Here is a 49,198-nt window from a genome sequence, read left to right on the forward strand (position 1 = left end):
GCAAAGCCTCTGCCATCAGCGGCACTTCACGTGGATCGCGGCGTGAGATGCGCACCCAACCCCAGTTGCGGCTCGATTGTTCCTGGCCAATGCCACCCTTTTCGCACAAAGCCACCCTGTGACCGCGTTCAGCCAGCTCCAAAGCCGTGGAAGTGCCGATGATGCCGCCGCCAATCACAACCACATCGACTTTTTCCGGCAGGTTTTCATCACCGTGAACACGAACGACATAGGGACCGGGCATTTAATAGGTTTCCTCTAATTGGCAGTTGATTGTGAATTCGGCAACGCTCGCCTCATTGGGAAGATCGAGCAACATTGCGGTGATACGAGCAATGTCGGCGGGATTGGTCATCAGACTGTCTTGGCGGCTGGTCAGGCTGCGCGCCATGTCCGTTGCGACAAATCCAGGACAAACGGCGGTGGCCCGAATGCCAAGATCCCAGCCCGTGTGGCGAAGGCCATGGGCCAGCGCCACGGCCGCAAATTTGGAGACGGAATAGAGACTGGTACGCGCGGATTTCACACGTTTTCCCGACAGCGAGCCGAGGACGATGATGCGGCCCCGGCCGCTCTTGCTGAGCGCGTCCCAAGCCGCGGCAGCCAACCGCCGCGGCGCCTTTACATTCACCGCCAACAGTGCATCAAGATCGGCGTCTTCAGCTTCGATCACATTTTTTGCGATCATGATCCCGGCATTGGCAACGACCGCATCGATGCGGCCGAACCGTGTCAGCGCCTGCGCGACCCATTGTGCCTCCACTGCAGTATCGTTCGCGTCATAAGCGACGACCTGAACCAGATCGGGGTCAGCCCAGTCCGGCATTTGTGGGTTTCGCATGCCAAGCGAAAGCCGCCATCCTGCATCGCCGAGAAAGCGGGCAATCGCGTCGCCTATACCCCGATTGGCTCCTGATAGGAGAGCCACACGTTCTTCTGCCATACCTTGCTCCTGGCATTCATTTCATTCCCACCATTTTCCGGTACGCCCGGCGCAGAATATCCATGAGTTGCGCTTGCTCTTCTTCCACAATGAAAGAAAAGAAGTCGTTCGACTGCTTCGTCACGATCGGCCTGATTTTTGCCGCCAGTTCAGCACCTTTGGCCGTAACAAACAGCTCGTGTGCCCGCCGCTCTCTTGCCGACGTTTGCCGAACGAGCAGGTCGTGATCGATCATCTGATCAATAAGGCGCCCCATCGCAGAGCGATCCTTCATGATGATCTGTGCGATGACCGATGGTCGTATGCCCGGATGGCTGTCGACCAGAAGCAGCGTGGTAATCTTGCCTGTGCCCCGGGCAACATCAAGGCCATCCAACCGCGCATCGAGATCGCGCGAAACGGCAATGTTCATGGTGCGGATATAAAAGCTCAACGTATTCTCGAGCACGTCAAGATTGACATGTTCGATCGACGTTGGCTTTGGTCCGCCATCAGACATTGTGGCAAACTCCTTCCACTCCTGGCTCGAGGGGCCCAAGCAGGTTCCGGATAGATCGTTATGCAGCTTTCAATTTCCATGGTTCGGCAAATAGTGGACAAATGCAACTATTATTTTGCCTCGGGCTATGCGAATGCGATCAAAAAATAAATTTGCCCGTTTTGGAGGCAAATCCTCGGCAAAACGGGCACAATATCAGCGTTCAAAGCGCAAAGATCAGGCGGCGGGTTCCCACTCGTGTCCGGGGATAGCCGAGACCAGCTTGCGCGTGTAGGGGTGTCCGGGATTGCGAAAGATCTGCGAGGGAGGACCGAATTCCACGATCTCGCCGCGATACATCACGGCAATGTCGTCGCAAATCTGGCTCGCTACACGCAGGTCATGGGTAATAAAGACCATCGCTACGTTCAGCAGCTTCTGGATCTGTGTCAATAGTTCAAGGATCTGTGCCTGGATGGATACGTCTAGAGCCGAGACCGCCTCGTCGGCAACAAGCAAGACGGGGTCGAACATCAAAGCGCGAGCAATACCAATGCGCTGACGCTGGCCGCCGGAAAACTCGTGCGGATAGCGATCGTAGGCGCCTTCATCGAGCCCGACGAGCTTAAGCAGTCGCACCGCCTTGGCCCTGGCCTCAACGCCGCTGGTTCCATGCGCCATCGGGCCAACCACGAGGATTTGACCGATGGTGTGGCGCGGGTTGAGCGAGGCGAATGGATCCTGAAAAATCATCTGAATGTAGGGGCGCAATGACCGGAACTCGTTCGGTGAGAGCGGCGCTATGTCCTGTCCATTGAACAAGATCTTGCCGCCATCAGCATCCATCAGTTTGAGCAGGACACGTCCAAGTGACGATTTGCCCGAACCCGACTCGCCGACAATACCAAGTGTGCGGCCCTTGCGGATGGTGAAACTCACATCATTGACCGCATGCACAATGCGACCCTTTGAAAAGAACCCACCACCACTTTTGTAGATCTTGTTGAGTTTCTGCACGTCAAGCACGACCGGTGCTTGTGCATTGCTCGCCCTGTCCTCGTCGCGCATGCGGGGTACAGCTGCCGTCAAGCGCTGAGTGTAAGGATGGGTAGGATGATTGAGAACGTCAAAAGCCTTGCCCTGTTCGACGATCCTGCCTTTTTCCATGACCACCACCCGATCCGCGATCTCGGCCACGACACCAAAATCATGGGTAATGAACATCACGCTCATGTTCTTGTTGCGCTGGATCTTGCGGATCAGTTCAAGGATTTGCGCTTGTGTCGTCACATCCAGGGCAGTCGTCGGTTCATCTGCGATCAGCACGTCCGGTCCCAACGCCAAGGCTATTGCAATCATGACGCGCTGGCGCTGCCCACCTGAGAGGCGAAAGGGATATTGATGTTGCATGAGCATGGGGTCAGGAAGACCCACTTCCTCGAGCAAATCGAGCACAGCTTTCCTGCGGCTCTCCGGTGTCCCCACCTTGTGAACTTCCATCACTTCGGCAATCTGGTCACCGACCGTCATCAGCGGATTAAGGGCGGAAAGCGGGTCCTGGAATATAATCGAGACCGCGCGACCGCGCAGTTCGCGCACTTCGGTCTCTTTCGCTTTGAGGATGTCCACACCCTTGAAACGGATTGCGCCTGCGCTGGCGCGAATGGATGATGGCAAGAGCCCCATTATGGCATTGGCCGTGACGGATTTGCCGGACCCGGATTCACCAATGATGCAAAGGATTTCTCCCGCTTGCAGATCAAAGGAGATGTCCTCGACGGCATACCGTCGCTCCATGCCCTTTGGCAGATCGATGGAAAGGTTTTCAACGGCAAGAATTGCGTTTCTGTCAATTTCGGTGCTTCGTTGAATGTCGCTCATCATCACAAAGTGACCTCTCATTGCCAAGCCGATACGGCTACCCTTCCATCTAACGCTTGTAATTTCAAGCAAGAAGCAGGCCAAGTTCGATCCACTCCAACATGCATCGGTGATCGCTTTTTGCGCCGACGAATCATTTTCGTCGGCGCCTGGGGCCCGGTGAAGCGAGCGGAATGGCTGGGCCTGTGCTCTCGTTTCGCCAAGGGTGTTTTGAGGCGCTGGCCAGAAATGATCGCCTCCCTTCAAAACAGCGTCTACCTTCGATTAAATAGTTTGTCATATAAAGGCTGAAATGCGAGGTCGCACAATGCCTGATTCCAAGCCGTCCCTGATACCCCGACTATTCCTGTTCAAGGCGGTTTTGCCTATTGTTGCGATTGCGATCGCCGTGTTCTGCGGCGTGTTCATGCTGCTCACCTGGTCCAGTCGCATGACTGACCAGATCGCTGTCGAACGACAAGAGAGCCTCATCGCCCTGGTTTTGTCTCAGGCGCAGTTCTCGATCGCGCATGATCAGGAAAGCGCGACCGTATGGGATGATGCTGTCCGCCAGGTCAAAGGGTCGGATAATTCGGAGTGGCTTAACAACAATCTCGGCGGATGGATGACCAAATATTTTGGTCACGATTTGATTTATATCCTCGACCCAAACGATGAGGCGCGATTTGCTTTTGCCGCTGGCCAAATTGTCGAGCGCGCGACATATCAGTCTGTCAGGTCCAACGTGGCGCCACTGGCCGCAAAACTCAGAGGTCTGCTGCGGGGACCAGCCCAAGGCGAGCTCGGTGCGCGCGTATTAAGCGCCAGTGCGTCAGAGATCTCGACCCTTGGCGGCAGGCCTGCAATTGTCAGCGTCAAGCCCGTCATCTCTGACACCGGCGACATCAAACAGACTGTAGAAGAGACCTACTTGCATGTTTCCATCCGTTATCTCGATAAAAGCTTTATCGCCGATCTTGAGCGGAACTATCTTTTCTCCGGCCTGCGCTATTCCGCCCACAACGTATTGCAACCCGGCGAATACAGCTATCCGCTTCACTCGTCCGCTGGAGACTCGATGGGGTACTTTATCTGGAGCCCTTATCGTCCCGGCTCAACGGTCATGGCGCAAATCGCACCGTCCTTCATAGGCATCGCGGCGGTGATGCTGGGCCTTGTGGTCACCCTTGTTGCGATCCTGCGGCGGCGGTCTGCGAAATTACGCGCCAGCGAAGAGAGGTTGAATTTTCTCGCACTGCATGATTCCCTGACTGGTCTGCCGAACCGGGCACACTTCAATGACAGGCTTGATGCGTCATTGTCGAACATCAAGAACGCCTCGGTGGCAGTGCTTTATCTTGATCTCGATCGGTTCAAGCAGGTCAATGACACGCTCGGGCATCCGGTCGGTGACGAACTTATCCGGCAATTCACCCAGCGCATCAAAAACATCATCGATCAGAAGAACTTCATGGCTCGGGTCGGCGGTGATGAATTCACCATCATTGTCAGCGACTGCGTACCACTTTCGGCGATCGAGACGCTTTGCGAGAAAATGATTACCGTCGTCCGGCATCCCTTCGACATCGATGGAAATCACATTTTCGTCGGTGTGAGCATCGGGGTCGCAATTTCCCCTCAACATGGCACAAATGGAGAAGAACTTATTAGAAAAGCCGACATTGCGCTTTATCACGCCAAAACGGCGGGGCGAAGCCGATTTGCGGTGTTTGGCAAAGAGATGGACGCAATGCTTCAGCAGCGCCGCACATTGGAACGCGAGTTACGCGAGGCAATGAAGTCGGATGTCCAGATACAGGTTCACTATCAGCCGCTTTATTCCGCCAAAGAAGGGCGCCTCACGGGAGTTGAAGCTCTCCTGCGCTGGCAGCATCCGGAACGGGGTTGGATTTCACCGGATATATTCATTCCCATTGCAGAAGAAGCCGGCTTGATCGAGGCGCTGGGCGAATTTGTCCTGCGACAGGCCTGCCTGGAATCAAGGTCATGGCCAATCCAGACCCTTGCAGTAAACGTGTCAGCAGTGGAACTGAGAAATCCCGCCTATGCCATGCGCGTTGCAAAATTGTTGCTGACAATTGGAGTGGACCCTCGCCGGCTGGAGCTTGAGGTTACCGAAAGCGCCCTTATGGACAGCACCGGCCATTGTGAACACAATATCCGGGCACTTCGTGCATTGGGCGTGACCATCGCGCTGGATGATTTTGGCACGGGTTTCTCGTCACTTGGAAGACTGCAGCAGCTTGAGGTCGACCGTATCAAGATCGATCGAAGCTTTGTTCAGGGCTTCGGCCGCTCAGCCAATGACGAAGAAATTGTCAGAGCCATTGTTGACCTCGCCCACGCGAAAGGTCTTCGCACAACAGCAGAAGGCGTGGAGACAACCGAGCAAAGCGACTATCTCCGCCACATTGGGTGCGATGATCTCCAGGGATTTCTTCTGTCCCGCCCTGTGCCCGTCGTGGAAATCGAACGTTTGCTTGGTGTGTCAGATTTGCTCGTTGTGGATGTTGAAGCGCCGGCAAACCGTGCCAAGACCCCTTGAGTGATGCGAACCGCCGCCACAGACCATCTTCCCTCAGAGACCACGGGCAGAAGAAGCCCTGGTGCTTGAGGCACTCAGCCGACTGCGTTGGTCGCAAGTGCAGGCAAGAAGAGAGGCTTCGATCCGCAGCAGAGAAATATCGAACCTGTAAAGCGGCCGATCAACTGGCGATGCAGATGATCGAGGCACTCAATAGGTTTTGGGATTCAACACGCCCGCTGCCGTTGATGAGCGCAGTGCGCGGCTAATCTTCAGGTCACAATATTCAGGACCGGGCAATCGGAACCAACATTTTGGTTTCGATCTGCCCCGCGACCGAAAATACGACAAGTTCGGTGTTCTGTCCGATCTTGTCGCCCCCCATCAATCTGACAATGTCATCAACGCCGCCGACCGGCTTGCCATCGATCGCAAGAACATAGTCGCCCTCCCGCAGGCCGCCACGCTCGGCAGGCCCGCCGGGTTCCACGCGTCTGACGCGCACTGACGTCGTTTGTGCAGTGCCTGCTTGAAGAGCGATTTTGCGCGCTAGCTCAATAGTATCACCGGCGATACCGATGAACGCACGCCTGACCTGGCCAAAGCGGAGTATTTCTGAAACGACAAAGTTCGCCGTATTGGAAGCCACCGCAAATGCGATGCTTTGCGCACCTTGAATAACGGCTGTGTTAACGCCGATGACCTCACCGTTCGAAGACACCAATGGCCCCCCGGAATTGCCGGGGTTAAGGGCTGCATCAGTCTGGATAACATCCTCCATGAGGCGCCCGCTCGCAGCTCGCATTGAGCGCCCGAGCGCCGAAACAATACCAGCGGTTACCGTCCATTCAAAACCGAGCGGATTGCCGATCGCAATGGCAATATGGCCCCTTCGAAGGCGCCTGGAGTCTGCGAGCCGAGCCCAGGCTCCAATGCTCGAGTCGGCCCGAATGAGAGCAATGTCCGTATCTACGTCACGCCCTAGAACCCGTCCTTCAGTGACAAATCCATCCGGTGCGGTAATGCGCGCAATTTTTGCATCGCCGACGACATGGTTGTTCGTCACAATCAGCCCGTCGGGCGAGATGGCAAAGCCGGAACCATGTCCGGCTCTCCCGCCAACTCGTTCGATCCGGCTCACCGCTGGTCCAACGACGTCGACCGCACTTGCAATGGCCTGAGAATATGCATCCGTCAGCGCACCGTCATCTGCGGGCGCGATGTCTTTGTCTATGTAACCCATCATCCGATCCTTGAAACGGCGGCGCCGTCGCCGCTGCCGCCGGCGGACCGACTACTGTGGCATCCATACCGTTGTGATGTTTCTGTCCTTAGATGGATGGGCGTCAGGTGGCTTTCAAGGCGCTGCGCGGACACCGGCATTGATCGCCAGTTTGTCGTTGGATTGGCAAGCCAGACTACTTTCCAATCGACTGCTCCTGAAGTTCTTCGCCCACCAGGCAATTATAGGGCTTGTATTGCACCAGTCGCATTTGCTGCCCCCGACCTTCGGTTAACTTCAGACCTGAAATCTCAATAAGGAGCTTCTTGCGAATTGCCTGCGGAAACTGGGTGATGTCGGTAACGGGCAGGATAAATGCCCCTTCTCCGCCGATGACGCATTTTTCGTAGTAGACATCGATTTCCGCAAACGACACCGAACCAGGAGGGCCCTTCAACACGATCGGGAGGCCGTCGATGACGATCCCCTCAGCGACTGCAGCATTGCGGGCAACGGGCACGGGTGCCCCGGCATTGTTGGGTCCATCCCCGGATACATCGATTATGCGGCGGCTGGCCCGAAATCCGTTGGATCGAAAAAGCGCTCTTGCAAACGCCAACGCGTTTGAGATCGATGTAAAGGATATCCGTCTGACGGGTTGACGTTGCAACGCGTCGGCAAATCGGGCCGCAGATTCTGGACTGTCAATCAAGCTCCACGGAACGACCTGAACTGCTGACCCACCCCACTCGATATAGGTTACTGCAACCTTGCCAAGCGCGCCCCCACGCAAGGCATTGACAATCTCGGGGCTTCGGAATGCCGCCACGTAGCCCTGACGTTGAACTTGCTGCTCTTCGACATCCATCGAATAGGAGACATCAACGGCGATAACCAGCTCGAGGTCTACGGCCAAAGGGTATTGTTGGGCAAAAGTAATCCCGCCTAAAGCACAAAAGGAGCTAATAACCGCCCACTGCAGTCTCATTTTTGCTCCCTGCGACCTTAACCAGTAAAGCCGTTAACATGGCGACACATCAACTGTCCCAGACCCAGTCCGTTGGCAGCCAGCGAAACCCCATACCGTCTTTCACCACGTGACCAACGCCAGGAAACGGATAGTGATATCCGGCGACCAACAGCCTGTCGTTTGCCGCCCGGTCCAACAAGGCCCGGCGCGTTTTGGCCCCTTTGTCGGGGTCATGGTCCCACTTGATGTGCCATTCCGGTTTGTCAAATGTGATATGGATGCTCGGTGCGGCATCCCCGGTAATCAAAAGCTGCTCGTTTGCGGAAGCTACCAGCAGCGAAATATGGCCTTGCGTGTGCCCTGCCGTATCGAGAACAGTTACACCCGTAACCACATCGGTTCCTGTCTTGATCGGATGCACACGGTCGCCAAGTGCCGCGAACACCTTTTTTACCGCTGGCGCGGTCTCGGCCGCCCATTTTGGCAGTTTGGACGCCGCATCTGGTGAATTCCACAGGTCCAGCTCGATTTCGGAAAGCACCAGTTCGGCGTTGGGAAACTGCTTGGCCGGATCCGCCCCAAACCCGCCTATATGATCGGGGTGGCAATGCGTGAGCACAATCGTGTCAATCGAATCGGGTGTGATGCCCGCCGCTGCGAAGGTTTTGGCCACACGCCCCGCGTGAACCGCCCAGCCCGTACTTCGCCCAAGGCCGGTATCGATCAGGATACGTTTCTCCCCGGTATCGATCAGCAGCGGACTGGCCTGAAGCCGGAACACATCCGCTGCGATGTAGTGCGCGTCAAAGTATGCCTTCTTCTCGTCCGCTTGGACATTCGTTGCAATGCTGTCCGTAGGCAAGAAGAACACCCCATCGCAGAGCGCTGTAATGTGGAACGCACCAAGGGTGAACGAATAGTGGCCTGGCGATGCTTGGATCGGGCCGGCAGCTGCCGAGGCGAATTCTGGGATTTCCAGGGCTGAAACAACGGTTCCAGCGACTGCGGCCTTCAAGAAAGCCCGCCTATTTGTTGCCAACATGGTGACCTCTCTTTCGAAAAGTCCGCCCAATCCCCACTTGTTTAATCCTGACACTGAAATTTACCACGAACAGGGGCGCTGGGCGATCTAATTCGACCAACGCAAATGTCCACTTGGCGCAGCCTAAAGGAAACCTTATCATTCCCGGCTTCGTTGCAGATATTGGAATTTCCATCATTTATTGAACGAGAAATCTGTCAAACAGAGTGATCCATGTCCCGAACCTTGATCATTATCGGTCTTGTTATCGTTGCGATCGGTATTGTCTGGCCATGGCTCGCACGCGTTGGCTTCGGCAGACTTCCCGGTGACATTCTGATCCAGCGTGGGAACTTTACTATTTATATCCCGATTGCCACGGGTTTGCTTTTCAGTATCGTGCTCTCGTTGCTGCTTTGGCTGGTCAATCGTTAAAAGGCTAAGGGGGAGGATGTGCCATTGGGGTTCGCGCGACCTGAGATGTCTTGCCGCCAGGATTGTATTGATGCGCCTAGGTCCGGGAAACAGTCCGCGGTCCCTCACCAGACGTCAGCGGTAATCGTCGCCTCTATTTTTGACCGCTATTTGGGGACGTGGGTTGTTCTTGGGCAGTTGCCGCCCGGGCGGCCTTGTTAGCCCATGTTTCTGATGAAGGGTATGCCTTCACCACCCTGAGCATCGCTCCTGGCCTTGTTCAATAGTGCTTCTTTTTCTTTCCGCCGAAGATTCACGATCGTTTTGAGTGCGCTTCTGGAAATCCGAAAGCGGCCACAACCAGGACAGACAAATTCGGCAAAATCGCCATGAGCGGGCGATACTTCTTCAGCCGGTTCCTCTGAGATCGGGCAATGGTTTGACAGAATCATGGTTCCTCCCTTGCGACACTATCATTGTCGCCGTGCACAAGCAGCAGCCTAAAGACGGGTTGTAACGGTCAACCGCCAAGGGGTACGGTCTCCCTTAAAGACAATGACCGCTGATCGACATCCCGCGTTGAAAAAACCGTGTCCGCCCAACGTTGAGGGGAGTGCGGTTTTCCACGCATCATTCCCTCCGGGTTATGGTCAACGCTCGTGGATAAAGATACTCGACTTTACATCATTAAGAGTCCAGTCCGCCAGCTTAAGACTGTCGGCGCGATTAACCTTGGCAGATCTCCCGGCCGGTGTGCGTGAAAGAAACCAACGAAGTAACCGATTCATACAAAAATGGAAGTGTTTCGAAAGCGAGCGTATGTGGAGGAGTCCTTGTCGTCGCATCTTGATGGTCGGCTTGACCATTCGCGGGGCCGGCGTCATTGTGGACGGCGAGTTGCTGTTCGCTAGCCAGTCAAGAACGGTCGGTGGAAATGGATTTTCGCAACGCCATCGATGAATCGCTGACCTGGGCCAGCGGGTGGTTCGACTACCCTGCAACGCCCTGGTTTTTTTATCAGATCGCCATCATCGTTGCCCTTTTCCTCGCGGCGAAGCTCGCGGCGCAGCGCATCGAACCACTGGCGGAAAACCGGGCACGCCAGATTAAGGGGCATCCTGGAGTGTTAAGGGTCGTCGTTGCCTTGTTGCGGCGCACTGACTGGATACTTTTCACGGTCTTCCTGCTTGCCGTGCTCATTGTTATGCGCAGCATCACCTGGCCAAGTCGAACCCATTTCATCTCTATCGCGCTCTCACTATCCCTCGCCTGGCTGTTTGCGTCAGTGCTATCGCGCATCATCCGCAACCGGCTCGTCGCCCACACCCTCGGCTGGCTTACCTGGGTCTATGCGGCCCTTGTGATCCTCGGCATCAATGACGACACGGCAGCTTTTCTCGACAGTCTGGCAATACCCCTGGGCGCGGTTCGCCTGTCGGCTCTCATGGTGCTTAAAGCGGCACTGCTGCTGATCGCGACCGTTTGGCTTGCCGTCGTCGCCGGGAATTATATCGATGAGCGCGTCCAAAACTCGCAAGAGCTGACACCATCGATCCGCGTCCTCGTTGGTAAGATCGCAAAGATCGGCCTTGTGTTGGTGGCTGGTGCTTTCGCTCTTTCTTCCGTCGGTGTTGACCTGACGGCTCTGACCGTATTTTCCGGCGCAATCGGCGTCGGTCTGGGCTTCGGGATGCAAAAGGTGGTTTCAAATTTCGTCTCCGGCGTGATTATCCTTCTCGACAAGTCAATCAAGCCGGGTGACACGATTTCGCTGGAGGGAACCTTCGGCTGGATACGCGAATTACGGGCGCGGTTTGTCTCAGTGGTAACGCGCGATGGCCGCGAATACCTCATCCCGAACGAAGACTTCATCACCCAAAGGGTCATCAATTGGTCGTTCAGCGACAATCTCGTACGGCTCGACGTGAATTTTGGGGTTTCTTATGATGCCGACCCGCATAAGGTCAGCGAGCTCGCGATTGAGGCCGCCATGAGCGTCGCCCGGGTGGAAGCGGAGAGGCGTCCAGTCTGTTGGCTGACGGACTTTGGAGAATCCTCGCTCGATTTCGTCCTGCGTTTCTGGATCCGCGACCCTCAACAAGGTCTGACCAACGTGCGTGGCAAGGTGCTACTGGCGCTGTGGGACATATTCAAGCAGAACGGAATAAGCATCCCTTATCCGCATCGCGAAATTATAATGCAGCGGGATGAACGCGTTGGCAGATCAAACCGGCGGCCATAGCGCTTCGAAAGCCTCGAAAAGTGCTTTTTTTAGGAATGAGCGTGCTCCTGTTCGCGCGCCCGATACAAAGCGTCAATTGCCGTCTGGATCTCCACCAGGTTTTTGAGGGGCCCCGGGTTCGCACCATTTTGCGCAATCTGCAGGATCTCCTGACGACGCGAGGATATCAACTCCTTTATCGCCGCGTCGATTTCCCTGACGTGCTGTTCTGCCATTTGGATTCTCCGAAACTGTTGAAGTCGTCATGTGCAGCCGGGGGAAGTCGAAGTCAACCAAACAGTCATGGCAGTGGAGATCCTGGAGCTGACGCGGCGACACTTTGTCCTTTCGCGATCCAGTATCCTTGCGCATCTTCCGCCCAAATGGCAGATGTATCGCCGAGGTCTGGACCGGCCCCTGCTGCCGCTCGATCAAGCGCTGACCGGCCATGATTTTCCGGTGCGCTTGATTCAGTGAAAACCACTGTGCACGATCTACCTCTGAAATCTCTCGAACAGATAATGATGTGCAACTGGGGTTGTAGACGTCTGTGAGCGTCACTCTCCACCCTTGCCTGCCGATCAATTTCTAGAACGGCGGGCAAGCTGCAGCTTTTTCTCAGCCGAAGAGATAAGGCGCTCAAGTCACAAGGCTTGCTTCAAGTCGATCCGGTGGAGAAATACCAATTGCCTTCGTTCATTGGTGAAGTCGAGAAATCCAGGCCGGAAGGCCCGGCCGAACTAACGCACGACCGGGTAAAAGGCTACTTTGTAGCGTGAATAATTATCGTTCCCAACGATACTTTAGGCGCGTCCGCGCCAATGTGTGCGGCATTTTGTGCAATCCACTCCTTGGCCATGCGGACGCTCTCTTCGATGCCGGCTTTGTCCTCGCAAACGGTCATCGACAGGCCACCATCGCTCTCACTACTGCGTGCCAGGGTGTAACTCACAAAGCCTGTTGTTGAACGCAAAAGCTCTTCAATCTCTGACTTTCTCTCTTCCAGCAGTGAAAACAGCTCTTTCGCGCCCTTACCTGAATAAGTTCTTACAACGACATCCATGATGGATTCTCCTCTGCTCAGCCGGTCTTTGTGTGAACGTGCATTCTGGAGAGCATCGATCCGAACCAACGGTTCCGGTCTTGCTGACCGACTTCGCAGTATAGTCCTGCCATCGACCGAAGACGACGCAATAAAAGACATTAGTCTGACCCGGGAAGGATTGCTGCCGCCTCCCTTGCGCTCTTGTTGGAAAACGCCTTTGCCCAAGCAATCCAGGCGCTGCTGAGGTTCACTTACGCCGCTGCACAGTTCCGGCGTAGTTGTTTGCGCGGACGCCATGATGGATGTTCCGGCCACAATCAGCGCAATCAGAGCCCACAGCAGGTTCATAGGAATTCCCCACCCGGATTGATGCAATCGATCGGTGCGTGGGGGAGGAATGCAACTTGTATTTCTGCAGAAACCTATCCCCAGATTGCAGTACAGCGGCGATGGCTGCCGTTAATGCTGCCCGACCGGCCCACCGGCCATGCCTGCCAATGTCCATCATGACGTGGTCCAAGCTTTCGCGGATAGTTATAGTTGCAGCTCGCAACCCCAATTGCTGCTGCCAGAAGGCTAACTACGATCGACGCGTACGGAATGAGATTTGTAATTTCTGCGCTCAATTCTATACCGTCCCCTATGACGTTGATTGCCTTGCTCGAAGCGGACTACAAGGTCCCATGGGAGGACCGTTGGGCTGTGTGCTTGACGCCGTTGGCAGCAAACAAAGGGAGCCCGGGCTACCCTGGGAGCGCTTCCAGTCGGATCTCGGCCAAAGCCCTGAACTCTCCATCCGGATATTTTTTGAGATAGGCTTCGAACATTGCCCGGAGTTCCGTGTCCTTGATGGAGTTCCAGAACTCGAGTTCAATGGCGCGATCCTCGGATGAAGATTGTTCGGACGGGGACGGATTGGCCAGGCGGGCCTGAGCCAAAGCTGCAAAGTCACCCTTCGGATACTGCGCCAGATAGGCTTGGTATTCCGACGGATCATCGCTGGCCTGTACCGACTGCCAGAATGCAAGTTCGACGGCATCGGCGCTGGCCGCGACGGGCGGACCTTGGTCAATTGCCAGGTGAACGCCCTCTTTCGACGCCGAGGACCCTCCTTGCGGCAATTCAGCGGTTCCATCCGGCTCGAAACAGACGCGAAATACACGCACCGGACGAACAATGTTTTTGACGTGATGCTCACCGAGGTCCTCGAACTCATAATCCATACGGTCACGCAGGTGATCCCGCACACCCCGCGTTACACAGATGCCACCCGGCTCAGCAATCGACTCGAGGCGCGCGGCAACATTGACGCCGTCGCCGAAGATGCTTCCATCCTTGACCATGACATCGCCGACGTTGATCCCGATCCGCAATAACATTCTGCTCTCGTCTGGTAGGTCTGCATTTGCCTTGGCCAGCGCCTGTTGAATGGATACGGCGCAATGAACAGCGTCGACGACGCTTGCGAACTCCGCCAATACGCTGTCGCCGGCAGTGCCGGAGATTTCCCCGCGACCGGCCGAGATGAGCGCGTCGATGATACTGCGATGGGCGGACAACGTCGCAAGGGTTTGCTCCTCATCCTCGTGCATGAGGCGCGAGTAGCCTTCGACATCGGCAGCCATAATGGCCACCAGCTTGCGCTCAAGAGGAGGGGCTTCGACCGTGGGCATATTTTATGCGCTCCTTGGCTTACTCATTCATGTTATTGGCCAGCCCGAAATGGCGGCTTTCAATCGTGAACACGCCGGCACGCAAGTCTATTCATGATGCCGGCCGATGTGATTAACGCTCCAAGGGAATATTGGTTTGCCATCGCAATTTGGGCTGGTGCGGCGTTGGGCGGTTTCGGCGCAAGTGGCATGGAACCAAGAGGAACCCGGTTCGGTGGAACATTAGTCAAGACCACCCGTTGAGATCCATTCGCTGCATTCCGTTGCGGAACTCCCTGAGGACACGAACATGGCTGAGAAGACTTTAGAAACGCTGTTTCATGAAACGCTCAAAGACATTTATTACGCCGAGCGGAAAATCCTGAAGGCACTACCGAAAATGATGAAAGCTGCGACTTCGCCCGATTTGAAAGCCGCATTCGAAAAACACCGCAACGAGACCGAGGGCCACGTCGAACGTTTGCAGCAGGTTTTCGAGATATCTGGCAAGCGCGCCCAGGGCAAAACTTGCGACGCTATCGAGGGCATCATATCCGAGGGCGAGGAAATCATGGATGACTTCAAAGGTCAGCCTGCACTCGATGCCGGCCTCGCCTCTGCGGCGCAGGCCGTCGAACACTACGAAATAGCCCGCTATGGAACCTTGGCGAGATGGGCCGGTGAACTTGGCATGGCAGACGCCCAGAAGTTACTGATCACAACTATGCGCGAGGAAGAGGCCACAGACAAAGCGCTAACCACACTTGCAGAAAACAAACTCAACCCCACAGCAAAAGCGGCATAATCGAACAGTTCGGAAAGCTCCGACCCGCTTTCCGGACTTCGATCAATCAAGACAGACCTCCGCCTCCCTTGAATCACTCGCGAAGATTGCGAGTAGAAAGTAGTTTCCATGGATCCCGTTCAATTAATTGTAGTGGTCGTTTTCGATCAAGGCGATGCAGGCGAACTGTTTCCAGTCGGCGAACCCCTGCAGTTTGAAACTGCAGAGCGAGCGGTTCGTGCCGCTAAGGACCTGGCATCCATGCATGCTGGGGTAATTGCTTGGAGCCGCGAGGCCAGACCGGACGTGGGCGAGTATGGTCAACCAACTGTGCTCTACACCGCTGGCGAAGTTTTGCAGATGGAATAGGGTTCCGTTGCAAACTTTCCATCAATGATATCCGTGCGATTGAAACGCTTCAGCGTCGAACCGGGAAATCGCGATGTTCAAGGGCCGCCATTTTGATCGATCTGTAATCCTGCTTTGTGTGCGATGGTATCTGGCCTACAATCTTAGCCTTCGAAACCTGAAAGAGATGATGGCTGAACGCGGCATCGAGCTCGATCATTCGACGATCCATCGCTGGGCCATTTATTTCAGCCCTCGACTACTTGAGCGCTTCAATCGCAGAAAGCGCACCGTTACCCGTAAATGGAATTTCGACGAGACCTACATACGGGTAAAGGGAGAATGGATGTACCTCTACCGGGCCATTGACGGCAACGGGGATACCGTCGAGTTCTACTTCAGCAAAGATCGTGATCTGAAGGCGGCGAAACGCTTTATTTGCAAGGCTTTGGCGCGACATAGACGACCGGATTGTATCACGATTGACGGCAGTCAGACCAATCGGTTGGCGATCGTTCAATGTGATACGGAGAGCCAATTAAAGGGCCAGGGAATAGAGCGCGGCAGACGCATTGCCATCCGCTCGAGCAAATACCGGAACAACGGCATTGAGCAGGATCACCGTCGTGTCAAAAGACGCATCCGGTCCATGCTGGGTTTCAAGTCAGAAGCTTCAGCCAGCATCACCCTGGCAGGGATTGAACTGGTTCATATGATGCGCAAGCAGCAAGGCCTGTTTGCCTACAGCCGCGTACTTACTCTCAAAGAGCAGTTCGAGGCAGTCGCAGCCTGAAATGTATCCTGATGTAGGGTGTTCCCTAGCCAATTTCAGAATTTGCAACACAGTCCGAAAAAGAGCGTCAAGTCGGCAAATACTCCTTCGACTTGTATGTCATCTGCTTCACATACGCCGGGGCGTCCGAGATTTTCCGAATGTTGGCCCAGGTCTGCTTGTGGCGTCTTTCACCAGATCGGTACGCTTCTTGTAAGGGCCGTCCCGCGAACTCGGCCTGAAACGAGCGCATCGACCATGTTTACTCTGCGGATACGGTACGTGATTGTGCGATGATCGTCCCATTCAGTTCAAAATCGTCGATCAGGCATCCGGGATGATTGTGTTGAGGCACGGATTGCAAGCGCGTTGAAGCAATCCTGTCGGAATGCAGCCGCGATTCAACCGAAATTTGGCCTGCTCCATCATGGCCCTGGCCTCGGAAATGTCGATCCCATCCCGCACCATCACCAAACGAATTATTGGCTCCCTCAAAAGCTCGTCCAGGGTCGGCTCTTCGTTGGTCATCATATCAGGCCTCCTTTCTGAATCTTGACGATATCTTAGCGGTACCCGATGACGGTGGTGAGTCAGCAATGTGACAAGAACGTGCATCGACGCTACTACATTGCTGGCGGCAACGCAGATGTCATGGACTAGAGAGCGCACTCATTGACTGAGGAACGGGGGGCATTTTTAAAATGCATGTGTCCAGATCATCCGGAAAAGAGATCGATCATCTGCCTGGCGACCGCGTTCTCCCGCCGTGGAACCTTTTTTGCTGAGATGCATTTTCAAACTGCCGGGATGCGTGAGCGAGTTCACAACCATCTCGACAGGGCCCAGCATCATCTACGTCTCCGTAAGTGATCTGGGCCCACTGCTATGGGCTGCTTTAGGCCCGCTCTTCGAAACTCGTGGATGGGAGTCGCTCATGATTGCGCGCTTGCTCTTTGTGGCCGTTCTCGCGCTGACGGCAGTGGCGTTTCCGACGCGTGGGGAGACCAAGTCGCGTTCCGCATCCGGGGACAACGTACCTGTTGCGACAACCTCCGCAACGACACCACGAAATGGAGCCGCGGCGGCAAGGCAACCACAACAAAAGGCAGGACGGTATTTCATAGAGTTCCGCTCCCGCTATGCGCTTACCTACGGCCATACCTACGTGATTTTTGGGCGTCTGGACAAGTCGGGCAAGATGATCGATCGCGACGTGGCTGGCCTCCACCCGGCCTCGAATAGCGCCGTCCCCTACGTTCTTGGACATTACATCCCGGTGCCGGCCGAGACCGGAGCGAGCGACGGCGACCTTGACGACCGGTACAGGTCGGCGAGCTGGCGCGTCATGCTCAGCGAAGCCGAATACAGGCAAGTCGTCGCGTACATACGCAAGCTCCAGGCACGTACTCATTTCTGGCAAGCAACCGTCAACAATTGCAATGCCTTCGTGGGGAACATCGCGCGCTCCATGGGGTACAAAACGCCGGGCATCTGGCTGCGCCCGCGAAACTATGTAATCAAGCTTCGAGGCATGAACGGTGGGCCGAATGCGATCGGGTACACCGGGCCTCCAGGCTAAATTTTGGCGAAGGGCGTGTCTGAGCGTCTGTTCGCCGGAGCGGACCGCCAGATCGGACTTGTGGCGCGAAACGCCTGCCTGCGATGTTTGGGTTCAAAATCCAGTTCGACAAGGATATGGTGAATTCGATCTTTCCAAAAAATAACCCCAGCGGCTGTGCACAGCCGCTGGGGTCTTGCAATTGAAGGTGACTGGCGTCAGCATTTCCTCGGAGCCGCTGATGCCAATCGGTTGCCCCGGGGCTCACTTAATCTCGGTTACCGTGAGCTTGCCGTTGACCTTCTCGGCAACAAACTCGATCGATGAGCCCTGTTTTGCCTTGGCAAGTAGAGTATCGTCGCTGACAACGAACACCATGGTCATTGCTGGCATATCCAAACCTTTGAGCTCCTCATGCTTGATGGTGATTTTCTTTTGCTTGAGATCGATCTTCTTCACCTCGCCTTTGGTGAATTCGGCTGCCATTGAGACAGTCGAAATTGCAGCTGCGGCAAGTGCGATCAATACGGTCTTGATGATGGATTTCATATCGGTTTCCTCTATCGACGGATGATTATGGAGCGACGGTGATGTCACCCTTCATGCCGGCCTCGTAGTGTCCGGGAATCAGGCAAGCGAAGCCGAATTCTCCGGCATTGGCGAAAGTCCAGATGATTTCGCCGCTGCCCCCGGCGGCAAGGCGGATGGAGTTGGGGTCGGCATGTTCCATTTCCGGGAATTTCTGCATGAGAGCCTTATGTTCCTGAATGCCTCCGTAGCGGTCCATGACGAACTCATGGTCGGTTTCGCCCGTATTTTTGAATTTGAGGCGGATGGTTTCTCCCTTTTTGACCTTCAATACCGCCGGCTCGAACACCATCGAGCCGTCGTCCTTCTCCTTCATCGAAATGGTGACGGTACGTTTTACCGCTGCCCTGGTGCCGGGCTTGCCGATTTCCATGACATCATGGCCTCCGGCGTGATTGCCGGCAGCGAATGCGGGAGTGACGGCTATTGTCGTCATAAAGGCGAATACCAATTTCAATTCAGTTTTCATGCTTCGGTCTCCATTTGATTGTTGATGCAGTTTCCTCACCCCTTGTGCCCTTGGGTGTGCTTGGTTGTGTCAGGCGTTTGGGTTTCAGGCCCCAGGGCCTTTTCGGGCGTTGGCAGGTCACCAGTCCATTCGTAGGCAACGGTGCCCTCCGGATGCTGGTACCATCCGGGATCCGCGTAATCCTTCGCGGAGATGCCTTCGCGAACCTTGACGACCGAGAACATGCCGCCCATCTCGATCGGACCGAATTGTCCGGTTCCGGTCATCATTGGTATCGTGTTGTCGGGCAAGGGCATTTCCATTTCGCCCATATCCGCCATGCCGCGATTGCCCATGGGCATGTATTCCGGCTGTACCTTGCGGATTTTTTCCGCGAGTTTCGACTTGTCGACACCGATAAAGGTCGGCACGTCATGTCCCATGGCGTTCATCGTGTGGTGCGACTTGTGGCAATGAACCGCCCAGTCGCCGGCATGAACGGCATCAAACTCATAGGCCCGCATGGCACCGACAGGAATATCGATCGATACTTCCGGCCAGCGGGCTTCGGGACGAACCCAGCCGCCATCCGTACAGGTCACTTCAAAGTCGTAGCCGTGCATGTGAATCGGATGGTTGGTCATCGTCAGATTGCCGACCCTCACGCGCACCCGATCGTTTTTTGCAACAACCAAGGGGTCGATGGCTGGAAAAATCCGGCTGTTCCAGCTCCAGATATTGAAGTCGGTCATTTCCATGACGCGCGGAACATAGGAGCCGGGGTCAATGTCATAGGCGTTGAGCAGGAAAACAAAATCCCTGTCGACGCGCATGAACTTGGGGTCTTTCGGATGGATGACGAAAAAGCCCATCATCCCCATCGCCATCTGCACCATCTCGTCGGCGTGCGGGTGGTACATGAAGGTGCCGCTCTTCACGAGATCGAACTCGTAGACGAAGGTCTTGCCTGAGGGGATGCCGGGCTGCGTCAGTCCGACAACACCGTCCATGCCGGATGGCAGGATCATGCCGTGCCAGTGGACACTCGTATGTTCGGGCAGTTTGTTGGTGACAAAGATGCGGACGCGGTCTCCTTCCACCGCTTCGATCGTCGGACCCGGCGACTGCCCGTTGTAGCCCCACAGATAACCGGTCATGCCGGGTGCAAACTCCCGCTCCACGGATTCCGCCACCAGATGAAACTCCTTCACGCCATTGTTCATACGGTGCGGCAGTGTCCAGCCGTTGAGCGTGGCGACGGGTTGGTAATCCGGACCTGAAGTCGGAAACAGCGGTGGCTGCGTTTCCGGCGCTTGCATGGTCGGCGCGTCGGGCAGGCCCATGGCCGATGTTTTGGTCCAGGCGGAGGCACCTGCAAGAACGGCACCCGCGCCCAAAAGTTGGCGTCTTGATAACATTGTCGGCTCCTTGTTCATTCTTCGCCCGCCTCCGCCTCGGCGCTGGCGACTTCGGTCTCGCCGCTTCCACCGCCGGAACCGCCGCCATAGACCGCGGTCCCGAGGTTGACTTCGGCCAGATAGAATTCGCGCTTGGCATTGAGGGATAAAATGTTGGAAGTGATCTTGGCGCGCGTATCGGCCAGAAGTTCAAAGGTGTTGGTGATCATGCCGTTATAGGTAAGAACTGATTCTTCCTCGATTTTCGCCCGCAGCGGCAGGACGCTGTTGCGGTAATGCCGCGCAATGTCGTAGGTGGACCGATAGGCCTGGTAGGCGGAGCGCGTCTCGGAGCGGACATTGACCGCCTTTTCGGCGAGCAGATTTGCCGCCCGCATATAGGCCAGTTCCGCCTTGCGCATACGCGCCTTTCCGGTGTCGAAGATCGGGATGGTGAATTCCAATTCGGCCGCACCCGAAACCACGTCCTTCTTGTCACCTTCCTCTTCTTCTTGTTCGACTTCCACGCCGCCCATGAGCTGCAGATCGCTGACGTATCGCGTCGCGTTGGTGAGGCCGTAGGATTTCGCGGTCGCTTCAAGTTCAAGTTTTGCCACGTCAAGATCGACCCGATTGCGCAGTGCTTCCGCCTCTAGGCCGGACTTGTTCTTCGGTCCCTTTGGCAATGCGGGAAGAGCGTTGGGGACGCTGTAATCCACATCCTGCCCCCACAGTCCCATCAGCCGGGTCAGCTCTTCCTTGGCAAGCCGTGCATTGAGGCGCGCCTTTGCGGTTTCTCCGGTGAGTTCGGCATTGAACACATGTTCGCGCGCTTGCCCGGTTTTGGAGAATGCCCCGGTTTCCCCGAGTTTTTGCGCAAGGTCCGATGCTGCATCTGCGGCCACTTGCGAACGGTTGAGATAGGATACCGTTTCCCACGCCGACACGGCATTGATCCACGCGCGCCGCGTGTCAGCCGCGACTCTCAGGGTTTCTTGCGCCGCCTTGAACTGCGCCTGCCGGAACCGGGCATCGGCGACGCCGACGCGTCTGGATTGTGTCATCAGTGCGAGGATGTTGCCCGTGATCGCCGTTTCGATAATGCGGCCGATACCGATGGAACTGTAGCTGACGGACGCCGTTGGATTGACGGGCATCGTTTCCTGCCAGACATCGGCAGCCGAAAGTCCAATCTCGGCGTAGGCTGCCTGCAGACCCCGGTTGTTCAGCAAAGCCACCTGGACGGCCGTGTCGGCTCCGATCGTCTTCTTGTAGACGAGCGAACGGGTCCGGTCGGCCATTGCTCTGGTTTCGGCCTGTGATTGCGCCCAGACCGCTTGCTTGCCGATCGCGCCCGAAGTCCTGCCTTGAACCGTGCTGAACCCGGTGACGGGATCCGAAATCGCGGCCGTCGTATCCGGCGTCACACAACCCGAGATCACCAGAGGGCTGGCAACTGCGACGACAATTTTCAAAGCCGCCAGCCTCATGAATCTTCTCCCTTCGGAGCAAGGTCTTCGTTGAGCTGTTTCCAGTTCTTCGGATCGACGGGTTCGCGGTGCTGATAGGAACCCAACACCGAACGGTAGTGGCCCGAAGTTGTGCCAAACGATGGGTTGGCGGCCGGCACGGTTGCCATGTCGGCAAGCCGTGATGATGCAGTGCATCCAGCGCCAACCAGCGCCGATGCCACCGCAAGTAATGCAGCGATTTTCATGCTCTAACCTGATTTGAACGAGGTCTTGAAACCGCGCGAACAGACGTTTGCGCAGAGTTCACCCGTCGACAGACGGAAAGGTCAGATCAGGCGTTTGGGAGGGCGCGACTGGTCGTCGTAGGCACTCGACGTAAGGACGCGGTGCAGGACAGGCTCGAAACTGCGCTTGGGCAGAAGCATGGGCTCGAAGTAGCTCGGAGCAAATGCAGCAAGGGGCGAACAATAAACTTCACAGTCCATGTCCGCGGACGGATGTTCGGGAGAATGCTTTTCTACAGCCAAACCGGATTTCGAAACCGCGGGTTCATCTACATCTGCAGAATGATGGCCACCCTCATGAGAATGACCGCCCATTCGCGTTTGGGCAGAACTGTATGTTTGCAAAATGTCCGTGCTGTTTTGCGCAGATGCCGCAAACTGCATGGATGTCATGATTAGCAATGCGAGAGCCAGCAGCACCTTGAATGGCGCTGAGCCGCTTCCCCCAAATTGCTGCACGAACCGTTCCATGATGCTTTTCCACAAGTGTTCGCAGTAATTGTCAACGCAAAAATAGCTGAAGTGCAGTCTCATGCTTAAGTTGTGATCGAACATTACGAAATTCACGCGGGTTGGCCCAATGTCGCCTTTCTTCGGCCCACAAATCGCCCCATTTCCGGCAGTGTTTCCTAGCCTGTTCAATGGACATCCGACGACGGATCCCGGGTTTGAGTCCAACCCATACGCTCCAGATAAGCAATTCCGATTGTTCCGCGCCGCCCGGGAAGTTCCACGTCATCCTTCCTTTTCCAGTCCGCGGCCGATAAGGACCCGGGAACCCGGCTCAACATTGCCGCTGACACAACAAGCGATGCCTCAAGGATTTTCGTCATTGCTTCCAAGCGCTGCGCGACATTAACGACGTCGCCGAAAACCGTGAACTCATCGTGAAACCCGCTCTCAAGCACTCCGCCGATGATGGTGCCCATGTGCAAGCCGATGCCTGCGTCAAGCGCGGGCTTTCCTTCCTGGCGTCGCCACTTTGTCCAATCATCGAGAATTCGCACCAGCTGCAGTGCACATTGCAACGCGCGCTCCGCGTCGTCCGGTGAAGGCTTCGGCTGACCGAATACGGCCATGATTCCGTCCCCCATGAACTTGTCTACGGTGCCCCCGGTGCGAAACACTTCGCCAGCAACGATGCTGCGGTATTCTGCCAGGATTTCAGCAAGGGCGGCGGCGGGAGCGGTTTCGGTAAAACGCGTGAATTCCCGCAGGTCCACGAACATGACGACCGCTTCCCGACGTTCGAGGTCTAGGCTATCGCTGGCAATCTGCAGGTCCGAGACCACGGAGGGCGAGAAAAAACGCGAAAGGTTCAAGCGCCGTTCTTCACTCTCAATCGCCACGCGCATGATGGTCCGGTGGTCAATCGTCAGGAGGTATACGACGATGGCGGCAAATGCGAACGCAGCCGCCAATCCGAGGTCCTTACTGACGAAATGGGTGTCGATGCCGCCTGACCAATGCCGGGCTGTCATGAGCAGCAGCAGAAACAGCCATCCCGCAAGAACTATGCTGCTGAAGAGTATGACAAGCCAAGGCATGAGCCTGAGACCGACATGATTGAGAAGCAGAAAGGCGATCGCGAGGCTCGGCGTCGTGAGCCCATGATCCTCCGTGACATCGAAGCGGAAAAGATGTTCATAAAGTACGATGATGACCAGCAGGGCATCGAGGGAGACGAAGAACGTGTCCGTCGAGGGAGATTCGCGTCTGGTGATCGCCATTCCCAGCGACAGGAGACTGACCACCAGATAGCCAACTATGACGGTCGCATGGACGGCGAAATTGTCGTGATCGTTACCTAGAATGAGGTTAGCGAACAGGATGAGGAGCACGGCCGCTCGCAAACTTGCGGACCGGATGTCCCTCTTCCACTGTTGTTTGTCGGTTGTCGTCGATTGAATGGGAGGTGTCATGATCGTTTTCCCCCAAAACCGACGGAAATGCAGTCGTGCCATGCAGGCATCGCGCAGAAATCCAGATTCATGAGTGAGCTTTCAGGACAGGAGGACCGACACGCGGCCTGAGTGGCCACGCGGTTATGTCGCCTTCCGGCGAATGGTCAGACGACTGTCTTGGGCGGGCGGTCGCTGGTTTCGGCGTGGCGACGCTTCAAATGTTGGTCAGCGAATGTCACAACGAGCCTCGACGTGGCCTGTCCGGTGTTCAGATCGCTCTCAGGCAGGTAGAAGCCTGATAGGCAGTGTTGTTCGCAATTCTGTTCGATCGCGTCACCAAACAACGATATTAACTCACCCCCGACATTCAAGACCGTTGTTTCCCCGGCTCGGGCGGTTTTTCCGCTGCCTTGTTCGACATGGACATGCTGCGGGGTAGTTATCAATGGTGGAGCGAAAGTTTCTGATTGCATGATGGCCGAAATGACAATCATGAACATCAGAGCGGTGGGAAAACCTGAACGCCAGTTTTTGCGGGAACCCATCATGCGTTCAATTCGGCAATCGTTCGAGGAGAATCATCGTCGCCTATGACATCGGAAACCAAAACGGCTAATCCGTGGCGGGGCATAATTTTCCACCGCGAAGTTGAGCAGCCCTGCTACTATTTGGGATCAGCGTATCCCCGCAAGGAATTGTATTGGTCAATCTGATCCACGGTCAGTAGCAGCCTCGTTTTCAAATGTGCGGACAGATGGATAGAACGCAACCTGCCCCGGCTTTCTTCGATTTTGGCGATCATTTTTGAGAGGGTGTCGTCGGTGATCGTCCCGTTTTTGAATTCGAGGTCCAATGCGCGCTCGTAAGAAATTAGGCGGTTTCCTTCTGATACCGCGTCCGAGCGCATGTGATCAGAAATTATTTGTATGGCGGCTGTCTGCTGCGGGTCGAGTCGGATCTCGTCTTTCAACTCCAACAAATGCGAAGGCCCCGGTATGCCGTTTAATTCCGCAGCCTTGGCCAAGCCGCTGCCAGCGCCTTTACGCAGATCTGCGATTTCCTCGTCCGATAAGCTTTTGATCTCGCGGGTCTCTTCTCCCGCATATGCGGATGTTGCTCCATGTTGATGCTCCTGAGCGTAAACTGCGGCCGGAAGCAACACAGCTATCATTACTAGAATACGTACGAATTCCATGGTTGCGCTCCCAACGACTTTATGCCCGAAGAGGTTGCCACGGGCTTTAAAGGTGGGACATGATAGCGATCATGTCGGATCAAATGATTGAGCAGCTTCGAAGGCTGGCTTCGAACGAGATGTCGTTCGGTGAAGGGGAAGTCGTATTTGCGCAAGGTTCCAAGGTCAGCTTTATTTATCTCGTTGTTCATGGGTCAGTCCGGCTGCTGCGGCATCAATCAGATGGCGCGGCGATCGTGATGCAACGAGCTACGGCCGGATCAGTTCTGGCAGAAGCTTCTCTGTTTTCGCATCGCTATCATTGTGACGCGGTCGCGCTGCTTCCTTCGAAACTGGTTTCGATCAGAAAAACGCTGTTGGTCGATCAAATATTCGGCAATCCGGAATTGGCGAGAATGTGGAACGCTTATATGGCCCGCGAAATCCAGCATGCCCGCCGCAGCGCGGAGATCATCTCGCTCAGGACGGTCGCGGCGCGGCTTGATGCCTGGATTGCATGGAATGACGGGAAGTTTCCTCCCAAGGGCGAATGGAAGACCGTTGCCGAAGATATGGGTACCAGCCCTGAGGCCCTTTACCGGGAACTCTCCAAACGCAGAGCGGTCCGTTCAAAGCGAGCCAATCCGGCTTAAAATCGGTCCGGCACGAGACCGACACGCTGAAGAAGCCCAAAAACCTCAGTGCAAAATCTGGCTGAGGAACAGCTTGGTGCGCTCATGCTGCGGATTATCGAAGAACTCCGCGGGGGCGTTCTGCTCGACAATCTGACCCTGATCCATGAAGATCACCCGGTTGGCAACCTGACGGGCGAAGCCCATCTCGTGGGTGACGCAGACCATGGTCATGCCCTCTTCGGCAAGCTGAACCATCGTATCCAGCACTTCCTTGATCATCTCCGGATCGAGCGCCGATGTCGGTTCATCGAACAGCATGATGCGCGGGTTCATGCAGAGTGACCGCGCAATCGCCACGCGCTGCTGCTGACCGCCGGAAAGCTGGCCCGGATACTTGTTGGCCTGCTCGGGGATCTTGACGCGCTCAAGATAGTGCATCGCGATCTCGTCGGCCTTCTTCTTCGGCATCTTGCGCACCCAGATCGGTGCCAGAGTGCAATTTTCCAGAATGGTCAGATGCGGGAAAAGATTGAAGTGCTGAAACACCATGCCGACCTCGCGGCGCACCTCGTCGATCTTCTTCAGATCGTTGGTGAGTTCAATCCCATCAACGAGGATCTTGCCGCTCTGATGTTCTTCCAGCCGATTGATGCAGCGGATCATGGTGGACTTGCCCGAGCCGGACGGGCCGGCGATGACGATACGCTCACCGCGCATCACCTTCAGGTTGATATCTTTCAGGACATGAAAATCACCATACCACTTATTTACGCCCGTCAACGCGACGGCGACTTCATCATTTCGGGAATCGAGCTGAAGACTGGTCTGCCTCGCGATGGAAAGTGTCATGCAACCTCTCACTGACTGATGTGACCACGCCGCTCCAGGAAATCGGAGAAGCGGGCAAAGGAGAAGGACAGCGCGAAGAAGATCGCACCGATGAACAGGAAAGTTTCGGCTGCTGGTGATGGCCAAGCAGGGTCGGCCAACGCAGCTTTGCCTGAACTGATAAGGTCAAACAGGCCGACCACTAGCACCAAGCTGGTGTTCTTGATCATCACGATGATTGTATTTGCCAGCGCGGGGATAGCGACGCGTATTGCCTGTGGCAAAATCACCAATCGCTGCGTACGCCAGAACGAGAGGCCGAGAGCTTCGGCAGCCTCATATTGCCCGCTTGGAACGGCTTGCAGTCCACCGCGGATCACCTCAGCCAAATATGCCGATGCAAACAGCGTCAAAGCAACCAACGCACGCACGAACTTGTCCGGCAGGAGATAGTCCGGCAAAAATAGCGGAAGCATGATTGATGCGACGAACAGGATAGACAGCAGCGGCAATCCACGAATTCCTTCGATGAAGGCCACGGCGATGATCCGCATCGCAGGCATCGTCGTCGAGCGGCGCGCAAGTGCCAACAAGACGCCTATGGGGAAAGCGACCCCAATGGCGACGACGGTCAAGATCAGCGTCACCGGAAGGCCGCCCCAGGATGATGTGGGAACCGTTGCCAGCCCGAGACCGCCACCCATCAGCCATCCGACGAGTGCCAGGGCCGCGATCCAAAGCTGCAACAGGCGCGGTGTCCAACTGGCCGGCCGCACCGACCAGGCGAGGAGTGCAATGATGAGCACACACACCAATGCCGGACGCCAGCGCTCGTCGAACGGATAGATCCCGAAAAGCAACTGACCGGATTTTGCGTAAATGAAGCTCCAGCAAGCACCCGACGCCGCACGGCAGGCATTGGGATCGGGATCGAACAGAACCGCGTCCAAAACGAACCACCGAAACATTGGGGGTACCACGGCAAACAAGGCCGCGCCAAAGACTAAGGTGAGTATTGCGTTCAGCGGCGTGCCGAAGAGGAGCTTGACCGTTCGCCGAACCTTGCCGGTGAACGCTCCTGATGAGATGGCAGGCACGATTGGCCGCCCGACAAGCTCTGCCGACAACGATTTCATATCATCGCTCCACTATTGCGATACGGAGGTTGTACCAATTGGCGAGCGCCGACAAAGTCAGGTTCAACGCAAGGTAGACGCCGAGGATGATGAACAGCCCTTCGATAGAGTGACTCGACTTGCTGATGGTCGTGTTCATGACAGCCAGGAAGTCGGGATAGCCAACCGCAATCGCCAGCGTCGAGTTCTTGACGACATTGATGTACTGACTGTTCAGAGGAGGCAGGATTATGCGCAACGTCTGCGGAATGACGATCAGTCGCAGTATTCTGGCGTGGGACAGGCCGAGTGAGCGGCCGGCATCCCATTGGCCCTTACCGATGGCCAAAACGCCGCCACGAACGATTTCAGCAACAAACCCGCTGGTATAGATCGTCAATCCGACGAGAATTGTGCTCAGTTCCGGTGTCAACCCAATCCCGCCCCGGAAACTAAAACCCGTAAAGACTGGCCAATCGACGTTGATGGATGCCTTTGCTGCCCAGAAACCGATCACTGCGGCACCCAACAGCGCAATGATGGCGACCCACTGTATGCGCCGAAAGAACTTGCGGACCAGACGCGCGCCGATAAACAGGCCCGCAATTCCAGCCAGACCCCATCCGATCGATTGCAGGCTGGCGTCAACGGCCGGCATCACGAGACCACGCATTGACACGTAGACGCCGGGCGCAAGATTGATGGCTTGGCCAATCGGCGGAAGGATCTTCCACCACAATGAATAGAGAAAGATGAGCAGGACAATGGGTGGCGTATTGCGCGCGATCTCGATCCACACCTTGCATGTGCCTGAGGCGAGCGGATTGCTGCTTAACCGCGTGATCCCCAGGATCAGGCCGATGATCGACGAGAAGATTATGACCAGCGCGGAAATAAGGATTGTGTTCCCTATTCCGACGATTATCGCCCAGTAGTAAGGATCACGAGACCCGTACGACAGAATTGACTCGGATATCACGAGCCTTGACGGCATCGTAAGGAAGTCAAACCCTATCGGAATGCCACGCGCCTCGAGATTGGCGACCGTCGTGGTAAAGAGGAGAGCGGTAAACCCAACGAGCGCAATTATCAAAACGCCCTGAATAGCGATCGCCCTGGCCTTCGCGTCGTTGAGCATCTAGCCCTCCTGTTTCGTGACCGTTGACTCCGATACGATCAATTCCACGGCAGCGGGTAGTTCAGACCGCCGTCCTTGGCGAGAGCGTTCATGCCGCGTTCCACCTTCAGGGGACTGTTCATGCCGAGGTTGTTGTCCCAGATTTCCGCATAGTTCCCCATCTGCTTGACGACGTTGTAGACCCACTTGTCGTCAAGTCCGATCGGCTTGCCAAAACCGGGCTCCTCCCCCAAAACGCGCTTCACTTCATCGCTTCCGGTCTTGAGCTTCTCATCAATGTTTTTCGAGTCGATACCGTTGGTCTCGGCCCAAAGCAACGCGTTGATCGTCCAGCGTACGATGTCGAAAAGCTGGTCGTCGCCGCGGGCAATGGCGACGCCGTTTGGCTCGACGGTGTGTCCCACTCTTATGATGGCGTAATCGTCCGGGTTCTTGGCCACCGAAGCGCGTTGTCCGGCGGCGGCAGTCCCGTCAGTAACGTAGCTGTCGCATCGTCCCCCGAAAAAGGCATCCCGCGCCTGGATCGTTGAGTCGAAGTAGACCTTCTGCATCGATATGTTGTGCTCTTCTTCGGTCTCCTGAATTGCGGTCTCCGTGAGGCTTCCGCCACCTTGCAGGCACACCGTCCTGCCATCCAGTTGCTTGGGATCCGTGATGTTGTCGGCCTTTCGGACCAGAAGCCCGTCGACATCGTAGAGCGTCAGCCACACAAAGCGGACCACCATATCGCGGGTATAGGTCAATGTGGATGTACGGGAGAGGATATCGATCTCGCCAGTCTGCAGCGCTGAGAACCGCTGGCCTGCATTAAGGGGCACAAAACGGATCTTGTCCTTGTCGCCCAGAAGGGCGACCGCGAAGGCGCGGCAAATGTCGGAGTCGAAGCCGCGGTAATAGCCTTTCTCGTCCGGCCGCGAGAGCCCAGGCACGCCTTGGCTCGCGCCGCAGCTCACATAGCCGCGCTCTTTGATCTTGTTGACTACCGTTTGGGCTTCCGCCGACGCTCCGAGTAGAGCCGAAGCGGCGATTGCGACGCTTGCTACTGCCAGCGATTTGAATGTTTTCAGTTTCATGACCGTGTTCCCTTTTTTGTTGATTTGAAAACTAGATCCCCTGCCGGATGGACGGCGTGAGAGGTTGCACCATTTCGGCTTCCAGTAGCCGAAATGCCCTTTCCAGATCAGCCAGCAGGTCGTCGACGTGCTCCAATCCGATACTGAAACGGACCAAAGGGCCCTGTTCAGTGATCCTGGTCGCCGTGCGAACCGGGGGCGGATCCATCACTGCCACGATGCTTTTCGTGCCACCCCAACTTGCACCGATGCTGAAGAACTCCAAGGACTCGATCACTGCAGCAACGTGCGAACGCGTCCACGGTTGTAAAATGACGGAGAACAAGCCCGAAGACCCGAGGAAATCGCGCTGCCATAGTTCGTGCCCCGGATGGGAGGGGAGTGCCGGGTGAAGGACGTTGACGACCTCGGGACGATCCCCAAGCCACCTTGCAACCGCCAAGGCATTCGCCTCGGACCGATCAAGCCGCACTGAAAGGGTCTCGATGCCGCGCAAGACAAGAGAGCAGTCTTCCGGTGAAACACCATAACCGAGATAACGCGACACATCCCGAAGGCGTCGGTACAGGACCTCATCGCGGACAGTCACAGACCCCATAAGCACGTCCGAATGACCGCCGAGGTACTTTGATATTGCACAGATGGAAAAATCGATGCCCATATCGAGGGGTTTGAAGCGAAGTGGGGTTGCCCATGTATTGTCGGCAGCCACGCGTGAACCGTTTGCGCGCGCGGCGCTTACAATCGCCGCCATATCTTGAATTTCCATCGTTGCCGAGCCCGGCGATTCAACCAGGACCAGCTTCACGCGGTCGTCTAGGAGTGCTCCGATCTCGCCGCCGATTAGCGGATCATAGTAGCCGACTTGAATTCCGAGAAATGACAGAAAGTTGTCGGACAGTGTCCTTACCGGGTCATACACACTGTCCGGTAGCAGCACCTGATCACCAGCTTTCGCCACCGCAAGAATTGTCAAGACAATGGCGGCAAGACCAGACGGCACTACGTGAGACGTAGCTCCATTTTCGAGCGACGCGATCCGAGCTTCGAGCGCCCTTGAAGTTGGCGTGCCATACAATCCGTAGGAGTAGCCGTCGTAGAAAAACTCACGCCGGCGTTGGTAGGCCTCGACTGTGGGGAACACAACCGTAGACCCTCGGAAAACCGGAAACGATAAGCTTTGGAAGCCGGATGGCGCGGTGGCGTCATCTATCTGTAGGCATCTGGTGTCGTCGTGCATATTGAAGTCCCTCGTCTGCTTCAGACAATAGACTTGTGATAGACACGCCACAAATGCATAGTGATGACCAAATCATTCATCCTGGTTATAATGAATTGACATGAATCTTGCCCTGATTGAAATATTTAACGCAGTGATGAAAACGGGCTCCACCACAAGGGCCGCCACCCTGCTGGGAGTTTCACAGCCCGGGGTCAGTCGTGGCTTGAAGCGGCTCGAGGACACGACCAAACTTAAGCTGTTCGAACGATCCGGTCCTCGGCTGACGGCAACACCTGAAGCTCTCCTGCTATACCGCGAGGTCCAGGCGGCCCATGCTGGCCTGGACAGATTGCGGCAGGCGGTCGCGCGGATCCGTGAAGTGGGGACGGGTTCGCTGAAGGTCGCGAGTTCCGCGGCCCTTGGCCTCAGCTTCATGCCCCGGGTTATCGCCAAGTATCTGAAACGCCGACCTGCCGTGTCGATAACGTTCGAAATCTCTGGTTCGTCTGCAGTTCGGGATTTGGTGGCAAGCGGCTTGTTCGATTTTGGGCTTTGTGCCGACGAAATCGATACAACCAATCTGGTCGCCGAGCCTTTCATCGAAAGTTATGGTGTATGTGTGTTTCGGAAAGGTCACGCCCTGGAGAGCAAGCGGATCGTAAGCCCGAGCGATCTCCATCAGGAACGCCTCATTTGCCTCTCCCCTGAGGACACAGCCCGAAAACAGCTCGACCGTCATATGGCTGCCGCAGGTGTTTCGCCCCGCATGATCGTGGAAACACAATTCTCCGCCACAGTCTGCCAACTGGCGCTCGAAGGCGCGGGGGTGGGCGTCGCCAACGTCCTCAGCTATGTCTCGGAAGGGTATGAAAAAGCAGGACTTATTGCCCGCCCCTTAGTTCCTACCGTCAACTTCGTGACGCTGCAGATCGTGCCGCCTCAAAGGGCACGATCGAGACTCGTGGACGAGTTTGCAGCGGAACTGGTTCAGGAACGCGATAAGCTCCTGAAGGACTGCAGCCAATACCGTCCCGATAGAATGTTGTGATACAAAACTTCCCGATCAAGGTGGTAATTTATGCCATTGAATTCGTTCGAGCATGAAGCTGGCACGCCGCCAACGTTTGCCTCGTCTTCCTTTTGCCGGACACCGCTTTTACAGTCATTGCCGGAAGAACGGGAACCCTATCTTCTCTTGCCCGCTTAAGGAACGCAGTTGCTGTCGCCGCAGGTGTCGTCTACCCGATATTCGGGATCTTGCTTTCGCCGATGATCGCGGCAGCGGCGATGAGTGTATCTTCCGCCAACGCGCTACGCCTGAGTACTGTGAAATTGTAGGCTGAGCGGGCTGGCATTGGTTGTATCGTGGCCGATGCGATTAGCGCGCCCACTGTGCGAAGGATCGTAGATAGAATGTAGGCGGTCTCTTTTCGCTAAAATTTGTTTCAGTTGGTTGGTGCGCGCCCGATTCTGTCCGGCAGTGGACAGAGTCGGAACCTTTCCATACTTCACGGTATTTAAATTATGCTGAGTTCCAGGTCAGCGGGCCTTGGATTTTTCCGATATTCAAGGCTGTGTATTGACGGTGGGACGTTATCTCACCGTCTTTTTTGGGCAGTGCCCGTTCCTGGAGGGGCATTGATCACTTTCAATGCCCACCGATTGGGTCTCGGCGGCTAAAAATGTTGAATGCGGCGAGATGCACCGCATATGTCGTCTCTTCTCGAGCGGCTCTGACTCGTTCTGCCTTGCCGTCTTCGCGGGAGGTCCCTTTGTTCGCCGGGTGCATCCGGTCGGATGCACCCGGCGATGACCGCTTGAACCTCACTTCATCGTTCTTACATCAGAGACGGTGTCGTGTTTCAGCGGCACTTTCCGGAGGCCCCCGTTCAGATAGACAACGAGCAGAAGGAACGCACCGTATGTCCCTCGAAAAACACCTGATGTCACTTCGCACCAAACATCAGCAACTTGATCGCGCCGTCGCCTCACTTGAGGCCGCTCCATCGTCAGATAGCCTCGATATCGCACAGCTGAAAAAGGAAAAGCTTCAGCTCAAGGAAGAGATCGTCGACCTCGAGTCCAAAATTACCCATCACTGAAATACTTCGTGGGAACCCGGCAGTGCCTCGAGCTACGCGATGTTGGCTCGAGGCAGAAAATGGGATGCTGACGTACGAGGCAAGCCAATATTGTGCAGTCTTAAAGTTGACTACACTTGACGTGCAGGCTTTCCATGACCCCATGAAAATGATCCGTTGGTCGGGCCGTACGCCATCACCTCACTTGATGAGGCGAGTGCCTATTGGCCTTCCTGATATTGGGAGGTCGCTATCGGGAATGCTGCACCCTCGGCGCTTCTCACAAGCAAGCGCCCGAGAAGTCTTGGCGCTGTCCCCGCACCAGTCGCTTTGGGCCCGCCTTCTGCCCTTTTGTTCTCGCGGCCGTCGTATATGTCACCCAGCAGGGATTCTGCTATGGTCGGTCCCGTACGGGATTTGCACGACGGCCCGACTTCCCGTTCACATCTGTCGTATTGAAGCCATTCCTTTGGGGCTCACTAACGTTCATAATGAATTTTAAGGATTAACTCATGACCCAAATTGAATATGACTGTATGCATTTGATCTTGCCAGCCCTCGGGGATTTGCCGACGGGAATAGCCGGGACTCCCGTACGACTCCAACGACGATGATCAAAATTAAATGACCTTGACGTCCTTGATTGCCTTCTCGACAGCCGACTTGACCGGTGCGGAGATTTCTTCAACGGCCTTGGTGGCAACAGCCTGGAATTCCTTGGCCTGACCGGAGATGGCTTCTGCCTGCTTGCGTACGAATGCGCTCTGCAGTTCGATTACTTCACCGAAAGACTTCACGCCAATCAGGGCTTCGATATGCGCGAAGCTGGCTTCCGTGTTGGCGCGCAGTGCAGCCAATGCCTTCAGGGAAAGAGCAGCGGTGTTGGACTGGGCGGTCTCGAAAGTGGTTTCAAGCGTCTTCTGTGCAGCTTCGGCCTGATCCTTGATCTTGGCATAAGCTTCCTTGGACTGCGCAACGCCCTTTTCGGTGAATTCGCGAACCTGGTCGGTTACAGCGGTGGCATCGAAAGCAGGGATCGAGAAAGCATCGGCAGTCTGTTTGGTGGTCTTGCTCATTGTAAAATCCTCCTATGACGCAGCCAGTATTTACTGGTGCCTTGGTCATCCTCACGGTTGAATAGGGTAACTAAGTTTGTTGTGCATAGCAATAAATGTTTTGCATTGCACAATAAATAACGGATGTTTATTTAACATCGCGATGTTCTATGATCCGCTGACTCACCACGAAGGCTCGAACGAAGTATTTATTCCCTAATCCAGGGAGACCAAGCCTCACTGGGAACAATTATTGCTCAAACAGGTTGTGTAGCTGTCGAGGCCGCGGGGCGAATCACACGCCTCGCGATCACGGCTCCGGACGTTCATGCGCAATGTGAAGAACCGGGCCTCATCGGGTTTGGGGCTCACCCAAGCATAATCATGGGAGACAAAATATGACCGACAAATCGACGTTCACACCCGAGGAATGGAAACACATTCTCGGAGGCGTCATGCTCGCCGGCATGGCCGTGACCATGGCCGACCAGAGCGGGTTATGGGGCATGCTGAAAGAAAGCATGGCAAGTACCAGCGCCGTACTCAATACGCGCACCGAACCCGATTCAAATGGTCTGGTTCAAGCTGTCATAGCCGACTTTCAGACATCGGAGGGCCGCACCGCGGCGCGTGAAGAGATCAAAAGCGTGCTTGCAGGCGCCACGTCGTCACCTGAGGCGCAGGCCAAGGCCGTTGATGCCTTGAAGAAGGTGGCCACCTTGCTGGACACCAAGGCATCTGCCGACGCTCAAGCGTTCAAATCATGGCTTCAGGCGATCGGCCAGCGCACGGCGGATGCTGCGAACGAGGGCGGGTTCCTTGGTTTCGGCGGTGTGGCGGTGAGCGATGCAGAAAAAGCAGCTCTTGATCAGATCGCCCAAGCGCTGAACCCATCGGTGGCCTGAAAAGTGGCCATCAATATCTAAAGGGCGTCACCTTGCCAGGACAGGTATCAGCAGGCCAACCATTTCAAGGCACAGCGTCATGATCGATTCCGATGTGACCCTCGGTTGGTGCCACTGGTACTTTCCTGGCCGTTCCAATTCGCCAGGTTGACCACCTCACTGGTCGTGGCCCGGGGGTTGTTACCCATACTGATTTCCGCCCCGGGGTCGTAGGTGCCGGCGGCCGAGGGGGCAAGCTCGGCCATGGTGACAACGAGTGCTTCTTGCGCGGCGACTGTTTCAGCTAAACCGTCGATTAACGCTGTTGGCTCCCGGCATCGATTCTATCCAGCGATGGCTGCGGCATAGATAAAGTCTCCTGGTGCGCGGACATCAGGACGCACACATCCCGCCTCAATGCGCTTATTGTTCCATTTGGTCATCGCTGTTTGCGCCCGCTGATCGCCGCGAACAGGACGCGCATGCCGTTGGATTGCAGAAGTGCAAGGTAGGGCATCTCCCTTGCTGACATGGCACTGGAACGAGGTGTCCAACAATCGCAAAGCCAGCTATAGTTGCGCCATCGGCGCACTCAGGGGGAATGGGCATGACCGACACATTTGACCGAGCCACCAAGCGTATCCGCTTCTTTAGCCTCCAAGCTCTTTTGTTTACGGCCATGCTGACGGGAACCACCCCGCCCGCCGCACACGCGCAATCCTTCGAGCATGCGACAAAAGACAAGGTAATCACTGCCCTCCCTGCGCTGGAGAAGTTGGCCCAAGGCATCGTGGGTGGCGACAGAGTCCCGGGCCTGTCGATCGCTATCATCTATCAGGATGAGGTGGTATACTTGAAAGGTTTCGGCGTCAGGGAAGAGGGCAAGGGCGAGCCGGTCGACGCCGATACGGTGTTCCAGCTTGCCTCGTTCTCCAAACCGATTGCCTCGACCGTCGCGGCGGCGATTGTGAGCGAAGGAATGGCGAGTTGGGATTCGAGGATGGCCGACATTGACCCATCCTTTCAGCTCTACGAGGCCTATCCGACAACCCAGGTGACCGTACGCGATCTCTTCTCTCACCGCAGCGGCCTACCTGGAAGCGCGGGCAACGAACTTGAGGAGCTCGGTTACGACCGCGACGCGATTCTTCAACGGCTCCGCCAGGTCAAGCCGTCGAGTAGCTTTCGATCGGGCTACTCCTACAGCAATTTCGGCCTTACCGCGGGCGCGGTCGCTGTCGCCAAGGCTTTCGGTATGAGCTGGGAGGATGCAGCCGATGCGAAGCTCTACAAGCCACTTGGAATGTCATCAACCAGCTCGCGCTACGCCGACTTTCTGACGCGCACTAACCGCGCCACCCTCCACGCCCAGCTCGACGGCAAATGGCGAGCCCTTGCCAAGCGCGATCCCGACGCGCAGTCACCTGCTGGCGGCGTGAGCTCCAACGCCCGCGATCTAGCTCAATGGATGCGGCTTCAGCTTGGCAACGGCAAATACAACGGCAAGCAACTGATCAAGGAAGATGCGATCGGCTCAACGCATGTGCCCCTCATGCCGCTCGGCAAGAACCCCGTCAGCGGGACGCCGGTCTTCTACGGTCTCGGCTGGAATGTTGATTACGGCAAATATGGGGAAGTCTGGGGCCATGCCGGCGCCTTCAGCGTTGGCGCACGCACTGTGGTCAGTCTCCTTCCATCCGAGAGCCTCGGCATCGTCGTACTCTCGAATGGGTTCCCGACCGGCGTTCCAGATGGCCTTGCCAATGCGTTCTTCGACCTGGTCATGACGGGAAAAACCTCCCGCGATTGGGTCGCTGATTGGGACCAGATCTATGCAGGGCTGTTCGGGCCCGCCGTAGAGACGGCTGTAGCCCGCTACGGCACGCCACCCGCCTCACAATTGCCGGCGCTGCCACTTTCGGCCTACACCGGCACCTATGGCAACCCCTACATCGGCAGGGCCGTCATTACCGAAAAGGACGGCGCGTTGGAAATCCGGCTCGGACCGGAAGGCAAGGCAGTGTTCCAGCTCAGCCATTTTGACCGGGACCTCTTTACCTACCGCCCGTACGCGGAGATGCCAACGATGCCGTTTGTTGTGAGCTTCGCGATTGGATCAGACCAAAAGGCGACCGAAATCACGCTCGATGATTTGAACGACCTTGGACTGGGGTTACTGAAGCGCACTGGGAACTGAGCACCGCAGCAACTGGCTCACTTCCTCAGGATGCGCGGCCATGAGGTCGCTCGACAGATGATCGACCGAGTTTCGCCAGCCGACTGACCCAGCTTCAAGTCCGTCGTCGGTCTGCCGGCAAAAGCCATTGTTCGGGTCGCCGCAGAATTGATGAGACTGCAATCCGGTAGACGTTGATTTTGTTGTGTTGCCAATCATATAAGTCTGTGCTTATGTATTTGCATGAACGAATCAGAACTTTTCAAGGCGCTGGCTGATCCGACAAGGCGCGCTGTGTTCGAGCGGCTGGCCGATGGGGAGATGAACGCCACGGACTTGCGGCAAGGGTTTGACTTGTCGCAGCCAGCCATGTCGCAGCATCTGGCTGTTCTACGGACGGCTGGACTGATCGCGGAACAGAAATACGGCAGAAATGTCCTCTATCGGATCAATCCCGATGGCGTGGCGCGAATCCATCAATGGCTTAGCCGCTATAACGCGTTCTGGCCAAGCCGCGTGGACGACCTGAAGCAACTTCTTAAGGAGATGGATCAATGATACGCAAGTCCGACGCGAGCATAAACCTCACCTATGAATTGGATGCTGCTCCATCTAGAGTATGGCGGGCTTTGACCGAGCCGGAATACGTGTCGCAATGGCTCAAAAGACCCGCCGGCAAGAACAAGGTTCCGCAGGAAAATGCGCTGGTGCCATCCTTCGAATTGCGCCTGATCTCAGCCGATCCAGATTCCCGCGTGCGCTACAGCATCAAGGATAATGATGCCGTTAGTGTTGTGACATTCCAGATCCGAGCAAATGCCAGCGGTGGCACGACCTTCAGCATTGTGCATGAACTTGCGATGAGCGCAGCCAACAGTAACTGGCAAATTCCGCTGCGCGCAGCAGCCTAAAGACTATTTTGAAGACCCCGAAAGGAGCTCGCCCATGCGCGACATGATGCAACTCGTCCCTATGGTAGTGGAACAATCAAGCCGCGGCGAACGATCATTCGATATTTACTCGCGCTTGCTACGCGAACGTATCGTGTTCCTGAACGGCCAAGTCGAGGACGCAATGGCAGCACTCATCTGCGCGCAATTGCTGTTTTTGGAATCGGAAGGCCCCACAAAGCCGGTTTCAATGTACATAAACTCCCCCGGTGGTGTTATCACCAGTGGTTTGGCGATCTATGACACGATGCAGTTCATTACATGCCCGGTCGCAACATTGTGCATGGGTACGGCGCGGTCAATGGGTTCTTTCCTGCTGATGGCCGGTGAACCCGGTCAGCGCGCTGCGCTGGTAAATTCAAGTATTCATGTGCATCAACCGCTCGGCGGGTTTCAGGGACAGGCCTCCGACATTTTCATCCATGCGGAAGAAATGCGGCAAACCAAGCACCGAATGATCAGCCTCTACGCGCAGCATTGCGGACGCTCGTTCGAGGATGTGGAAAAGACATTGGATCGCGATCACTTCATGACCGCGGAGGAAGCCAGGGAATGGGGCCTTGTTGACACAGTTCTATCAAAGCGAGCCGGGATGGAACTCCCCTCTACCAGCACACCCTTTGATTGATTCCCACCGGATGCGCCAATAGGGGTATTCAGACTTGCTAGCAACTGAATCCGTCCCCAAGTTCACTGTTCAATTAGCAGGTTGCATCGGCCTGTTCTTTCGATGAAAGCGCCTCAGAACTGTACAATGCGAGCAGGCAGGCAACAGCATCCGATGCCCCAACTGCCTGCCAATCGACTATCACGCTTGGAGATCGACCTGATGTCGCTTATAGACCAGCCGACCAGAGGCGATGATTCGATGGTCAGAAGCACAGGTTCGTAGGGAACAAGAGGCTGTGATGCTTATTCTGTTTATCACTCTGGCTGTTGTATTTCGGGTGGCGACGCTCCTGATTTCCATCCGCAATGAGCGGAAATTGAAAGCTGCGGGAGGCACGGAAATTGGCAAGACCAACTCGGGCATCCTGGCTGTTGCGCATGTTGCATTTTATCTGTGTGCAATCACCGAATACGGGTTGTCTGACCACAGTATTGACGCCGTCACTTTGATCGGCCTGGGCATCTATCTTGTTGGTGCAATGTTCCTGATAGTTGTGATTGCGAGCCTTGGCCAACAGTGGACAGTCAAACTCATCATCGCTCGAAACCACCTACTGGTTACGTCTCTGCTGTTCCGCCTTGTCAGGCATCCGAATTATTACCTGAATATCATTCCGGAGCTCATCGGATTTGCGCTCACGCTACACGCGTTTTGGACGCTTGCCGTAGGCATGCCTCTCTATCTGATCCCGCTTTTTGTGCGAATTGGTCAGGAGGAAAAGGCCATGCGTGTGCATTTCCCCCAGTACTGATAACAATTCTGCGATCACCGGAACACCCAGCACGATCGTATCGCGATGACTTTTCAGGGAGCCGGTTCCGCGTCCGGCAAGACCATGCGCGTCGACAGGATGCTTCGACAGAGCCTTGGGCCATGCCTGTGGGAGGTCAAAAAGGCAGTCCGCCATGAACGATCTCGGTCGTGGCGCCGACATTGCGAGACCCGATCCGGCGAGTTTGAGAAGTCTGAGGTCAAATGTGACCAGTAGACGGGGCTGAGGCCTTGCGCTGCAAAAGTTCGGTGTCAGTTTCTCAGGCATGAGCTCGCGCCACGCCATGTAGCCGGCAAGCTCGTTCGTATTGCTCCGGATTTAAACTCTTCCGCAAGACGGAACAAATCCCGTCTGCCCCCGATCACAAGATGCGCAGTTTCGGAGGGTCCATCGGCAAAGACAATTTCAGCTCCCGCGGCGGCATCCTGATGTCTACCGCTCGCCGCCCGAGATATCGATCGCCCTCGATGTGGGAAGCGAAGGTGATAGAGGTAGTCCTGGGAAATGTGCGTTTGAGGCGTGTGGTTCGTCTCGTCCACGTTGCCGTCCCGGTCTAAGTCGATACGCTCCTGCGCCACGACGCCGGCGCGGGCTACATGTTCGCATCCAATCTGACGCAGTATCCGAAACAAGTCCTGTTGGCCGAGTCGCAAGCCTGTGCCGGCACTCTTGAACGGCGGCAGGCGACGACCATATTAGAGGCACGATCCGTGCATCAATGCCCCGATTGCGACCGTGCTAGCACACTTTTTGGAACAGGGCGAGCCGTTCTTCGCACGTCGGGTATCATGCAGTTCCTCGCGCAGTGGGCTATCCAATGGGCTTCGTAGACAAACAAATCCTTCCTTCAGGTGACGTAGACCTGATTGATGGGTATTCGAGAACGGTCGCCGATGCTGTCGGACGTGTCGGACCGGCGGTTAGTCGTATCGGGCGGGCCGGGCACGGATCCGGCTTTGCTATTTCACCCGGTGGTCTCATCGTTACAAACAATCATGTGCTCGAAGATGCACAGAGGGTGGGCATCGCCGGCTTCGCGTCGTCGGCGCAATACGGACATTGCGGTTGTGCGCGCCGAGACCAGCCTCAGCCTGGCAGCCCAAAACGACCGTAATGGAGAGTTAAAATGACGTCTGTGTCAAACGTGGCCATTGCTTCGCCGGACGAAGGTGTCTGGCCACAGCAGCGCCGGAAAATACTTGATTGGTTGGTAACCGAAACCCGTCATGAACGTTTCATCGACAACATCCTGGTCGAGATGTGCCAAAGGCTCCTGGATGCCGGCGTGCCGGTTGGCAGAGCGACGCTCCATTTCAGAATTCATCATCCCCAATGGATTGGCGCACGAATCCTATGGCGCACGGGGATTTCAGAGGCGGAAATCCAGACCTTCGAATATGGTGTAGAAGAAACCGAACAGTATCTGAACAGTCCCCTGTACGAGATCAATAGTGGAGCCAGCGTTGTCCGCCAGCGGCTGGGGGAGCCTGGTTCCAGGTATTCGCTTTATGATGAGCTGCGCGCTGATGGCTATACCGACTATATCGCCTGGCCGCTCGAACATACGCTCGACAAGCGTCACGTCATCACCTTCGCCAGCGACCGGCCGGGCGGCTTTAGCAAAGATCATCTGGCGTTGCTTGCGGACCTGCTTCCGGCCTTTGCTCTGGTCAGTGAAATCAGGTTGAAGAACCGTCTCGCTCGCACGCTGCTGGAAACCTATGTCGGCCCGCATGCCAGCGAGAAGATCCTCGCCGGCGCAACGACCCGCGGCAGTGGTGTGACGGTTGGCGCTGCGATCCTGATCTGCGATCTTCGCAACTTCACGGCAATTTCCGATCTTTGGCCCCGGGATGACGTCATTGAACTTTTGAACGGCTATTTTGACGCAATGTCGGGACCGATCGAGAGTCACGGTGGGGAAATCCTCAAATTCATGGGCGACGGGCTTCTGGCGATCTTCCCGCTGAGCGACGGGAGGGCGTGCGCCAATCTTCTTCAGGCGATCAGCGAAGCGCAGACCGCAGTGGCCACGCTGAACGAGGAAAACATGCTGAAGGGCCATGACCCGCTTGGTTACGGCATCGGCGTCCACGTCGGTGACGTCATGTACGGCAACATCGGTTCCCGCAGACGGCTTGACTTCACGGTCATAGGTCCAGCGGTTAATGTTGCCTCGCGGCTCGAGAGCCTGACCAAGGAAATCAAGCGTCCCGTTCTGCTGTCCAAGGCGTTCGTCGAAATGGCGTCGTGCCAATCCCAAATGGAGAATCTCGGCTTGTTCCCGTTGCGAGGTGTCGGTGAACCTATCGAAGTTTATGCGTTATCAGGCGACCGTGTTCCGTCGAATTGAAAGGTTTCGGCTCCTCCCGCTCCACGATGGCCTCGAGATGGCAGTAGGTATTGATCGGGTGCATTGCACGCCGGGTAGCGCCACCTCGCAGCCATGCTGATCGCCGATATCGTTGGTTAAAGCCGCCTACGCCAGATCAACGAAGAGGGTACGCGCGGTTTCAGACAGACCTGAAGAAAGTCTTAGACCAACGATCCGAGCATCATGGCCGCCTGGTGAAGACCATGGGCATATTAGGGGAATTCCACAGCGTGGCCGTTGCGTTGCGCTGCGCTGCGCGGTAGAGGTGCAGCGGCAGAAGGCAAAGCGGAACGACCTTGCGCCGCCCGAACAGCGGCTCGATCTCCGCATCGGTGTCAATCTCGGCGACATCAGCATTGGGCTAGAGACATCCACGGCGATGGCATCAATGTCGCGGACGCGATACAGGCGCTGGCCAAAAGCCGGCCCGATTAGGCTATTGGCGCATCTTCGTGTATAGTATTTTTCAAAGGAAGCGGCTCTAGGCTTCTGAGCAAAAATATATTGCCCGACCGCGTGGCGATAACGTATTCCAATCACTGCGACATTTCCGGGGTCCGCTTAGATCCTGATTTGCCACGTTGTTGAACGTGGTGGAAAGTTCGATGACCATTGATCAGTCAAAGACCACAAACAAATTATTGCACGGATTGACGCCGGAGAATTTTGCCTTGATTGGATCACACCTCCAGCACCGGCAATTTGCTCTGGACCACTATCTTGTTCGCTCGCACCAGCCGATAACCTCCGTTGTCTTCCCGGAATCGTGCATTGCGTCCAGGGTTATACAAAGCCCTGTAGGCAAAGATGTTGAGGTAGCTCTGATTGGCTTTGAAGGCATGACGGGAACGGCTCTCATTATGGGTGACGATCGAACGCCGCTCGACAGTTATATTCAGTCGGCCGGCGCTGGTTACGTTCTGCCGGCTTGGGCGCTTGTAGCGGCGCTGGACAAGAGCCGCTCCTTGGAACGCTACTTGCTGCGCTACGTGCAGACCCTGATCATTCAGGCATCTTCGACAGCGCTGATCAACGGAATGGCCAATGCCGAAACGAGACTAGCACGATGGCTGCTGATGCTGCACGACCGAACGACAGGAGCGAATATTTCAACCACCCATGAGTTCATCGCCGTCATGTTGGCAATGCGTCGTCCGTGGGTCACGGAAACATTGCATCTGCTGGAAGGCAAACACTTGATCAAGACTTCGCGTGGCAGCATCCGGATATTGAACCGGGCGGGCTTGATCGCTGAGGCCAAAGGTTTTTACGGTCTGGCCGAGACCGAATACGCGAGGATCATGACTCCGCCCGATCCCATGCCAAAGGTCCCGCTTGCCTACTTGGCCGGTCAATGATTTTTGCGGCACCATCCAACTCCTAAAATTCGGCTGGGACGAAGTTTTCTTTCGATCATGCATGTCCTGGCCCCTCCGTCTCTTCGGTCAACAGGATCAGGCCGACATCCCTAATTTAAGCTTGGGCACCAGGTCGTTATGATGGAGCCGTGATCCCGGCCAAGTTGGAGGGCTTCCAGATCGAGTTTCACGCAATGACGGTATGAGCAGCAATCGGCGCGCAGATTGTGGCGTTGTCGATCAACGCACCGGCTGTATTCAGGGAGATCGGCGGCGCGCTACATCTGTACCGGACGCCAGACAACCCGCTTCTTGTTGACTTGGTCGCGGTCAGCTTCATAGGGCACGGCATCGCAATCGGCGACGTCGCATTCTTTGCACCGGGATTTCAAACTCTCAAAGGTTCGGCCCTGGCCAATCATGTTGACCAGGTCGCTGGCAACAAAGAAGCCAACTCTCGCATTGCGTAGTGTCCAGATTGTCGTTGTAAATAATACAAAGCGGCTTCTGCCGTTCATGCCACAGGAAAGGCGGAAAACAAGTGCGGGCGAGATATCGCAGAAGAATGTTCATGGCTCCTCCGAGGGACCGACAGCTTAGAGGTGTTCTTGTTGTGGCCCCTCTAGGCATCTTTCGGCAGCACCGAGCGAACTCTTGCGATGAAGACATGGAAGTCCTGCATGAAAGTGCGAAGGAAATCAGCAGTGGTGTCGTTCGTGACCTCGCCATCATCGGTGATCAGTCCCGGTGTGAACTGGATGTAGGCTTCCGGGGCATTCATCTGGGGAGAGTTGCAGAAACTAAGCACGCTGCGCAAATTCTGCTGGGCAACTGCTGTGCCTATCGCGCCCGGCGACGTGCCGATCACCGCTGACGGCTTGCGCGTGAAGGAGTTGGTGCCATAGGGGCGGCTCGCCCAGTCGATTGCGTTTTTCAGCCCGCCGGGTATGGATCGATTGTATTCGGGCGTGACGAACAGCACGGCGTCGACGGCTGCGATTGCCGCCTTGAATGCCTTGCCAGCCGGGGGGTAGTCGGCGTCATAGTCGTAGCTGTAGAGCGGCAGGTCCTTGAAGGATATCTCCGACATTTCAAGTTCCGGCGGGGCGCACCGCACCAACGCCTTGGCGAGCTTGCGATTGATTGAGCCCTTGGCGAGGCTGCCGATGAAATAGCCTACTTTATGCGTGGTCATGGCGTTCTCCAATATCACGCATGACAAAGGACGTATCATGCGCAAGAATCACAGAAGGGGTCTCTTGTCCTTTGAGCGCAAGTAATTACCCGACGAACGTGACCGTCTCGTGGAGCGGGGCGCGGCCCGTACGGGCGGAACTTACCGCGGGGTCCTCGTACCCGATCGACATGCCGCAGAAGAGGATGAGCCCGTCCGGAGGTGACAGGACCTCCGCGACCGTCTCGCGAACCTGCGACCACGCCATCTGCGGGCAACTGTGCAGCCCTTCAGCGCGAAGCAGCAGCATGACGGTCTGCAGATACATGCCGACGTCGGCCCATTGGGGCCGGCCCAGGTCGCGGTCGATGTAGCAGAATAGGGCGGCGGGCGCGCCAAAGCAGTTCCAGTTGGCGATCGCGGCCCGCTGGCGCGCCTCCCAGTCCTCGCGTGCTATGCCGAGCGCGCTGTAGCGCTCCTTGCCGAAGGCGGATCGGCGCTCCGCGTACGGGGACTTCAGCACGGGCGGGTACATTTCGTACTGCCGCTCGTCCCAACGGTCGCCGTGGGCCACGCGCTCGACGGCGCACGTCTTGAGCTCGACCAGCGGCGCGCCGGTCAGCACGTAGGTGTTCCACGGCTGGATGTTCGATCCGGACGGCGACCAAGCTGCGGCGGACAGCACGCGCTCAAGTACCGTCCTCGACACAGGCTCGTTCTTGAATCCGCGCACCGCCCGTCGGCTTGTGACTGCCTCATATACGTCCATGGCCACCTCCATACCGCCAGCCATTGGTTTCGGTCTACCGGGGCGGGAGGTATTGTCCATACTCATGGTCGTCTCCTTCTGACGGTCCCGTTTCTGATGTGGTTCATTATCTCCATTCGCAATGGAGACGGAATCATACCGTGGTCTAGGAAACGTACATCAAACGTATCAGGGATCGATGCACCCGAGGGCATGCGGGCGAAGCATCACGGGACTCCCGCGCTATTGCACCCGGGCCTTGGAAGTACGCCCCCTGAATGGCCTCAGCTTGGCTCTTACGCATTTCCGGCGTCGCGCGCACGACCTGGCGTGACGCTTTCATGAGGCTGCCAAAGAGGCAGACATCTACATCACACAAGCTTTAGGCCTTTTGATTGTTGCCGCTAGGTCTTTGTCCGATGTCGCTTTCCCGGATTGGAGTTATTCTTCCGCTGCCGGCAGGTCCACAGGTCGGCGAGCGGGGACCAAACAGCCCCGTCGGCCAAGTTCAAATAACTCTCCGTGTTGATCGGGCTTTCGGGTCAGCTCCGTTTTGCTTTCCGCCATGCTTTTCGCCGCAGTCATCCAAGAGGCTCGATCGTTAAGAAGAACCCTCGATGGATGGTCTATCTATTCGGATGATTTGGCCGTCGTGAAGCGCAAAGACGCCACTCTGTCCGCCCTGGATACAGAAATCCCTTTTAAGCTGAAGCCATTCGCCAAGCAGCGCGCCGCACGTGCTGCAGGCAACGAGACTGTCATCCGACAATATGGGTGGAAATTTAAGGTACAATGTGCCGCAATGCGGGCATTCCAACCGGCGGTTGAGACGCTGAGGCATTCATAATTATTCCCCATCAAAAGTCCCTTACCCATGAATAATACGCCGAACCTTTGCCCGCGCAACGATATGTCCGCCGGACGACAAAGGAACGCAGAGCTGGGCTGCACGTTTTATCGGCATGCGCGAGCTTCCATTTCCCAGTGTGACCATTGCCACTGACTTGGGTAAGGCGAAAAACATCAGGTCCGTTGGCCAAGCGGAGGAGTGGCTCGTTGCGCGTTGGCCCATGAGGAGCGGCGACAAACTCCAGGCAGCAAAACAAGCATGTCTCGATGCCCTAGACGGAAGGGTCACTTGTACGGCCTGTCGGGACGCCTTCATTGAAGCCGCCAAAGAGGCAGGCATTTACATCACACACAAGCGGCTATAGGCCGAAACGGTGCAATGTCCACACCTACGGCGTTCAATCTGATTGGCGACTAGCAAGGCTCGTCAGACGCCGGGCACCAACCGCTTGTAGTTCGCCCGCAACGTCTTCCTGCCAGGCTTGAGCGCTGCTTTCTGTCGCTTTGTTGACAGCTTGAGTCATCAACCCGGACGGTGATTTGCCGGTCGTGACGTCGAACCAGAACGTTGTGACTGAATACATCATCGACAGTTACGCGGAAACAGTGCCGTCCATAATCGCCGCGACTTTTTCAGAGACCGCCCGGGTCGTTTCCGGCCCCTTCGTCTTGCTGGCGAGGCATTCCAGTGCCATCATCGGAAGCCGCATCGCAATGACCGTGGGGGCCAGCTGAAGATCGGCGCCGCTTCGCTGCTTTGTTCTGACTTTTGGCATTGATGGTCCTTTGGGGTCGCAGGCGGCAGGTGTTCGAATCCTGCACTATCGGATAACGGGCTTTCATAAAAACATACGCGACAATTGAACGATGAAACCTCTATCTCGCGGGGGAACAGAGAGTCTTGTGCAGGAGAGGGCGCGTGAGCGCACCGGCATCAAAGCACGAGGGCAAATTGGACGATTGCTTGCTGAACATGGCGGCGATGTTCATGCTGCGATTGCAGCGTTGACGGAGCGCAGCTTGCTCATAAAAGAACTGGAATTCGCGTCGCTCGCCACGATGTTCGAACGATACACACGATGTGTAACTTGTTTAGTGCCCCACAATCCCGCCCATCAATGATTTGATCAATCGCCTCCGTCTCAGAAAGATTTCTTTCCGGATTGCGATACTGCCTTGGAACCAAACAGCATATCGATGGTTTCAGGGGCGGCGAGAGTCGCCCCAAGGGAGAAAATCATGAACCGGCTATTTCTGTTAACCGCGGCGATGGCGCTCGCGAGTGTTGGAAACGTGTTTGCGCAAGACACAGTCATAATCGAGGTCCCCCAGCCAACCCGGGACTACGTGATTGCCCACCCATCCGACCCCATCGTGATTGAAGGGGATGTGGCTGTAGGAACTGCTATACCGGAAGATATCGAGTTGGTGCCGATTCCAGACAATCCGGACTACAGTTACGTTTATGTCGAAAAGCGCCCCATCATCGTTTCGACCAAGAACCGCAAGGTCGTGTATTTGTCGCAATAGTGAATGTCTTCGCTCCTGTGGCGTGCAACAGCATGTTGCTTGATATGGCTGTTCTCTGAAAAGGAAGCTCCGCCCACAGCAACCTTCCATCGTGGCGGTGCTGTGGGCGTCTGAAAATGAAATGAGAACATATTCCGATGCCGCAGCGAAACCATGTATCACCCCTATTCCTTTGGCTCTTTCTCCGCCAGACGCTTTAGCAGATCGTCAGACTTTGCGTCATTGGCTATGGGCTTGTAGCGACTGCGCAGCGCATCCCTGTAGGAGGAGCGGTTCAGTTGTTCCCTGACTACTTTGGCGATTTCTGGTTTCTCGTCTTTCTCATCCATGACTGTGTCCGCCATTCGTGCCAAAACCAATGTCAGCCCAAATGGTTCCGGCCCGAGGATTGCAAGCGTTGGAATTTGTTCGCCAATTGCGAATTGTTTGACTCCGCGCGTCCGCTGGAGGACAACTCTGGGGTCGCCGGCATCTTTGGCCACCGGCGCTTGAGAGATGGAACGTGCTCCCGCCGTAGCTAGGGAGAGCACCATGCTTCACCCGATCAGCCAGCACACTTATACCACCGAACAATGGAACCTGATGCAGCGCGCCCATGTCAAAGCATCCGAGATGCTTGGACGCTGCTCGCACACCCATGAGCATGCGAACCGTCTCGCAAGAACCGTGATGAGGCTTTTCGACCAGGGCCTACGTGATGATGTGATCATCGCCGTCATGGCCGTGGAGCAGGAAATGACGGAGACAGGCATCGCGAACGACAATAACAGCAGCGCATCCTGACTCATGGCTGGAAAACTGAAAAATCGACAAAATGACTGGTCCTATCATTTGTACAGTCCAGTGTTTTTACTCGCCATCTGGATAGCCATGTCTCTGGTGGGTTTTTCACTGATCTCAGCAGAACATTCGAATTCTGGCATGGCGACTACCAAGAATACAAACCGTTCAGAATCGTTTCTGTCCTGCAGGGCAGTAAGGCTATCGCCATTGCCTGCGTTTACGACGCCTCCAAATTGGAGAAATTGCCAGAAAACGCGGACTGATCAGGGGCGGTTACAAGTGCCACCTCCGACTCACATGGAGGGACCAGACAGGACTCAACTGGTTGCAGTCGCGGGTTCGACACCAATTCGTGCAAGCCTTTCTTGCTCTTGAGATATCGCGTTCTGAATATATTTAACTGGTTCGAGAACACGAAAGCTAAGATTGTCGCCCGCGCCGGTACCTGCGCAAATTATTGTACGCTCGTCCTCAGCGTCCCGGTAAAACCTGATGACATTCGACATATTAACGACAACTCGCTCGCTGTCTTCGCCTCGCGTGAGTTCCAATCACATGGCCTGCTGCCGGTTTCATAGACACTGAGTTAAGGTGTTCTGCGTGAAACCGGAGAGTATGAATGCAAAGACGAAAGTTCAGCCGCGAATACAAGCTTGAAGCGGTGAAGCTGGTGAAGGAGCGTG

General features: G+C 55.9%; 53 protein-coding genes and 2 pseudogenes (1 of these 55 cut by a window edge). 24 read left to right on the forward strand and 31 right to left on the reverse strand.

The annotated features are described in order from the left end of the window. From CU103_RS10560 to CU103_RS10575, 4 genes are all read right to left on the reverse strand, one after another. Positions 1-244, reverse strand: partial view of an NAD(P)/FAD-dependent oxidoreductase gene (locus CU103_RS10560; RefSeq protein WP_106663839.1) — the start only. 1,088 nt of this gene lie to the left of the window's left edge; 244 of the gene's 1,332 nt are visible here — the first part of the coding sequence; the start codon lies at positions 242-244; the stop codon falls past the left edge of the window. After that, positions 245-943 (reverse strand): SDR family NAD(P)-dependent oxidoreductase, encoded by a 699-nt coding sequence (locus CU103_RS10565; RefSeq protein WP_106663840.1) that lies wholly within the window; start codon positions 941-943, stop codon positions 245-247. Between the two features lie 16 nt (positions 944-959). Further along, positions 960-1,442, reverse strand: a complete 483-nt coding sequence (locus CU103_RS10570) for a MarR family winged helix-turn-helix transcriptional regulator (RefSeq protein ID WP_106663841.1) — start codon at positions 1,440-1,442, stop codon at positions 960-962. Positions 1,443-1,658: 216 nt separating this feature from the next. Further along, entirely contained in the window at positions 1,659-3,302 is a 1,644-nt protein-coding gene (locus CU103_RS10575; protein WP_146147783.1) for an ABC transporter ATP-binding protein, read from the reverse strand. A 307-nt stretch (positions 3,303-3,609) separates the two neighbouring features. Here CU103_RS10575 and CU103_RS10580 point away from each other — a divergent pair, with 307 nt between their 5' ends. Continuing rightward, positions 3,610-5,847 (forward strand): putative bifunctional diguanylate cyclase/phosphodiesterase, encoded by a 2,238-nt coding sequence (locus tag CU103_RS10580; RefSeq protein WP_106663842.1) that lies wholly within the window; start codon positions 3,610-3,612, stop codon positions 5,845-5,847. Positions 5,848-6,112: 265 nt separating this feature from the next. Here the strand turns inward: CU103_RS10580 and CU103_RS10585 are convergent, their stop codons facing one another. The 3 genes from CU103_RS10585 to CU103_RS10595 form a co-directional block, all read right to left on the reverse strand. Then, positions 6,113-7,069: a S1C family serine protease gene (locus tag CU103_RS10585; protein WP_106663952.1), complete on the reverse strand. Its 957-nt coding sequence runs from the start codon at positions 7,067-7,069 to the stop codon at positions 6,113-6,115. Between the two features lie 175 nt (positions 7,070-7,244). Further along, positions 7,245-8,036, reverse strand: a complete 792-nt coding sequence (locus CU103_RS10590; RefSeq protein WP_106663843.1) for a DUF1194 domain-containing protein — start codon at positions 8,034-8,036, stop codon at positions 7,245-7,247. Between the two features lie 49 nt (positions 8,037-8,085). Then, positions 8,086-9,060: an MBL fold metallo-hydrolase gene (locus tag CU103_RS10595; RefSeq protein ID WP_106663844.1), complete on the reverse strand. Its 975-nt coding sequence runs from the start codon at positions 9,058-9,060 to the stop codon at positions 8,086-8,088. A 213-nt stretch (positions 9,061-9,273) separates the two neighbouring features. Between CU103_RS10595 and CU103_RS10600 the strand changes: the two genes are divergently transcribed. Beyond that, positions 9,274-9,474, forward strand: coding sequence for a DUF2905 domain-containing protein (locus tag CU103_RS10600; RefSeq protein WP_106663845.1), 201 nt, complete (start codon positions 9,274-9,276; stop codon positions 9,472-9,474). Between the two features lie 197 nt (positions 9,475-9,671). Here CU103_RS10600 and CU103_RS10605 read toward each other — a convergent pair whose 3' ends face one another. Further along, positions 9,672-9,905: a hypothetical protein gene (locus CU103_RS10605; RefSeq protein WP_106663846.1), complete on the reverse strand. Its 234-nt coding sequence runs from the start codon at positions 9,903-9,905 to the stop codon at positions 9,672-9,674. 482 nt (positions 9,906-10,387) lie between these two features. Here CU103_RS10605 and CU103_RS10610 point away from each other — a divergent pair, with 482 nt between their 5' ends. Further along, complete coding sequence (locus tag CU103_RS10610) at positions 10,388-11,695, forward strand: mechanosensitive ion channel family protein (protein WP_106663847.1); 1,308 nt, start codon at positions 10,388-10,390, stop codon at positions 11,693-11,695. Between the two features lie 29 nt (positions 11,696-11,724). On the opposite strand, the gene CU103_RS10615 is transcribed toward CU103_RS10610, so the two are convergent. The 3 genes from CU103_RS10615 to CU103_RS10630 form a co-directional block, all read right to left on the reverse strand. After that, positions 11,725-11,910 (reverse strand): hypothetical protein, encoded by a 186-nt coding sequence (locus CU103_RS10615; RefSeq protein WP_106663848.1) that lies wholly within the window; start codon positions 11,908-11,910, stop codon positions 11,725-11,727. A gap of 527 nt (positions 11,911-12,437) precedes the next feature. Beyond that, entirely contained in the window at positions 12,438-13,067 is a 630-nt protein-coding gene (locus CU103_RS32010; protein ID WP_245448705.1) for a hypothetical protein, read from the reverse strand. A gap of 395 nt (positions 13,068-13,462) precedes the next feature. Further along, positions 13,463-14,392, reverse strand: a complete 930-nt coding sequence (locus CU103_RS10630) for an adenylate/guanylate cyclase domain-containing protein (RefSeq protein ID WP_106663850.1) — start codon at positions 14,390-14,392, stop codon at positions 13,463-13,465. A gap of 289 nt (positions 14,393-14,681) precedes the next feature. Here CU103_RS10630 and CU103_RS10635 point away from each other — a divergent pair, with 289 nt between their 5' ends. The 3 genes from CU103_RS10635 to CU103_RS10645 all read left to right on the forward strand — a co-directional run bounded on the left by CU103_RS10635 (position 14,682) and on the right by CU103_RS10645 (position 16,296). Further along, positions 14,682-15,176 carry a YciE/YciF ferroxidase family protein gene (locus CU103_RS10635; RefSeq protein ID WP_106663851.1) on the forward strand — a complete coding sequence of 165 codons (495 nt, stop codon included), beginning with the start codon at positions 14,682-14,684 and terminating at the stop codon, positions 15,174-15,176. A 108-nt stretch (positions 15,177-15,284) separates the two neighbouring features. After that, positions 15,285-15,524, forward strand: a complete 240-nt coding sequence (locus CU103_RS10640; protein ID WP_106663852.1) for a hypothetical protein — start codon at positions 15,285-15,287, stop codon at positions 15,522-15,524. A gap of 73 nt (positions 15,525-15,597) precedes the next feature. Continuing rightward, positions 15,598-16,296: an IS6 family transposase gene (locus CU103_RS10645; protein WP_106663853.1), complete on the forward strand. Its 699-nt coding sequence runs from the start codon at positions 15,598-15,600 to the stop codon at positions 16,294-16,296. A 303-nt stretch (positions 16,297-16,599) separates the two neighbouring features. On the opposite strand, the gene CU103_RS10650 is transcribed toward CU103_RS10645, so the two are convergent. Next, positions 16,600-16,806, reverse strand: coding sequence for a hypothetical protein (locus tag CU103_RS10650; RefSeq protein ID WP_106663854.1), 207 nt, complete (start codon positions 16,804-16,806; stop codon positions 16,600-16,602). Between the two features lie 403 nt (positions 16,807-17,209). Between CU103_RS10650 and CU103_RS10655 the strand changes: the two genes are divergently transcribed. Continuing rightward, positions 17,210-17,854 carry a hypothetical protein gene (locus tag CU103_RS10655; protein WP_106663855.1) on the forward strand — a complete coding sequence of 215 codons (645 nt, stop codon included), beginning with the start codon at positions 17,210-17,212 and terminating at the stop codon, positions 17,852-17,854. A 243-nt stretch (positions 17,855-18,097) separates the two neighbouring features. On the opposite strand, the gene CU103_RS10660 is transcribed toward CU103_RS10655, so the two are convergent. The 9 genes from CU103_RS10660 to CU103_RS10700 form a co-directional block, all read right to left on the reverse strand. Further along, a complete protein-coding gene (locus tag CU103_RS10660) occupies positions 18,098-18,382 on the reverse strand; it encodes a copper-binding protein (RefSeq protein ID WP_106663856.1) in 285 nt (94 codons plus the stop codon). 25 nt (positions 18,383-18,407) lie between these two features. Next, positions 18,408-18,890, reverse strand: a complete 483-nt coding sequence (locus CU103_RS10665) for a cupredoxin domain-containing protein (RefSeq protein ID WP_106663857.1) — start codon at positions 18,888-18,890, stop codon at positions 18,408-18,410. Between the two features lie 35 nt (positions 18,891-18,925). After that, on the reverse strand, positions 18,926-20,287 hold the full coding sequence (locus tag CU103_RS10670) for a multicopper oxidase family protein (RefSeq protein ID WP_106663954.1): 1,362 nt from the start codon (positions 20,285-20,287) through the stop codon (positions 18,926-18,928). 14 nt (positions 20,288-20,301) lie between these two features. Continuing rightward, positions 20,302-21,756, reverse strand: a complete 1,455-nt coding sequence (locus tag CU103_RS10675) for a TolC family protein (protein ID WP_106663858.1) — start codon at positions 21,754-21,756, stop codon at positions 20,302-20,304. Further along, on the reverse strand, positions 21,753-21,983 hold the full coding sequence (locus CU103_RS10680) for a hypothetical protein (protein WP_106663859.1): 231 nt from the start codon (positions 21,981-21,983) through the stop codon (positions 21,753-21,755). Before CU103_RS10680 ends, CU103_RS10675 begins: the two co-directional genes overlap by 4 nt. A gap of 81 nt (positions 21,984-22,064) precedes the next feature. Next, the gene (locus CU103_RS10685) at positions 22,065-22,577 is read right to left on the reverse strand and encodes a hypothetical protein (RefSeq protein ID WP_146147779.1); all 513 of its coding nucleotides are present in this window, start codon (positions 22,575-22,577) and stop codon (positions 22,065-22,067) included. 83 nt (positions 22,578-22,660) lie between these two features. Next, positions 22,661-23,944: an adenylate/guanylate cyclase domain-containing protein gene (locus tag CU103_RS10690; protein WP_106663861.1), complete on the reverse strand. Its 1,284-nt coding sequence runs from the start codon at positions 23,942-23,944 to the stop codon at positions 22,661-22,663. 146 nt (positions 23,945-24,090) lie between these two features. Continuing rightward, positions 24,091-24,474: a hypothetical protein gene (locus tag CU103_RS10695; RefSeq protein ID WP_146147780.1), complete on the reverse strand. Its 384-nt coding sequence runs from the start codon at positions 24,472-24,474 to the stop codon at positions 24,091-24,093. A gap of 116 nt (positions 24,475-24,590) precedes the next feature. Beyond that, entirely contained in the window at positions 24,591-25,121 is a 531-nt protein-coding gene (locus CU103_RS10700; RefSeq protein WP_106663863.1) for a hypothetical protein, read from the reverse strand. 71 nt (positions 25,122-25,192) lie between these two features. On the opposite strand from CU103_RS10700, the gene CU103_RS10705 reads away from it, so the two are divergent. Beyond that, the gene (locus tag CU103_RS10705) at positions 25,193-25,753 is read left to right on the forward strand and encodes a Crp/Fnr family transcriptional regulator (protein WP_106663955.1); all 561 of its coding nucleotides are present in this window, start codon (positions 25,193-25,195) and stop codon (positions 25,751-25,753) included. 45 nt (positions 25,754-25,798) lie between these two features. On the opposite strand, the gene CU103_RS10710 is transcribed toward CU103_RS10705, so the two are convergent. The 5 genes from CU103_RS10710 to metC are packed head-to-tail and all read right to left on the reverse strand — an operon-like array spanning position 25,799 to position 31,129. Further along, on the reverse strand, positions 25,799-26,584 hold the full coding sequence (locus tag CU103_RS10710; RefSeq protein ID WP_106663864.1) for an amino acid ABC transporter ATP-binding protein: 786 nt from the start codon (positions 26,582-26,584) through the stop codon (positions 25,799-25,801). A gap of 8 nt (positions 26,585-26,592) precedes the next feature. Continuing rightward, on the reverse strand, positions 26,593-27,699 hold the full coding sequence (locus CU103_RS10715; protein ID WP_106663865.1) for an amino acid ABC transporter permease: 1,107 nt from the start codon (positions 27,697-27,699) through the stop codon (positions 26,593-26,595). Between the two features lies 1 nt (position 27,700). After that, the gene (locus CU103_RS10720; RefSeq protein WP_106663866.1) at positions 27,701-28,816 is read right to left on the reverse strand and encodes an amino acid ABC transporter permease; all 1,116 of its coding nucleotides are present in this window, start codon (positions 28,814-28,816) and stop codon (positions 27,701-27,703) included. A gap of 38 nt (positions 28,817-28,854) precedes the next feature. Beyond that, a complete protein-coding gene (locus CU103_RS10725) occupies positions 28,855-29,889 on the reverse strand; it encodes a transporter substrate-binding domain-containing protein (RefSeq protein WP_106663867.1) in 1,035 nt (344 codons plus the stop codon). Between the two features lie 31 nt (positions 29,890-29,920). Then, entirely contained in the window at positions 29,921-31,129 is a 1,209-nt protein-coding gene (gene metC / locus CU103_RS10730; protein WP_106663868.1) for a cystathionine beta-lyase, read from the reverse strand. A gap of 100 nt (positions 31,130-31,229) precedes the next feature. On the opposite strand from metC, the gene CU103_RS10735 reads away from it, so the two are divergent. Both CU103_RS10735 and CU103_RS10745 read left to right on the forward strand, forming a co-directional pair. Continuing rightward, positions 31,230-32,159: a LysR substrate-binding domain-containing protein gene (locus tag CU103_RS10735; RefSeq protein ID WP_106663869.1), complete on the forward strand. Its 930-nt coding sequence runs from the start codon at positions 31,230-31,232 to the stop codon at positions 32,157-32,159. A gap of 874 nt (positions 32,160-33,033) precedes the next feature. Further along, on the forward strand, positions 33,034-33,213 hold the full coding sequence (locus CU103_RS10745) for a YdcH family protein (protein ID WP_106663871.1): 180 nt from the start codon (positions 33,034-33,036) through the stop codon (positions 33,211-33,213). 599 nt (positions 33,214-33,812) lie between these two features. Here CU103_RS10745 and CU103_RS10750 read toward each other — a convergent pair. Continuing rightward, positions 33,813-34,268 carry a phasin gene (locus CU103_RS10750; protein WP_106663872.1) on the reverse strand — a complete coding sequence of 152 codons (456 nt, stop codon included), beginning with the start codon at positions 34,266-34,268 and terminating at the stop codon, positions 33,813-33,815. Positions 34,269-34,645: 377 nt separating this feature from the next. Here CU103_RS10750 and CU103_RS10755 point away from each other — a divergent pair, with 377 nt between their 5' ends. From CU103_RS10755 to CU103_RS10795, 11 genes and pseudogenes are all read left to right on the forward strand, one after another. Further along, positions 34,646-35,152 carry a hypothetical protein gene (locus tag CU103_RS10755; protein WP_106663873.1) on the forward strand — a complete coding sequence of 169 codons (507 nt, stop codon included), beginning with the start codon at positions 34,646-34,648 and terminating at the stop codon, positions 35,150-35,152. Between the two features lie 586 nt (positions 35,153-35,738). Continuing rightward, complete coding sequence (locus tag CU103_RS10760) at positions 35,739-37,328, forward strand: serine hydrolase (protein WP_106663956.1); 1,590 nt, start codon at positions 35,739-35,741, stop codon at positions 37,326-37,328. A gap of 222 nt (positions 37,329-37,550) precedes the next feature. Next, entirely contained in the window at positions 37,551-37,865 is a 315-nt protein-coding gene (locus tag CU103_RS10765) for an ArsR/SmtB family transcription factor (RefSeq protein ID WP_106663874.1), read from the forward strand. Further along, on the forward strand, positions 37,862-38,218 hold the full coding sequence (locus CU103_RS10770) for an SRPBCC family protein (protein ID WP_106663875.1): 357 nt from the start codon (positions 37,862-37,864) through the stop codon (positions 38,216-38,218). Before CU103_RS10765 ends, CU103_RS10770 begins: the two co-directional genes overlap by 4 nt. Positions 38,219-38,252: 34 nt before the next feature. Then, positions 38,253-38,885 (forward strand): ATP-dependent Clp protease proteolytic subunit, encoded by a 633-nt coding sequence (locus CU103_RS10775; protein ID WP_106663876.1) that lies wholly within the window; start codon positions 38,253-38,255, stop codon positions 38,883-38,885. A 280-nt stretch (positions 38,886-39,165) separates the two neighbouring features. Then, complete coding sequence (locus tag CU103_RS10780; protein ID WP_106663877.1) at positions 39,166-39,678, forward strand: isoprenylcysteine carboxylmethyltransferase family protein; 513 nt, start codon at positions 39,166-39,168, stop codon at positions 39,676-39,678. Positions 39,679-40,516: 838 nt separating this feature from the next. Beyond that, positions 40,517-40,784 (forward strand): annotated as a pseudogene (locus tag CU103_RS32015) (trypsin-like peptidase domain-containing protein); the annotation flags it as partial. A 41-nt stretch (positions 40,785-40,825) separates the two neighbouring features. Beyond that, on the forward strand, positions 40,826-42,052 hold the full coding sequence (locus tag CU103_RS10785; protein WP_106663878.1) for an adenylate/guanylate cyclase domain-containing protein: 1,227 nt from the start codon (positions 40,826-40,828) through the stop codon (positions 42,050-42,052). A gap of 135 nt (positions 42,053-42,187) precedes the next feature. Then, a pseudogene (locus CU103_RS32020) lies at positions 42,188-42,493 on the forward strand (nucleotidyl cyclase domain-containing protein); the annotation flags it as partial. Positions 42,494-42,678: 185 nt separating this feature from the next. Then, positions 42,679-43,431, forward strand: coding sequence for a Crp/Fnr family transcriptional regulator (locus tag CU103_RS10790; protein ID WP_106663879.1), 753 nt, complete (start codon positions 42,679-42,681; stop codon positions 43,429-43,431). A 233-nt stretch (positions 43,432-43,664) separates the two neighbouring features. Then, positions 43,665-43,901 carry a hypothetical protein gene (locus CU103_RS10795; protein ID WP_106663880.1) on the forward strand — a complete coding sequence of 79 codons (237 nt, stop codon included), beginning with the start codon at positions 43,665-43,667 and terminating at the stop codon, positions 43,899-43,901. Positions 43,902-44,053: 152 nt separating this feature from the next. Here the strand turns inward: CU103_RS10795 and CU103_RS10800 are convergent, their stop codons facing one another. Next, a complete protein-coding gene (locus tag CU103_RS10800) occupies positions 44,054-44,626 on the reverse strand; it encodes an NADPH-dependent FMN reductase (protein ID WP_106663881.1) in 573 nt (190 codons plus the stop codon). A gap of 85 nt (positions 44,627-44,711) precedes the next feature. Then, complete coding sequence (locus CU103_RS10805; protein ID WP_106663957.1) at positions 44,712-45,374, reverse strand: nitroreductase; 663 nt, start codon at positions 45,372-45,374, stop codon at positions 44,712-44,714. A 941-nt stretch (positions 45,375-46,315) separates the two neighbouring features. Here CU103_RS10805 and CU103_RS10815 point away from each other — a divergent pair. Next, positions 46,316-46,567 carry a DUF982 domain-containing protein gene (locus tag CU103_RS10815; protein WP_106663883.1) on the forward strand — a complete coding sequence of 84 codons (252 nt, stop codon included), beginning with the start codon at positions 46,316-46,318 and terminating at the stop codon, positions 46,565-46,567. Between the two features lie 228 nt (positions 46,568-46,795). On the opposite strand, the gene CU103_RS10820 is transcribed toward CU103_RS10815, so the two are convergent. Further along, complete coding sequence (locus CU103_RS10820; protein WP_106663884.1) at positions 46,796-46,978, reverse strand: hypothetical protein; 183 nt, start codon at positions 46,976-46,978, stop codon at positions 46,796-46,798. Between the two features lie 463 nt (positions 46,979-47,441). On the opposite strand from CU103_RS10820, the gene CU103_RS10830 reads away from it, so the two are divergent. Next, complete coding sequence (locus tag CU103_RS10830; RefSeq protein WP_106663886.1) at positions 47,442-47,732, forward strand: DUF1236 domain-containing protein; 291 nt, start codon at positions 47,442-47,444, stop codon at positions 47,730-47,732. A 164-nt stretch (positions 47,733-47,896) separates the two neighbouring features. Here the strand turns inward: CU103_RS10830 and CU103_RS31370 are convergent, their stop codons facing one another. Then, positions 47,897-48,061 carry a hypothetical protein gene (locus CU103_RS31370; protein WP_162707244.1) on the reverse strand — a complete coding sequence of 55 codons (165 nt, stop codon included), beginning with the start codon at positions 48,059-48,061 and terminating at the stop codon, positions 47,897-47,899. A 202-nt stretch (positions 48,062-48,263) separates the two neighbouring features. On the opposite strand from CU103_RS31370, the gene CU103_RS10840 reads away from it, so the two are divergent. Beyond that, positions 48,264-48,515 (forward strand): hypothetical protein, encoded by a 252-nt coding sequence (locus tag CU103_RS10840; protein ID WP_106663888.1) that lies wholly within the window; start codon positions 48,264-48,266, stop codon positions 48,513-48,515. Positions 48,516-49,198 lie beyond the last annotated feature (683 nt).

It is taken from the genome of Phyllobacterium sophorae (assembly GCF_003010965.1).
Classification (GTDB): Bacteria; Pseudomonadota; Alphaproteobacteria; order Rhizobiales; family Rhizobiaceae; genus Phyllobacterium; species Phyllobacterium sophorae.

What these genes read in the sequence shown, in the direction of transcription:
- CU103_RS10615 (WP_106663848.1), bottom strand. Translation starts at nt 11,910, where the DNA reads ATGGCAGAACAGCACGTCAGGGAAATCGACGCGGCGATAAAGGAGTTG.
- CU103_RS10775 (WP_106663876.1), top strand. Translation starts at nt 38,253, where the DNA reads ATGCGCGACATGATGCAACTCGTCCCTATGGTAGTGGAACAATCAAGC.
- CU103_RS10820 (WP_106663884.1), bottom strand. Translation starts at nt 46,978, where the DNA reads ATGCCAAAAGTCAGAACAAAGCAGCGAAGCGGCGCCGATCTTCAGCTG.
- CU103_RS10840 (WP_106663888.1), top strand. Translation starts at nt 48,264, where the DNA reads ATGCTTCACCCGATCAGCCAGCACACTTATACCACCGAACAATGGAAC.
- CU103_RS10685 (WP_146147779.1), bottom strand. Translation starts at nt 22,577, where the DNA reads ATGTTCGATCACAACTTAAGCATGAGACTGCACTTCAGCTATTTTTGC.
- CU103_RS10705 (WP_106663955.1), top strand. Translation starts at nt 25,193, where the DNA reads ATGTCGGATCAAATGATTGAGCAGCTTCGAAGGCTGGCTTCGAACGAG.
- CU103_RS10805 (WP_106663957.1), bottom strand. Translation starts at nt 45,374, where the DNA reads ATGGACGTATATGAGGCAGTCACAAGCCGACGGGCGGTGCGCGGATTC.
- CU103_RS10670 (WP_106663954.1), bottom strand. Translation starts at nt 20,287, where the DNA reads ATGTTATCAAGACGCCAACTTTTGGGCGCGGGTGCCGTTCTTGCAGGT.
- CU103_RS10630 (WP_106663850.1), bottom strand. Translation starts at nt 14,392, where the DNA reads ATGCCCACGGTCGAAGCCCCTCCTCTTGAGCGCAAGCTGGTGGCCATT.
- CU103_RS10785 (WP_106663878.1), top strand. Translation starts at nt 40,826, where the DNA reads ATGACGTCTGTGTCAAACGTGGCCATTGCTTCGCCGGACGAAGGTGTC.
- CU103_RS10690 (WP_106663861.1), bottom strand. Translation starts at nt 23,944, where the DNA reads ATGACACCTCCCATTCAATCGACGACAACCGACAAACAACAGTGGAAG.
- CU103_RS10650 (WP_106663854.1), bottom strand. Translation starts at nt 16,806, where the DNA reads ATGATGACCAACGAAGAGCCGACCCTGGACGAGCTTTTGAGGGAGCCA.
- CU103_RS31370 (WP_162707244.1), bottom strand. Translation starts at nt 48,061, where the DNA reads ATGGATGAGAAAGACGAGAAACCAGAAATCGCCAAAGTAGTCAGGGAA.
- CU103_RS10745 (WP_106663871.1), top strand. Translation starts at nt 33,034, where the DNA reads ATGTCCCTCGAAAAACACCTGATGTCACTTCGCACCAAACATCAGCAA.
- CU103_RS10760 (WP_106663956.1), top strand. Translation starts at nt 35,739, where the DNA reads ATGACCGACACATTTGACCGAGCCACCAAGCGTATCCGCTTCTTTAGC.
- CU103_RS10695 (WP_146147780.1), bottom strand. Translation starts at nt 24,474, where the DNA reads ATGATGGGTTCCCGCAAAAACTGGCGTTCAGGTTTTCCCACCGCTCTG.
- CU103_RS10600 (WP_106663845.1), top strand. Translation starts at nt 9,274, where the DNA reads ATGTCCCGAACCTTGATCATTATCGGTCTTGTTATCGTTGCGATCGGT.
- CU103_RS10580 (WP_106663842.1), top strand. Translation starts at nt 3,610, where the DNA reads ATGCCTGATTCCAAGCCGTCCCTGATACCCCGACTATTCCTGTTCAAG.
- CU103_RS10765 (WP_106663874.1), top strand. Translation starts at nt 37,551, where the DNA reads ATGAACGAATCAGAACTTTTCAAGGCGCTGGCTGATCCGACAAGGCGC.
- CU103_RS10815 (WP_106663883.1), top strand. Translation starts at nt 46,316, where the DNA reads ATGCGCGAGCTTCCATTTCCCAGTGTGACCATTGCCACTGACTTGGGT.
- CU103_RS10720 (WP_106663866.1), bottom strand. Translation starts at nt 28,816, where the DNA reads ATGCTCAACGACGCGAAGGCCAGGGCGATCGCTATTCAGGGCGTTTTG.
- CU103_RS10780 (WP_106663877.1), top strand. Translation starts at nt 39,166, where the DNA reads ATGCTTATTCTGTTTATCACTCTGGCTGTTGTATTTCGGGTGGCGACG.
- CU103_RS10570 (WP_106663841.1), bottom strand. Translation starts at nt 1,442, where the DNA reads ATGTCTGATGGCGGACCAAAGCCAACGTCGATCGAACATGTCAATCTT.
- CU103_RS10610 (WP_106663847.1), top strand. Translation starts at nt 10,388, where the DNA reads ATGGATTTTCGCAACGCCATCGATGAATCGCTGACCTGGGCCAGCGGG.
- CU103_RS10770 (WP_106663875.1), top strand. Translation starts at nt 37,862, where the DNA reads ATGATACGCAAGTCCGACGCGAGCATAAACCTCACCTATGAATTGGAT.
- CU103_RS10660 (WP_106663856.1), bottom strand. Translation starts at nt 18,382, where the DNA reads ATGAAATCCATCATCAAGACCGTATTGATCGCACTTGCCGCAGCTGCA.
- metC (WP_106663868.1), bottom strand. Translation starts at nt 31,129, where the DNA reads ATGCACGACGACACCAGATGCCTACAGATAGATGACGCCACCGCGCCA.
- CU103_RS10605 (WP_106663846.1), bottom strand. Translation starts at nt 9,905, where the DNA reads ATGATTCTGTCAAACCATTGCCCGATCTCAGAGGAACCGGCTGAAGAA.
- CU103_RS10735 (WP_106663869.1), top strand. Translation starts at nt 31,230, where the DNA reads ATGAATCTTGCCCTGATTGAAATATTTAACGCAGTGATGAAAACGGGC.
- CU103_RS10655 (WP_106663855.1), top strand. Translation starts at nt 17,210, where the DNA reads ATGATTGCGCGCTTGCTCTTTGTGGCCGTTCTCGCGCTGACGGCAGTG.
- CU103_RS10710 (WP_106663864.1), bottom strand. Translation starts at nt 26,584, where the DNA reads ATGACACTTTCCATCGCGAGGCAGACCAGTCTTCAGCTCGATTCCCGA.
- CU103_RS10790 (WP_106663879.1), top strand. Translation starts at nt 42,679, where the DNA reads ATGACCATTGATCAGTCAAAGACCACAAACAAATTATTGCACGGATTG.
- CU103_RS10575 (WP_146147783.1), bottom strand. Translation starts at nt 3,302, where the DNA reads ATGAGCGACATTCAACGAAGCACCGAAATTGACAGAAACGCAATTCTT.
- CU103_RS10645 (WP_106663853.1), top strand. Translation starts at nt 15,598, where the DNA reads ATGTTCAAGGGCCGCCATTTTGATCGATCTGTAATCCTGCTTTGTGTG.
- CU103_RS10595 (WP_106663844.1), bottom strand. Translation starts at nt 9,060, where the DNA reads ATGTTGGCAACAAATAGGCGGGCTTTCTTGAAGGCCGCAGTCGCTGGA.
- CU103_RS10565 (WP_106663840.1), bottom strand. Translation starts at nt 943, where the DNA reads ATGGCAGAAGAACGTGTGGCTCTCCTATCAGGAGCCAATCGGGGTATA.
- CU103_RS10800 (WP_106663881.1), bottom strand. Translation starts at nt 44,626, where the DNA reads ATGACCACGCATAAAGTAGGCTATTTCATCGGCAGCCTCGCCAAGGGC.
- CU103_RS32010 (WP_245448705.1), bottom strand. Translation starts at nt 13,067, where the DNA reads ATGAACCTGCTGTGGGCTCTGATTGCGCTGATTGTGGCCGGAACATCC.
- CU103_RS10675 (WP_106663858.1), bottom strand. Translation starts at nt 21,756, where the DNA reads ATGAGGCTGGCGGCTTTGAAAATTGTCGTCGCAGTTGCCAGCCCTCTG.
- CU103_RS10640 (WP_106663852.1), top strand. Translation starts at nt 15,285, where the DNA reads ATGGATCCCGTTCAATTAATTGTAGTGGTCGTTTTCGATCAAGGCGAT.
- CU103_RS10680 (WP_106663859.1), bottom strand. Translation starts at nt 21,983, where the DNA reads ATGAAAATCGCTGCATTACTTGCGGTGGCATCGGCGCTGGTTGGCGCT.
- CU103_RS10750 (WP_106663872.1), bottom strand. Translation starts at nt 34,268, where the DNA reads ATGAGCAAGACCACCAAACAGACTGCCGATGCTTTCTCGATCCCTGCT.
- CU103_RS10665 (WP_106663857.1), bottom strand. Translation starts at nt 18,890, where the DNA reads ATGAAAACTGAATTGAAATTGGTATTCGCCTTTATGACGACAATAGCC.
- CU103_RS10725 (WP_106663867.1), bottom strand. Translation starts at nt 29,889, where the DNA reads ATGAAACTGAAAACATTCAAATCGCTGGCAGTAGCAAGCGTCGCAATC.
- CU103_RS10715 (WP_106663865.1), bottom strand. Translation starts at nt 27,699, where the DNA reads ATGAAATCGTTGTCGGCAGAGCTTGTCGGGCGGCCAATCGTGCCTGCC.
- CU103_RS10700 (WP_106663863.1), bottom strand. Translation starts at nt 25,121, where the DNA reads ATGGAATTCGTACGTATTCTAGTAATGATAGCTGTGTTGCTTCCGGCC.
- CU103_RS10590 (WP_106663843.1), bottom strand. Translation starts at nt 8,036, where the DNA reads ATGAGACTGCAGTGGGCGGTTATTAGCTCCTTTTGTGCTTTAGGCGGG.
- CU103_RS10830 (WP_106663886.1), top strand. Translation starts at nt 47,442, where the DNA reads ATGAACCGGCTATTTCTGTTAACCGCGGCGATGGCGCTCGCGAGTGTT.
- CU103_RS10755 (WP_106663873.1), top strand. Translation starts at nt 34,646, where the DNA reads ATGACCGACAAATCGACGTTCACACCCGAGGAATGGAAACACATTCTC.
- CU103_RS10635 (WP_106663851.1), top strand. Translation starts at nt 14,682, where the DNA reads ATGGCTGAGAAGACTTTAGAAACGCTGTTTCATGAAACGCTCAAAGAC.
- CU103_RS10585 (WP_106663952.1), bottom strand. Translation starts at nt 7,069, where the DNA reads ATGGGTTACATAGACAAAGACATCGCGCCCGCAGATGACGGTGCGCTG.